The organism is Enterobacter sp. R4-368, assembly GCF_000410515.1.
GTDB lineage: Bacteria > Pseudomonadota > Gammaproteobacteria > Enterobacterales > Enterobacteriaceae > Kosakonia.
In genome coordinates this window covers 4,996,980-5,039,027 of sequence record NC_021500.1, presented here as the reverse complement: position 1 = coordinate 5,039,027, position 42,048 = coordinate 4,996,980, and the positions used below count along the sequence as shown (strand labels likewise).

Here is a 42,048-nt window from a genome sequence, read left to right as displayed (position 1 = left end):
ATTTCGGCAGCTTGTAAGCCAATAGCAGCGTACTCCCTCCGCCGCTGTGTAAAATAATAATCTATGTCACCAGGCCCGAAGTTTGGAGAGTTTGCTATATCCCTCAAGCTCTCTTTGGCTTTCGCGATGCCGACATTTTGAATCGCCACGGATAATCTAGACACTTCTGAGCCGTTGATAATACAGGTTTTCATATTCAGCCGGTGGCATCTGCTCGCTCGAACCATGCCGACGCTTACTGTTATAAAACATTTCGATGTAATCAAAAATATCGCTTCTGGCTTCGTCTCTCGTTCCGTAGATCCTTTTCTTAATCCGTTCGCGTTTCAGTAGCTGGAAAAAGCTTTCCGCAACCGCGTTGTCGTGGCAGTTACCGCGACGACTCATGCTGCCTTCCAGACCGTGTGATCTCAGGAACGACTGCCACTCATGGCTCGTGTACTGACTGCCCTGATCAGAGTGAACCAGTACCTGCTTTTGAGGATTACGCCTCCACACCGCCATAAGTAATGCGTTCAGGACAATCTCTTTTGTCATGCGGGGTTGCATTGACCAGCCGATAACTTTTCGGGAGAACAGGTCAACCACCACGGCCAGATACAGCCAGCCTTCGTGGGTTCGGATGTAGGTTATGTCCGTCACCCAACGCTCATCAGGTGAGTCCGGATTGAACTGCCGCTGGAGCCTGTTGGGTGTCACGATGCTGGCTTCGCCTTTACGTGCTCGTGGGCTACGGTACCCAACCTGAGCTTTTATTCCGGCACGCTTCATCAGCCGCCAGACCCGGTTCACTCCGCACTGCTGCCCGGTATCACGCAGATCGAGATGGATCTTGCGATAACCATAGACGCAGCCAGACTCAAGCCAGAACTGTTTGATCTGCCCGGTCAGCATCTGGTCTGTCTGGTGACGCTGCGAATGCGGCTGCTGAAGCCAGAAATAAAATCCACCCGGATGGACATCCAGAACCCGACAGAGCAAACGAACAGGCCAGCAACGGCTGTTGTCGCGGATAAAGGCGTACCTCAGTCGGACAGCTTTGCGAAGTACGCCGCGGCTTTTTTTAATATGTCCCGTTCGTCCGTAACCCGCTTCAACTCTTTCTGAAGATGGCGGATCTCGGCCTGAGCATCTGACTGTTCATTATGAGTGGAAGAATCCGGGCCGTACTTCTTTATCCAGGCGTAAAGACTGTGAGTGGTGATATCGAGACGTGTTGCAACACTGGAAACAGAATGACCACGATCAACAACCTGTTTGACTGCTTCAATTTTAAACTCTTCAGGATAACGCTTACCGCTCATGGGCACCTCTCTTTAAGTCATCTTAAATGACTCTGAGGTGTCTGTTAAACCCGTGGCGATTCACGTATCAATTAGCTCTAAATGTTGATTAAGTTCAATGAATTTTAACTTAAATGAGATAAATCCGGATGAGATGGGTATTTTGTTACTAAAAGGATTGATACCTACTTCGGAGGGTTTTAATGATTCCACATGGCAGTTACTTTATTGAGCCTCATAATGGGCTTGGGGAAGGTAGTTTCGGCAATGTCGAAAAAGTGACGATTAGAAATTTAAAGAAAGAGGATTGCGGTGACTTTGCAAGAAAAATTCTTGTAAACCATCATGCCGATCCATTGCTTGAAGCTCGTTTTCGTCGAGAAGTTATGTCGCAAGATGCCTGCTTGCATACAAATGTGGTGAGAATAGTATTGTGCAACTTAATATCTCAGCCTTTATGGTATGTAATGGAACTAGGGGAATGCACGTTAGACGATGAAATAAAAACTGGTGCATTACAGCAAACTGATAAAATAAAGATAGCACAAATGATTACCAGAGGTGTTGCACATATACACTCGAAAGGTTTTTTACATAGAGACATTAAACCTCAGAACATTTTAAAGTGTCCAGACGGTATATATAAAATTTCAGATTTTGGTTTGGCAAGGCATATGGATCCTGATGAGGCTAGCCAAATTTTAACGCAAGTTGGCCATTTTCCACGAACTCCTCGATACTTCGATCACAATGTAGTGATCAATGGTTATTCAAACCAATCTGATATCTTTTCTATAGGAATAGTACTTGAAGAGTTAAACATCGCAGGATTTGATGATATCGTTGCTAAATGTACTGATAGAAGACTGCAAAGACGATACTTAAATGCAGAGCAACTTCTAAATGATATTAATAAACATATGGAGCAGAGCAAATGATTGATATCGTTTCAGCTTCTTTTCTCACCATATCAAAAGAGCTAAACAAGCTTAATCAAGATACCATACTTCCACCAATAAAAATAAATGATGGTTATTTATTTGCCATTGCTGATGGCTTAGGAGGTTATACAGGAGGTAAAGAAGCTTCAGAAAAGGTTATTTCATTTTTATATGAAAACTCAAATAATTTAATTATTAGTAATTTCGAGCATCTTTTCACAGGTCTTAAAGAAGCTGTCAATGAATTAAGCATTCAAAATAGTGAACTTACAAATGCAGCAACAACATTAACCCTTTGTTATATTACAGATAGACATCTGAAAATCGCGCATGTAGGAGATTGTCGTTTATATGTCAAAAAAGACAATAAATTAAAACAACTGACAAAAGATCATACTCAGCATCAGATGCTTATTGATGAAGGTATCTTCAGCTCGCGACAACTAAAAAATGCCAAAGGAAAAAATTTACTAACAACGGCAATTTCTAAAACAATTGATTTAAATTACAGCATGATGAAAATACCATTAGAAGAACTTTATGATGACAATCAAAATTTGATTCTCATTTTAATGTCTGACGGGGCTCATCATTTTTGGGAAAAAAGGCCGCGGTTTTCTGTAAATACCTTGTCAGAACCTTCTAGATTCTGTTCAAGCCTAAAAAAGCGTATCGAGAATGGCCCTCCCATAGACGATTACTCAGTGATTGCCGTTAAGGTAACTACTTAGCTTGGCGGATTGCAACCACGATATTTTGATAACTTAGTTTGATAAAATTTTGATAACCGTTCAAAAGCTAATAATAAAAACGGGAACCATCCGGCTCCCGTTCTTGTTTAACCCAGAAACTGGATTACATGTTCGCGATAATCGCGTCGCCAAACTCTGAACATTTCAGCAGCTTAGCGCCTTCCATCAGACGTTCAAAATCGTAGGTCACGGTTTTGGCGTTAATCGCGCCGCTCATGCCTTTAACGATCAGGTCAGCCGCTTCAACCCAGCCCATGTGACGCAACATCATCTCTGCGGAAAGGATCACAGAACCCGGGTTCACTTTGTCCTGACCTGCGTACTTAGGCGCAGTGCCGTGAGTCGCTTCGAACAGCGCACACTCGTCGCCAATGTTCGCACCAGGAGCGATACCGATACCACCAACCTGCGCCGCCAGGGCATCGGAGATGTAGTCACCGTTCAGGTTCATACAAGCGATAACGTCATATTCTGCCGGGCGCAGCAGGATCTGTTGCAGGAACGCATCGGCAATCACATCTTTAATGATGATCTCTTTACCGGTTTTCGGGTTCTTGATTTTCTGCCACGGACCGCCATCGATCAGTTCGCCGCCGAACTCTTCGCGTGCCAACTGGTAACCCCAGTCTTTGAATGCGCCTTCGGTGAACTTCATGATGTTGCCTTTGTGCACCAGCGTTACAGAATCACGGTCGTTAGTGATTGCGTATTCAATCGCGGCGCGCACCAGGCGCTTGGTGCCTTCTTCGGAGCACGGTTTGATGCCGATACCGCAATGTTCCGGGAAGCGAATTTTCTTCACGCCCATCTCTTCACGCAGGAATTTGATCACTTTCTCTGCCTCGGCTGAGTCGGCTTTCCACTCGATACCCGCGTAAATATCTTCTGAGTTTTCACGGAAGATGACCATGTCGGTCAGTTCCGGATGTTTTACCGGGCTCGGCGTGCCATCGTAGTAACGTACCGGGCGCAGGCAGATGTACAGATCCAGTTCCTGGCGCAGCGCAACGTTCAGAGAACGGATGCCGCCGCCAACTGGCGTGGTCAGGGGGCCTTTAATCGCAACGCGATACTCACGAATCAGATCAAGTGTTTCAGGCGGCAGCCAGACGTCCTGGCCGTAAACATGGGTAGATTTCTCACCGGTATAAATTTCCATCCAGGAAATTTTACGCTCGCCCTTATAGGCTTTCTCCACAGCGGCATCCACCACTTTCAGCATCGCCGGGGTCACGTCCACGCCGATACCGTCACCTTCAATGAACGGGATAATCGGGTTATTCGGAACGTTGAGCTTGCCATTTTGCAGGGTGATCTTTTTACCTTCCGCCGGAACAACTACTTTGCTTTCCATTCACCTCTCCTTCGAGCGCTTCTGGTTGTTTGCTCGCTGACTTCATGCCGGGGCGCTCAGACTGCGTCCGCTCACCTGTTACGTGATTCACACAGAGCAAACCGTTTTTGTTAATGAATTGTAATGAGCCCGAACATACTAACCGATACTCAGGCTCCATGAAAGGCAATCGTGATTCAGCTATAATGCGGCAATTGATAACTACTGAAAATACCATGAACAAAACTTCTTTTAGAAATCACCGCCTTAAGCGATTCAGCTCACGACAAGCCACCAGGTCTGAACCACAAAACCAACCAAAACGCGTGATTCTGTTCAATAAACCCTACGATGTTTTGCCACAATTCACCGATGAAGCCGGACGCAGCACGCTGAAAGATTTTATTCCGGTACAGGGCGTTTACGCCGCAGGCCGCCTGGATCGCGACAGTGAAGGGCTGCTGGTGTTGACAAATGATGGCGCGCTACAGGCAAGCCTGACGCAACCGGGCAAACGTACCGGCAAAATCTATTACGTGCAGGTGGAAGGCGAACCGACACCGGCTGCAATTGAAGCGCTGCGTACAGGGGTAACGCTGAACGACGGCCCGACACTGCCTGCTGGCGTTGAGCGCGTAGAGGAGCCGGGCTGGCTGTGGCCGCGTAATCCCCCCATTCGCGAGCGCAAATCGATTCCTACCGCCTGGCTGAAAATCACCCTGTATGAGGGTCGTAACCGCCAGGTGCGGCGCATGACGGCGCATGTTGGCTTCCCTACCCTGCGCCTCATCCGCTACGCTATGGGAAACTACACGCTGGATAACCTCGCCACTGGCGAATGGCGTGACGCTTAACCAGGGAGGCTATGATGTTTAAACCCCATGTAACTGTCGCTTGCGTGGTACACGCGCAGGGTAAATTTCTGGTCGTCGAAGAAACTATTCGCGGCAAGGCACTGTGGAATCAGCCCGCCGGCCACCTCGAAGCCGATGAAACCCTGCTGCAAGCGGCAAAGCGTGAGCTGTGGGAAGAGACGGGTATTCACGCCGAACCGCAACACTTTATCCGGATGCACCAGTGGCTGGCGCCGGATCACACGCCGTTCCTGCGTTTTTTATTTGCCGTCGAGCTTAACGAAATGTGCGCCACTGAACCCCATGACAGCGATATCGATTGCTGCCACTGGGTCACCGCGGACGAGATCCTGAACGCGCGAAACCTGCGTTCGCCGCTGGTTGCGGAGAGCATTCGATGCTACCAGACCGGCCAGCGTCTGCCGCTGGAAACCATCGCAGAATTTAACTGGCCGTTTACAGGGGATGCCTGAGCCGCCAGCCCGTGCTAGAATACGCCGCCCTGAAGTTCTTAGTCGCGAGTATTCTATGTCTGATAGCCCAAAAAAAGTGATCGTCGGCATGTCCGGCGGTGTCGACTCTTCCGTTTCCGCTTACCTGTTGCAACAACAAGGTTACAAGGTGGAAGGCCTGTTCATGAAGAACTGGGAAGAGGATGACGGCGAGGAATACTGCACTGCAGCGGCGGATCTCGCCGACGCGCAGGCCGTTTGCGACAAGCTCGGCATTGAGCTTCACACTGTCAATTTCGCCGCAGAATACTGGGACAACGTGTTCGAGCATTTCCTGGCTGAATATAAAGCTGGACGTACGCCGAACCCGGATATTCTGTGCAACAAAGAGATTAAATTTAAAGCCTTCCTTGAGTTCGCCGCCGAAGATTTGGGCGCCGACTATATTGCCACCGGCCACTACGTGCGCCGCGCCGACGTCGACGGCAAAAGCCGTCTGCTGCGCGGTCTTGATGGCAATAAGGATCAGAGCTACTTCCTGTATACGCTCGGTCACGAGCAGATCGCGCAGAGCCTGTTCCCGGTTGGCGAACTTGAAAAGCCGCAGGTGCGTAAAATCGCCGAAGAGCTGGGGTTGATTACAGCGAAGAAAAAAGACTCGACCGGTATCTGCTTTATTGGCGAGCGTAAATTCCGCGAATTCCTTGGCCGCTATCTGCCCGCCCAGCCGGGTAAAATCCTTACCGTCGACGGGGAAGAGATCGGCGAGCACCAGGGTTTGATGTATCACACGCTCGGCCAGCGTAAAGGGCTGGGCATCGGCGGCACTAAAGAAGGCAGCGAAGAGCCGTGGTACGTGGTCGATAAAGATGTTGAGAACAACATTCTGATTGTCGCCCAGGGTCATGAACACCCGCGTCTGATGTCTGTCGGGCTGATCGCTCAACAACTGCACTGGGTCGATCGCGAGCCGCTGAAAGGTACGCTGCGCTGCACGGTAAAAACACGTTATCGCCAGGAAGATATTCCCTGCACGGTTACCGCGCTGGATGATGATCGCATTGATGTCCGCTTCGATGCACCGGTTGCCGCCGTTACACCGGGGCAATCTGCGGTGTTCTACCTGGGCGAAGTGTGCCTCGGCGGCGGTATTATTGAGCAGCGCCTGCCGCTGCCCCTTTAAAAGACCTTTTGCACAACCGGACTGGCCAACGCCCGCAGCAGTGATGTCTGGCGGGCAGATAAAGGAGTGAGTGTGGCGAAGAACTATTACGATATTACCCTGGCGCTGGCGGGAATTTGCCAGTCGGCTCGTCTGGTGCAGCAACTGGCGCACCAGGGACACTGCGACGCAGATGCGCTGCATGTCTCGTTAAATAGCGTAATCGACCTGAACCCGGACTCCACCTTAGGCGTCTTTGGCGGCAGCGAAACCAACCTGCGTACCGGGCTGGAAACGCTGCTCGGCGTGCTGAACGCCAGCAACCGCCAGGGGCTGAACGGTGAGCTGACCCGTTACACGCTCAGTATGATGGTGCTGGAACGCAAGCTCGCCGCCAGCAAAGGCGCGATGGAGACGCTCGGTAACCGCATCGCCGGTTTGCAGCGCCAGTTAGAGCATTTTGACCTGCAGTCAGAAACGCTGCTGAGCGCAATGGCCGCCATCTATGTAGACGTTATCAGCCCGCTGGGACCGCGTATTCAGGTCACCGGCTCGCCTGCCGTGCTGCAAAGCCCGCAGGTGCAGGCGAAAGTCCGCGCCACCTTGCTGGCCGGTATCCGCGCTGCGGTGCTGTGGCACCAGGTTGGCGGCGGTCGTCTACAGTTAATGTTTTCCCGAAATCGCCTGTCGACGCAGGCCAAACAAATTCTCGCTCATTGTTAACCTCCCGGAGTTGTGACTTATGGAATTATCCTCCCTGACCGCCGTTTCCCCTGTCGATGGACGTTACGGCGATAAAGTCAGCGCACTGCGTGGCATCTTCAGCGAATTCGGTTTGCTGAAATTTCGCGTTCAGGTTGAAGTACGCTGGCTGCAAAAACTGGCGACCCACGCGGCGATCAAGGAAGTTCCTGCTTTTGCTGCCGACGCAAACGGTTACCTCGATAAAATCGTTGAAGACTTCAACGAAGAAGACGCCGCGCGCATCAAAACCATCGAACGCACCACCAACCATGACGTGAAAGCGGTGGAGTATTTCCTGAAAGAGAAAGTGGCAGGGATCCCGGCGCTGCACGCCGTTTCTGAATTTATCCACTTCGCTTGTACCTCAGAAGACATCAACAACCTGTCTCACGCGCTGATGCTGAAAACCGCGCGCGACGAAGTGATCCTGCCGTACTGGCGCAAGATCATCGAGGCGGTAAAAGATCTGGCCGTTCAGTACCGCGATATCCCGCTGCTTTCCCGTACTCACGGCCAGCCGGCAACGCCGTCGACGCTGGGTAAAGAGATGGCGAACGTGGCTTACCGCATGGAGCGCCAGTTCCGCCAGCTTAACCAGGTGGAAATTCTGGGCAAAATCAACGGTGCGGTCGGCAACTATAACGCCCATATCGCCGCTTACCCGGAAGTGGACTGGCATCAGTTCAGCGAAGAGTTTGTCACCTCGCTGGGTATTCAGTGGAACCCGTACACCACGCAGATTGAGCCGCATGACTATATTGCCGAGCTGTTTGACTGCATGGCGCGTTTCAACACGATCCTCATCGATTTCGACCGTGATATCTGGGGTTACATTGCGCTGAACCACTTCAAGCAGAAAACCATCGCCGGTGAAATTGGCTCTTCAACCATGCCGCACAAAGTTAACCCGATTGACTTTGAAAACTCAGAAGGCAACCTTGGGCTGTCCAACGCCGTGTTGCAGCACCTGGCCAGCAAACTGCCGGTTTCCCGCTGGCAGCGCGATCTGACCGACTCCACGGTGCTGCGTAACCTGGGCGTTGGTGTGGGTTATGCATTGATTGCCTACCAGTCAACGCTGAAAGGCGTGAGCAAACTGGAAGTGAACCGCGACCGCCTGCTTGATGAGCTGGATCATAACTGGGAAGTGCTGGCCGAGCCGATCCAGACCGTCATGCGCCGCTACGGAATCGAAAAACCGTACGAAAAACTGAAAGAGCTGACCCGCGGTAAACGCGTTGATGCCGAAGGCATGAAGCAGTTTATCGATAGCCTGGCGCTGCCGGAAAACGAAAAAGAGCGCCTGAAAGCGATGACCCCGGCCAATTATATTGGTCGTGCCATCACTATGGTTGATGAATTGAAATAATCCCCCGCCGTTGCTGTTAGCCCTCTTTCCGCCGCGAAAGAGGGTTTCTTTCTCCCCCGGTTTAAGAAATGTTTATCCCCTGCGCACCACAATCAGCGTTAAACTATTTATATCAAAAATATATGGAGAGTTCTGACGATGCGCGTACTCGTTGTGGAAGATAATGCTCTGTTGCGTCACCATTTAAAGGTTCAGTTGCAGGAGTTAGGACATCAGGTCGACGCCGCAGAAGATGCAAAGGAAGCGGATTACTTTCTTAACGAACATCTGCCGGACATCGCCATTGTCGATCTCGGTCTGCCGGATGAAGACGGTCTGTCGCTGATCCGCCGCTGGCGCAGCCATGACGTCACGCTGCCGGTGCTGGTGCTTACCGCGCGTGAAGGCTGGCAGGATAAAGTGGAAGTGCTGAGCGCCGGTGCAGATGACTATGTCACCAAACCGTTCCACATCGAAGAAGTGGTCGCGCGTATCCAGGCGCTGATGCGCCGCAACAGCGGCCTCGCGTCTCAGTTGATCTCCATGCCGCCGTTCCAGGTCGATCTCTCCCGTCGCGAACTCTCTATTAATGACGACGTGGTAAAACTCACCGCTTTTGAATACACCATTATGGAAACGCTTATCCGCAACAGCGGCAAAGTGGTCAGCAAAGATTCGCTGATGCTGCAGCTTTACCCCGACGCTGAACTGCGCGAGAGCCACACAATCGACGTTTTGATGGGGCGGTTACGTAAGAAAATCCAGACGCTCTATCCTGACGACGTTATCACTACCGTGCGCGGCCAGGGCTACCTGTTCGAACTGCCGAAATGAGACGCCTGCTGCGGCATTTTCTGCCGCTCTCTCTGCGGGTTCGTTTTTTACTCGCCACAGCCGCCGTTGTGATGGTGCTTTCTCTGGCCTACGGTATGGTGGCACTGGTGGGTTATAGTGTCAGCTTTGACAAAACGACCTTCCGCCTGCTGCGCGGCGAGAGCAACCTGTTTTATACCCTGGCGCACTGGGATAACAATAAACTCAGTGTGGATCTGCCTGACACCCTCAATTTGCAAAGCCCGACCGTGGCGCTGATTTACGATCAGCAGGGGAATCTTATCTGGTCGCAGAAAGACGTACCGTGGCTGCAAAATCTGATCGAGCCGGACTGGCTTACCGCTAACGGCTTTCATGAGATAGAAGCCGATGTCGATAACAGTAGTACGCTGGTTGATGACGATCACTCGATTGCCCAGAAGCTGAAAGAGATCCGCGAAGATGACAGCAGCTCAGAGATGACGCACTCGGTGGCGGTGAATATCTACCCGGCAACGGCGCACATGCCGCAGTTAACCATTGTGGTGGTCGATACCATCCCCATTGAGCTTAAACGCTCTTATATGGTGTGGAGCTGGTTCGTTTACGTGCTCGCCGCCAACCTGCTGTTAGTGGTGCCGCTGTTATGGCTGGCGGCGTGGTGGAGCTTGCGGCCGATTGAAGATCTGGCGCGCGAAGTGCGCGAGCTGGAAGAGCACCATCGCGAACAGCTCAACCCGGAAACCACCCGCGAGCTCACCAGTCTGGTGAGCAACCTCAATCGGTTGTTAAAAAGTGAACGCGAGCGGTACGACAAATACCGCACCACCCTCACCGATCTGACGCACAGCCTGAAAACGCCGTTAGCGGTGCTGCAAAGTACCCTGCGATCGCTGCGCGGCGAGAAAATGACCGTCAGCGATGCTGAGCCAGTGATGCTGGAGCAAATCAGCCGGATATCCCAGCAAATTGGCTACTACCTGCACCGGGCAACCATGCGCGGTTCCAGCGGTTTGCTCAGCCGTGAACTGCACCCGGTCGCGCCCCTGCTCGACAGCCTGACCTCGGCGCTGAATAAAGTGTATCAGCGCAAAGGCGTCAATATTACGCTCGATATTTCACCGGAAATCAGTTTTGTCGGCGAGAAAAACGATTTTATGGAAGTAATGGGCAACGTGCTGGATAACGCCTGCAAATACTGTCTGGAGTTTGTCGAAGTTTCTGCCCGGCAGACCGACGATACGCTGCATATTCTGGTGGAAGATGACGGGCCGGGAATTCCTGCGGCGAAACGCGAGATGGTGTTTGATCGCGGGCAGCGCGCCGACACGTTACGCCCCGGCCAGGGCGTCGGGCTTGCGGTGGCGCGAGAAATTGTTGATCAGTACGAAGGGCAGATCCTGACCGGTGAAAGCCTGCTCGGTGGCGCAAAAATGGAGGTAATTTTTGGCCGTCAGCAGACGATAACGGCCAACGATTGATCTTCCACCGTAACAACGCGGGCAAAAAGAACAAAAAGGAGCCGTTACGGCTCCTTTTTACTTTTATGTCACATTGTTACGCAGACAAAATGACATATCAGCATTACTATGATCCTTTATTCAGCCACTGATTATTTGCCGGAAACGCATATGGAATATCACGTAGAGATAAACTGGCCAGACTTTATTCAACGCTACTGGCAAAAACGCCCGGTAGTGCTGAAGCGTGGCATTAAGAATTTCGTCGACCCGATAAGCCCCGATGAGCTGGCAGGGCTGGCAATGGAAAATGAAGTGGACAGCCGGCTGGTTAGCCACCTTGATGGCAAATGGCAGGTCGGGCACGGCCCTTTTGAAAGTTACGATCACCTGGGTGAGAGCAACTGGTCGCTGCTGGTGCAGGCGGTAAACCACTGGCATCAGCCGGCCGCCGCGTTGATGCGCCCGTTCCGGGTTCTGCCCGACTGGCGCACAGACGATCTGATGATTTCATTCTCCGTGCCCGGCGGCGGTGTTGGCCCGCATCTCGATCAGTATGATGTGTTTATCATTCAGGGAACCGGCCGTCGTCGCTGGCGTGTCGGCGAGAAAACGCCGCTCAAGCAGCACTGCCCGCATCCGGATCTGCTTCAGGTCGATCCGTTCGAGGCGATTATTGATGAAGAGATGGAGCCGGGCGATATTCTCTATATTCCGCCAGGATTTCCGCACGAAGGCTATTCGCTGGAAAACTCACTGAACTACTCGGTAGGTTTCCGTGCGCCAAGCGGTCGCGAGCTGATTAGCGGCTTCGCCGATTATGTTCTGCAACGCGAGCTGGGCAGCCAGCGTTACAGCGATCCCGACGTGCAGCTGCGCGACCATCCGGCAGATATTTTGCCGCACGAACTGGATAAACTGCGCGAAATGATGCTTGAGCTGATTAATCAACCGGAGCAGTTCAGGGAGTGGATGGGCGAATTTATCTCCCAGTCACGACACGAACTGGATGTTGCGCCGCCAGAGCCGCCTTATCAACCGGATGAGATCTATGATGCGCTGCAACAAGGCGACAAACTGGTGCGCCTTGGCGGCCTGCGCGTGTTGCGAATCGGGGAAGATGTGTTCGCCAACGGCGAGCGGATCAACTCTCCACATCGCCCGGCGCTGGAGGCACTCGCCAGCCATATCGTGCTGACGGGAGATCTGCTCGGCGATGCGCTGGAAGATCCCTCGTTCCTCGCCATGCTTGCGGCGCTGGTTAACAGCGGTTACTGGTTCTTTGAAGATTAATGCCTGAGGTTGCCCGGCGGTGCTTGCCACCGGGCAATAGAAGAAGGTTTACTCAGCTTTGGCGGTCAGTTCGGCGATGCGTACAATCACCTGCACCGCTTTCTCCATCCCTTCCAGCGTCACAAACTCATGTTTACCGTGGTAGTTATAACCGCCGGTAAACAGGTTCGGACACGGTAATCCCATAAACGAGAGCTGCGCCCCGTCAGTGCCGCCGCGGATCGGTTTCAGATCCGGCTCAATATCGCAGTCGCGCATGGCCTGTTGCGCCACGTCCAGAATGTGCGGAAACTCGACCACTTTCTCGTGCATATTGTAGTAGCTGTCTTCAATCACCAGTTCGATATAGCAGTCCGGGTGCAGACCCTTGCCGACTTTTTTGGCGATCTCCATCATCTTACGTTTACGCGCTTCGAAGTTTTTGCGGTCAAAATCGCGGATGATGTAGTGCATGTCGGCGCGATCGACAGAGCCTTTAATGCTGGTGAGATGATAAAACCCTTCGTAGCCCTCGGTCTGTTCCGGACTCTCCTCTTCCGGCACCAGCGCGTGAATTTTGCTGGCGAGCGTCAAGGCGTTAACCATCACCCCTTTCGCCGTGCCGGGATGCACGTTGTTGCCAACAATTTTTATGTTCACCGACGCCGCGTTGAAGTTCTCAAATTCCAGCTCGCCCACGCCGCCGCCATCAACGGTATAGGCCCATTTCGCGCCGAATTTCTCCACGTCGAAATGCTTCGCCCCTTTGCCCACTTCTTCATCCGGCGTGAACGCGACGCAAATATCGCCATGCGGAATATTTTTCTTTTTCAGTACCGCCAGCGCGGTCATGATTTCGGCGACGCCGGCTTTATCATCCGCGCCAAGCAGCGTTTTGCCGTCGGTGGTGATCAGCGTCTGGCCCAACATCTGGTGCAACACCGGGAACATCACCGGCGAGAGGATCTCATCGCCAATGCCCAGCGCAATATCGCCGCCGCGATAGTTTTCAACAATTTGCGGGTTAACATTTTTGCCGCTGTAATCCGGCGAGGTGTCGACATGAGAAATAAAACCAATGGCCGGAACCGGCGTTTGCACATTCGACGGCAGTTTCGCCATCACCGTGCCTTTGTCGCTTAATGTCACATTTTCCAGCCCCATCTCTTCCAGCTGGTTCTGAAGTAAACGCAGGAGCTTCCATTGGCCGTCTGTGCTTGGCACCTGGCGGACGCCGGGCTTAGATTGAGTATCCAGAGAAACGTACTGCAAAAAACGCTCTAATAATTTGTCCATGAAGCCCCCCTACAAAATGTCACAACATTATCAGTAAGCGCGAAAAGACAAATATTGCGTCAGGTCACTTTTACCCCGTAAACGGCAATATTTTCAAAATTGCGCGCGGCGTAGTCAGTATTGTTGAGAACATGCGGTGTTGCGCGGTCAAAGGAGAACAACAATTGGCGATTTCATGGGTTTGCCGTAGAATGCCAGCCCTAAAATCGTGCACAACCCTGAAGGTGGTTCATCACAAACCCCGCATCGGATATCACTTTTGATGCGCAAACACGGGACAGAGTAAATAATTGAACACACAATCGCGTTCGCGTTCACCGCTGGTGCAACTGGCTGGTATTCGCAAAAGCTTTGATGGCAAAAATGTCATTTCTGATTTTAATCTCACCATCAATAACGGCGAATTTCTGACGCTGCTTGGCCCTTCGGGCTGCGGTAAAACGACGGTTCTTCGCCTGATCGCTGGGCTCGAAAGCGTTGATGTCGGCCATATCCATCTTGATGCCCAGGATATCACCCACGTTCCGGCAGAACACCGCCATGTGAATACCGTCTTTCAAAGTTACGCCCTCTTCCCGCATATGACCGTGTTCGAAAACGTGGCATTTGGCCTGCGGATGCAAAAAACTCCGGCGCAAGAAATTACCCCGCGCGTCACCGAAGCGCTGCGTATGGTGCAGCTTGACGAGTTCGCCCAGCGTAAACCGCACCAGCTCTCCGGCGGCCAGCAACAGCGTGTCGCCATTGCCCGCGCGGTAGTGAATAAACCGCGTTTACTGCTGCTGGATGAGTCCCTCTCCGCGCTTGACTATAAGCTGCGCAAGCAGATGCAGAACGAACTGAAAGCGTTGCAGCGCAAGCTCGGTATCACGTTTGTCTTTGTGACCCACGATCAGGAAGAAGCGCTGACCATGTCAGATCGCATCGTGGTGATGCGCGACGGGCGCATCGAGCAGGACGGCACGCCGCGCGAAATTTATGAAGAGCCGAAAAACCTGTTTGTCGCCAGCTTTATTGGTGAAATCAATATTTTCAGCGCCACGGTGATTGAGCGTCTGGACGACAGCCGCGTGCGGGCAAACGTCGAAGGTCGCGAGTGCAATATCCATGTCAACTTCGCGGTGGAAAAAGGCCAGCAGCTGAACGTGCTGCTTCGCCCGGAAGATCTGCGCGTCGAAGAGATCCATGATATTGCCGAAACCGAAGGGCTGATTGGCTACGTGCGCGAACGTAACTATAAAGGGATGACGCTGGAATCGATGGTCGAGCTGGAAAACGGCAAAATGGTGATGGTCAGCGAGTTCTTTAATGAAGACGACCCGGATTTTGACCATTCGCTGGACCAGAAAATGGCCATCAACTGGGTAGAGAGCTGGGAGGTCGTGCTGGCTGATGAAGAGTACAAGTAAATTCCAGAAGGGCGTGATCGCGACCATCGTCGGTTGGCTTGTACTGTTTGTTTTTCTGCCCAACCTGATGATCATCGCCACCAGCTTTTTGACCCGCGACGACGCTAACTTCGTCAAACTGGTCTTTACGCTGGACAACTACACCAGGCTGTTGGATCCGCTCTATTTCGACGTGCTGCTGCATTCGCTCAACATGGCGTTTATCGCCACGCTGATGTGTCTGGCGCTGGGTTATCCGTTTGCCTGGTTCCTGGCGAAACTGCCCGCCAAGGTGCGTCCGTTACTGCTGTTCTTGCTGATTGTCCCCTTCTGGACCAATTCGCTTATCCGCATTTATGGGCTGAAAATTTTCCTCAGCACGAAAGGGTATCTTAACGAGTTCCTGTTATGGCTGGGCGTTATCGATACGCCGCTGCGTATTATGTTTACCCCCGGCGCGGTGATTATCGGGCTGGTCTACATTCTGCTGCCGTTTATGGTAATGCCGCTCTACTCCAGTATTGAAAAACTCGATAAACCGCTGCTGGAAGCGGCAAAAGATCTCGGTGCCAGCAAGTTGCAAACCTTTATGCGCATCATTATTCCGCTGACGATGCCGGGGATTGTCGCCGGCTGTTTGCTGGTGATGCTGCCGGCCATGGGGCTGTTCTACGTCTCGGATTTGATGGGTGGCGCAAAAAACCTGCTGGTCGGCAACGTGATTAAGAGCCAGTTTCTGAACATCCGCGACTGGCCGTTTGGGTCGGCAACCAGCATCACACTGACCATCGTGATGGGGCTGATGTTGCTGGTTTACTGGCGCGCCGCGCGATTGCTGAATAAAAAGGTGGAGCTCGAATGATCGGTCGACTGCTGCGCGGCGGTTTTATGACCGCGATTTACGCTTACCTTTATATCCCGATCATTATTTTGATCGTCAACTCCTTTAACAGCTCGCGCTTTGGCATCAACTGGCAGGGCTTCTCCACCCAGTGGTACAGCCTGTTGATGAATAACGACAGCCTGCTGCAGGCGGCGCAGCACTCGCTGACGATGGCGGTGCTGTCGGCAACGTTCGCGACGTTAATTGGCTCGCTGACTGCCGTGGCGCTTTACCGCTACCGTTTTCGCGGCAAACCATTTGTCAGCGGCATGCTGTTTGTGGTGATGATGTCGCCGGATATCGTAATGGCAATTTCCCTGCTGGTGCTGTTTATGCTGCTCGGCGTACACCTGGGTTTCTGGTCGCTGCTGTTTTCGCATATCACCTTCTGCCTGCCGTTTGTGGTGGTCACGGTGTTCTCGCGGCTGAAAGGGTTTGATGTGCGGATGCTGGAAGCGGCCAAAGATCTGGGTGCCAGCGAGATGACCATCCTGCGCAAAATCATCCTGCCGCTGGCGATGCCTGCTGTCGCCGCAGGCTGGCTGCTGAGCTTTACCCTGTCGATGGATGACGTTGTGGTTTCCTCTTTCGTCACCGGGCCAGGATATGAAATTCTGCCGTTGAAGATCTACTCAATGGTCAAAGTCGGCGTATCGCCGGAAGTGAACGCGCTGGCGACGATCCTGCTGGTGCTGTCGCTGGTACTGGTGATTGCCAGCCAGTTGATTGCGCGTGATACGACGAAAACAAAAAGCCTGCCTCGCCAGGCGTAATGGATGCAGCCAGTTCGGGCGGACAGCACACAGAAGCCGCAGAACGTTAGGCGTTCGGGCACTGTCCGGACCCGAAATGGCAAATAAAATAGCCTGCAAGACAGGCTCTAACTCAGGGGACGTTTGAATGAAAAAATGGTCACGCCACCTGCTCGCGGCGGGCGCACTTGCCCTCGGCATGAGCGCCGCACACGCTGACGACAACAAAACACTCTACTTCTATAACTGGACCGAGTATGTGCCGCCGGGCCTGCTGGAGCAGTTCACCAAAGAGACCGGCATCAAGGTTATCTATTCGACGTATGAATCGAATGAAACAATGTACGCCAAGCTCAAAACCTATAAAGAAGGCGCGTACGACCTGGTCGTCCCGTCGACCTACTTCGTGGACAAAATGCGCAAAGAGGGCATGATCCAGAAGATCGACAAAACGAAGCTGACTAACTTCCACAATCTCGATCCCGAGATGCTTAACAAGCCGTTCGACCCGAATAACGATTACTCCATTCCGTACATTTGGGGCGCGACGGCGATCGGCGTCAATACTGACGCCATCGATGCGAAAACCATTACCAGTTGGGCAGATCTGTGGAAATCGGAATACAAAAGCAGCCTGCTGTTAACTGATGATGCGCGCGAAGTGTTCCAGATGGCGCTGCGCAAACTTGGTTATTCCGGCAATACCACCGATGTGAAAGAGATTGAAGCGGCTTATAAAGAGCTGCAAAAACTGATGCCAAACGTGGCGGCGTTCAACTCCGATAACCCGGCGAACCCGTATATGGAAGGCGAAGTGAATCTCGGGATGGTGTGGAATGGCTCCGCCTGGGTTGCGCGCCAGGCGGGAACGCCGCTGGAGGTCGTGTGGCCGAAAGAAGGCGGTATTTTCTGGATGGACAGCTTATCGATTCCCGCAAACGCGAAAAACGTCGACGGTGCGCTGAAATTGATTAACTTCCTGCTGCGCCCGGAAATCGCCAAACAGGTCGCGGAAACCATCGGTTACCCGACGCCAAACCTGGCGGCGCGTAAGCTGCTCAAACCTGAAGTGGCAAACGATAAATCCCTCTATCCGGATGCCGAAACCATCCAGAAAGGTGAATGGCAAAACGATGTCGGCAGCACCAGCGCCATTTATGAAGAGTACTACCAGAAGTTAAAAGCGGGCCGTTAACCGCTTTCGTCGACCGGGTCGCTCACCCGGTCGACACCGCCAGAAGCAACCCCGGTCTGGCATTTTCCGCCTGCAACGTCCAGCCGTGCGCCAGCGCAATTTCATGGCAAATCGCCAGCCCCAGCCCAGCTCCGCTATCGCGTCGATGCGCGCCGCGCCAGAAGCGCGAAAACAGCAACGGCAATTCGTCTTCCGCCACGCCCGGCCCGACATCGCGTACCGTAAACCCATTTTCACTGACGGCAATATGCACGGGCGTACCGGGCGGCGCGTGCTGGATAGCGTTCTCGATCAGGTTCTTAAGCAGGGTGAATAACGCCCCGCGATCGGCGCGCCAGCGCAGCGGATCGTCTGCCGTTGATAAGGTCAACGAAACCTGCGCATCTGAAGCGATACGCTGAAGAAACTGCACGCAATCGCGGGCAATCGCATGGACATCAACCTGAGCAAACTGGTAGCTCAGTGGTTCGCTGGCCTCAGCCAGCAGTAATAACTGCTGAACCTGACGCGCCAGATGTTCGACCTGCAACAACAGCGGCTCACGGGCCTCCTCCGTGGCCTCCATCATTTCTACTTCTGCACGAATCAGCGTCAGCGGTGTTTTTAACTCATGCGCCGCTTTCGCCAGAAAATCCTGCTGATTACGATACCCCTTCTCCAGTCGCGCCAGCGCCTGGTTGAAGCTGTCAATCAGCGGGGAGATCTCTGTCGGTACACCGCGTGTTTGCAGACGCGCATCCAGCGAGCGCGGCGAGATTAGCGCCGCCTCCGTCGACACATTGCGCAGCGGCTTGAGGGAATATTTCAGCGTCACCCACGCACAAAGCCCGAAGACCACCAGCAGCACCAGGCTGAACAACTCGATACCAAAGCGGATAAACGGTAAGGCAAAACCGCGATGCAGAAAATCGATAATCCGCGAGCTGGCAGCCATCTGGATCCACCAGGTTTTGCCTGCAAGAACATACGGTTCGGTCGCACCATCGTAAATCATGCCGTTAAGCGTGAATTTAAACTCTCGTGATACTCGCGGTGCAAGCGTCGGCCAGTGCTGCGCGCCAGGCGACATCAGCACGACTCGCCCTTCGCCATCCAGCACGCGATAAGCCACATCATCGGTGATGCTTTGGTAGATCCACAGTGGAAATTGGTCGCCGTTATTGAACCCGGTCGGCTGCCCGCGCGCGTCAAACTGCAAGTCCTGAGCCAGCCGGTGGGTGTAGTCAGAAAGATCCATCCCCGGTAAGCGCTCTTTCACCACCCGGCCAGACAGCACCAGCAACGCAATACTCAGCAGCGCCCCGGCGACAAACGCCAGCAGGATCTTCAGCGCAAGGCTATTCAGCCAACGTTTTTTCCCGGATGGCATAGCCTAATCCCCTGAGGTTAACAATCTGCAGGCGCGAACCAATCGCCGTTAACTTACGCCTTAACCGGTGCAGCGCGACGTCGAGCGCGTTCGGCGTCACCGCATCGCTTAAACCCCATCCGGCGGCTTCCATCCGGCTACGGCGCACTACGCCGCCCTGCTTTCCCACCAGCGCTAACATGATTTGCAGCTCAGCAGGTGCCAGCGCAATGTGCTGTTCGCCACACTGCATAATGCTGGCTTCCGGCGAAAGGATTAAATCGCCCCACGCCGGTTGCAGCGGCTGGCTTTGCACCGGACGGCGCAACAGGGCACGCACGCGCGCCACCAGTTCCTCCATGGCAAACGGCTTGGCGAGATAGTCATCCGCGCCCGCCTCCAGCCCTTCGACGCGATCGTGCAGCGCATCGCGGGCGGTGAGGACCAAACACGGGATCGCGACCTGCGCCTGGCGCAGGCGATGCAATAGCTGGATACCGTCGCCATCGGGCAAACCGCGATCGAGCACCAGCCCCTGATAAGAGACCTGTGCTATCGCCGCCCAGGCCGCATCGCCGCGCCCGACAATATCCACAGCGATGCCCGCCGCTGCCAGCCCTTTGGCAATCAGGCGCGCCAGGTGGTCGTGATCTTCAATCAGTAATATTCGGCTCATCAGAAATAGTACAGATAACTTATTAAGATGCGGTTTTCGTTAGTCCTGTTCACCAGCGGGCTGTCCTTAATTTCCGCCGCCAGCAGCGTCATTTCCACGTCAACCATCAGCGTGTGATGTTCATTGAATGTGTACAGGCTGCGTACGCCCATTTCGGTGTTAATCGAGGCATCTGCACGGTATGCAGGCCGCCACGGACGTGCTTCGCTGCGGCGCACGCCGTAGTAGTAATCGACATAGCTGCTGTTATAACGACTGACGACCAGCCGCGGCGTCAACGTAAATTGCTCACTCAGATGCCAGCGCTTTTCTGCGCCCAGGCGTAAACGCTGCCCGCGACTGTTATCGGAAAGATCGTGAGTCCAGTCGGTAAACAGATCCACCACCGGGTTTTGCCACCCGATGCCCGCTCCGCCCCAGAATCCCCCTTTGCGCTTGTCCATCCCTTTCAGGATATCGGCATCATCGGACGAATAACCTGCGCCATCGTAACGGGCTATTAGACCGATATTGAGCTGTTGGGTTTCACTCAGATGTAGCGCGGGCAATTTGACTTCAGCCGCCGTGCCTGAAAAGCGGAAATAACGGTTTTCATAATGAAGAATCGGGATCGGGGTGTACTGACGGCCACTATCCTGGTAAGGCTTTTGCGTGCTAATGACGCCGACGCCAACTCCCCAAACCGGCGGTTCATCGGCCCGGGCGGCAAAAACAACAGACATAAGACTGGCTGCGACAACACAACGTGGCACAACACCCATGATGATGCTCCTGTTAGCGGTGGAAACGCTATCATCAGGGGCGTTGTCTTACGGGGAACTTACCAGGGATTTTCACAATAGTCACACGCTGGCGCGTGGCGAACAGGTCAGTAAAAAGCGCTAAACCGCCATCCCCTTAGCTAAAAAGGATGGCGGTGATGGTTAAAGCTTTTTCAGCAGCTTTTCAACGTATTCCGGCACGACCTGGCTTGCCAGCCCATAGTGTTTCTCTTCAAACTCGCTGCCAACCTGGCTCGGTTCGAGATTCAGCTCTACGGTGTGCGCGCCCTGCAGTTTCGCTTCATGCACAAACCCGGCAGCCGGATAAACATGCCCGGAGGTGCCAATCGCGATAAACACATCCGCCATTGCCAGCGCGCTGTAAATCTCGTCCATCCCCAGCGGCATTTCGCCAAACCACACCACATGCGGGCGCAGCGGTGCCGGGAACTGGCAGCAGTGGCATTTGTCATCGTGCGTGACATCGCCCGTCCACGCCAGCACCTGCCCGCTTTGCGAACAGCGCACTTTCAGCAGCTCGCCGTGCATATGGATAATGTTTTTATTGCCCGCGCGTTCGTGCAGGTTGTCGATGTTTTGCGTGATCAGCAAAAAGCGATCGCCCAGCGCCTGCTCGAGCTTCGCCAGCGCCAGATGCGCGGCATTCGGCACAATCTCCGGCAGTTGCAGCTGCCTGCGCCGATCGTTATAGAAGGTTTGCACCAGTTGCGGGTTGCGGGCGAAGCCTTCCGGTGTCGCCACGTCTTCAACATGATGCTCTTCCCACAGCCCGTCTGCTGCGCGGAAGGTACGAATACCGGATTCAGCGGAAATGCCCGCTCCCGTCAGAACGACGACTCTTGGTTTTTCCATTACGCCTGGCACCATTGTGTCTCTGAAAAAAATTCGCTGACGCAGGCGCTCGCGCAAACGGCGCTTGTTACGGCGAAAACGGCTGAGACGATGTGAACGTCGCGATTGCATAGCATCCTCTCAGATTAGTCAGTGAGGTGAAGAAAGGCCGCGCCGCGCATCCCGCCCGCATCGCCATGGCGCGCGCGTTCGATACGTGGTACATCGCCTGCCGGTAACAGATGCGGCGCAATTCGCGCTGGCAACAGCCGGGTCAGCGCGCTGAAATTTGATAAACCGCCGCCAATTACCAGCAGATCCGGGTCGACAATGGTCAGAATATTACCCAGACACACCGCCAGCAAATCCACATAACGTTCCACATGCGCCAGCGCCTTCGCCTCGCCCTGTTCCCAGCGCGTAATGATTTCCGGCGCTGACAAGGATTGATGATAGAAGTGTCGGTACAGCCAGGCAAAACCGCGCCCGGAGAGATAGTTTTCAATACAACCGATCTTTCCGCAGCCGCATCGGGTAAGCGGGAAATCAAAACCCATCAGCCCCAGCGCATCCACCGGCAGGCGGATATGACCGAACTCACCGGTGATAAAGCGACGGCCAGAGATGGATTTGCCATTCACCACCAGCCCACCGCCAACGCCAGTGCCGAGGATTAACCCCATCACCAGCGGATACTGGCGGAATTCGTCATCCCAGGCTTCGGAGAGCGTAAAGCAGTTGGCGTCGTTGTCGATACGCACATTGCGCTCAAGCAACGCAGTAAGGTCGGCGCGCAGCGGTTGACCGCTGGCGGCGGGGAGATTAGCGGCATACAGCGTGCCGTCGGCGGTTTCCGGCATGCCGGGAATACCGACGCCGACGCTGCCTTTGACACCGAAATGCGCATCCGCTTCGGCAACCAGATCGGCAATGGCGCGCAGAAACGTCTGATAGCTGTCGTGCGGGGTGGCGACGCGCTTTTCCCACTGTAAGCGCCGGTTGGCGTCAAAGACGCCCAACGCGATTTTACTGCCGCCGATATCAAATCCGTAATTCATTGCCACTCCTTCGTTGTGGCCCGTTCCACGCGGAATTACTGCCCGCTCAGCACTCGTGCAGGATCAATATTGCTCGCCCGGCGCGCCGGATACCAGCTTGCCAGCAGGCTTAGCGCCAGCGCCGTCACCAGCACATAGACGACATCCAGCGGGTGCAGCTCCGATGGCAGGAAATCAATAAAGTAGATATCTCCCGACAGGAACTGATGGCCGATCAACTTTTCAATCACGTTAATGATTGGCGTTAATTGCAATGATACGACAACGCCGATCACCACACCGCTGATGCTGCCAAGCAGGCCTGCCAGCAGACCGTACCAGACGAAAATGGCGCGGATAAGCCCATCTTTCGCCCCGAGCGTACGCAGCACGGCAATATCACCACTCTTGTCTTTTACCGCCATGACCAGCGTCGAGACAATGTTAAAACAGGCCACGCCAATCACTAAGACCATCGCCAGATACATTATGGCGCGGATCATCTGAATGTCGCGATACATGTAGCCGTACTTACCAATCCAGCTTTTGATATAGACGTAGCTGTTGGTCACTTCCCCTGCGTCGCGCACCAGTTTATTGGCGTTAAACACATCATTTACCTTGATGTCGATGCCGGTGACGCTGCCGCCCATATCCAGATATTGCTGCGCGTCCTGCATCGGGATCATCGCATAGCTGTGATCAAGCTGGCCGCTCAGTTGCAGAATGCCCGTGACATGCAAACGCACGCGTTTGGGTTGCAGCAGTTTATGCGCGTCATCGGAGTTGGGGATCATGATGGAAACCCAGTCGCCCTGCTTCACTTTTAGCGCATCGGCCACGCCTTTACCCAGAATGATCTGTTGCTCACCGGCACGGAAATTTTGCCAGGCGTCGCCCTGCACAAATTTCGGCAAGGCGCTAAGCTGCGTTTCCTGCGCCGGGTCAACGCCTTTCACCTGAATCGCGCGCAGGTTGGCACCGCTTTCCACCAGCCCGGTAAAATTAATATAGGGCGCAGCGGCAGCAATGCCCGGCACTTTTTTCACTTTTTCCAGCGCTGTGTCCCAGTTCGTCCACGGCTGATTCACCGGCTCGATTTCACCGTGCGGCACCACCGCCAGAATGCGGTTGTTCAGTTCACGTTCGAAACCGTTCATCGCGCTTAAACCAACAATCAGCACCGCCACGCCCAGTGCGATGCCAACGGTGGAGATCACCGAAATCAGCGACACCATGCCGCCACGACGGCGACCACGGCTAAAACGCAGCGCAATCAGTAAAGAGAGGGGTGAGGCCATTACTCGGCCCCCATCAGGGTGACTTCAGTATTCAGGCGACCATCGCGCATTTCTAACTGGCGATTCATACGCTTCGCCAGTTGTAAATCATGTGTCACCACGAGGAAAGCCGTGCCCTGCATTTTGTTCAGTTCGCCCAGCAGTTCGAAAATGCTGTCCGCGTTACGCGCATCGAGGTTCCCTGTCGGTTCATCTGCCAGCACCAGGCGCGGATTGTTGACCAGCGCGCGGGCAATCGCCACACGCTGGCGTTCGCCGCCGGAAAGCTCGGAAGGACGGTGGCTGGAGCGATGTTCAAGCCCAACCGCGCGCAGCATTTCCCGGGCACGCTCATTAATTTCCGCTGGTTTCTTTTTGCCAATCAACAGCGGCATTGCCACGTTTTCCAGCGCGGTGAAGTCCGGCAACAAATGATGGAACTGGTAGATAAAGCCTAATTCCCGGTTACGCAGCTCCGCTTTGGCGGTCGAGGTAAGTTTGCTCATCGGCTGGTCACGGAAAATTACATCGCCAGAGGTTGGCGTATCCAGCCCGCCTAACAGGTGCAACAGCGTACTTTTACCGGAGCCGGAGCTGCCGACAATCGCCATTAACTCCCCTTCCGCCATGCTAAAGCTGACATCATGCAGTACGTCGGTTTGCACACTGCCTTCCTGATAGCGTTTGCACAGGTTGTCGCATTGCAACAGGATCTTATTCATAACGTAAAGCCTCAGCGGGTTGAGTGGCGGCGGCGCGCCAGGAAGGATAAAGCGTAGAGAGCAGCGCGATGGCCATCGCCACCAGCGCAATACCAATCACCTGCAGCGGTTCAATCGCCACCGGCAGGGCTGCGCCATCAAGGAAGGCACCAATAATCGGCATCAGGTTATTTAACTGGCTAGCGAGCAGTGCGCCCAGCCCGGCACCCAGCAATGCGCCAATAATCCCGGCGCTGGCTCCCTGCACCATAAACACGGCCATGATTTGACGTGGGGTTAAGCCCTGGGTTTGTAAAATCGCTACCTCGCCCTGCTTTTCCATCACCATCAGACCCAGCGAGGTAATAATGTTGAATGCCGCAACGGCGATGATCAGGCTCAGCAGCAGCCCCATCATGTTTTTTTCCATCCGCACGGCCTGGAACAGCTCGCCTTTACGATCGCGCCAGTCTTGCCATTTGGTGCCTTCCGGCAATGTTTGCTGGCTGAGCACATCGACTTTCAGCGGCTCATTCAACCATAAACGCCAGCCGGTGATATTCCCCGCCGGGTAGCGCATCAGGCGTGAAGCGTCATCAATATTGACCAGCATCTGGTATTCGTCGACTTCACTGTTCGCCGCAAATGTACCCACCACGGTGAACAGACGCTGGCTCGGCAAACGGCCCATCGGCGTAAACTGGCTGGCAGAGGGCACCATCACGCGAATTTGATCGCCACGGTTCACGCCCAACTGACCGGCCAGTTGCTCACCGAGGATAATGTTGTATTTGCCCGCTTGCAGATCGCTTTGTTTGACATTCACCAGATATGGCGTCAGCGGATCGTTTTGCGCCGGATCGATGCCCATCATCACCCCCACCGCCACGCTGCGCGCGCTCTGGAGCACTACATCGCCAGTGGTGAGCGGCGCAATTCGCGTCACGCCCTGTAATTTGATTTGGCTTGCCGGCAGCTGCGCTGGATTCAGTGAGCCGTTTTGCGTGGTAAGAGTGGCCTGTGGCATCAGCCCCAGAATGTTGTTTTGCAGCTCGCGCTCAAAGCCATTCATCACCGATAACACCGTTACCAGCGCCATAACACCGAGGGTGATGCCAATGGTTGACAGCCAGGAGACAAAGCGGCCGAAGCGGTCCGCTGCGCGCCCGCGCATATAGCGCAGGCCTATGAAAAGAGTGACAGGCTGGTACATGAAATCCGTCTGGTTGCTGATAGCAGAGTGAGGAGTATATAAGCGAAAGCACAGAGCGTAAATGAGTGAAACGGTAAGTATTCGTCAGACAGATAAGGAAAAATTCCGTGAAATCAAACCAATAAACAACCGCCAGCCAGTTTGCATTTCCGTTTGTTTGTACGGCTGTTGACCGCAAACGCCCTCTCGCCTTAATCCGAAAATGAATAAATACAGACACTTCCCCAATACATCCCTCTCCCGTCTGCCCAGGATCAACGACCAGGATTTTGGCAAAACAGGCAACAGTGTTAATGAAACAGAAAACATTATGGATTAATCAAATCAAGGGGTTATGTATTTGTCTGGTTGTGGTTTATCACTCCGTCATCACGTTTTACCCGCACCTGTCCACTTTCCAGCATCCGTGGTCGCAAACGCTCACTAAATGCTGGATTTATTTCAACCTTTACCTCGCGCCGTTTCGTATGCCGGTGTTCTTTTTTATCTCCGGCTATCTCATTCGCCGATATATCGACGATGTGCCGTGGAAAGAAACGCTCGATAAGCGTATCTGGAGCATCGTCTATGTGCTGGCGCTGTGGGGCCTCCTGCAATGGGCTGGGTTACGCCAGATAAATGACTGGCTCGCGCCGCAGCGCGATCTGAGTGATGCCGCCAACGCGGCTTACGCGGAGAACTGGCGTGAGTTCGCACAGGGCATGCTCACCGCCAGTACCAGCTTGTGGTATCTCTATGCGCTGGTGGTCTATTTCACGCTTTGTAAGCTGCTCAGTAACTGGAAAGTGCCACTATTAGCGCTAATGATCCTGGCAAGCCTGGCGATTAATTACCTGCCACTGCCGTGGTGGGGGATGAACAGCGTGGTGCGTAATATGATTTTCTATTCGCTCGGCGCCTGGTATGGAGCAAGCGTAATGGAGTGGGTCAAAACCGTGTCGCTCCGCCGCTACGGATTACTGTTTGCGCTGGCGGCCGTGGTGGCTTTCGGGCTGTGGATGTTGAATATGCCACTGCCGCTGTGCCTGCTTTCTATTGTGGGCATTATGCGTTTGTTCCAGATGCTGGAGCAGCGTTTTCCCCCCAACGAAAAGAGCCTGCTGAACGTGGTCGGCTCCAATACGCTGGCGATTTATACCACTCACCGCATTCTGATTGAGGCCATCAGCCTTGCGCTGCTCAAACCGATGAACGCGGGCGCATGGCCGCAAACGGTCGAACTGGCGCTGCTGTTAGTCTATCCGTTCGCCACGTTGCTGATTTGTACGCTGGCTGGACTGATGGTGAGAAAATTGTCGTCGGCGCTGTTCGCCGATCTCTTTTTCACGCCACCGACGAAACATCTCACGGCGGTGCAAGCGCGTTAATCCTGCGCGTCGTATTGGCTAAACCCGCTTAATCACAGATAATAATGGTATTGCGTATCAGGGATATGCCCCCATAACGGGGGGTATATCCATAACGAGATCTTGATATCCCCATGCCTGAACAATACCGTTATTCCCTGCCTGTCAAAGCAGGCGACCAGCGCCAGTTTGGCGAACTGACAGGTGCTGCCTGCGCCACCGAAGTTGCGGAAATCATTGAGCGCCATCCTGGCCCGGTTGTGCTGATTGCGCCGGATATGCAAAACGCGCTGCGCTTGCAGGATGAGATTGGGCAGTTTACCGATAACCTGGTCATGAACCTCGCCGACTGGGAAACGCTGCCGTATGACAGCTTCTCACCACATCAGGAAATTATCTCTTCGCGCCTGTCGACCTTATATCAGCTCCCCTCCATGCAGCGCGGCGTGCTGATTGTTCCGGTAAATACGCTGATGCAACGCGTTTGCCCGCATAGCTACCTGCATGGCCATGCACTGGTGATGAAAAAAGGGCAACGCTTGTCGCGCGATGAGCTGCGCAGCCAACTCGATAGCGCGGGTTATCGTCATGTTGATCAGGTTATGGAGCATGGGGAGTACGCCACACGCGGCGCGCTGCTTGATCTTTTTCCGATGGGCAGCGAGCAGCCTTTCCGCCTCGATTTTTTCGATGACGAAATCGACAGTTTGCGTCTTTTCGACGCCGATACCCAGCGAACGCTGGAAGAAGTCGAAGCAATTAACTTACTGCCCGCACACGAATTCCCGACCGATAAAAACGCCATTGAGCTGTTCCGCAGCCAGTGGCGCGATAAATTTGAGGTCAAACGCGACGCCGAGCATATTTACCAGCAAGTCAGCAAAGGTACGTTGCCTACCGGGATTGAGTACTGGCAACCGCTGTTTTTCAGCGAACCGCTGCCGCCGCTGTTCAGCTATTTCCCGGCAAACACCTTGCTGGTTAACACCGGCAATCTGGAAAGCAGCGCCGAACGCTTCCAGCAGGAGACGCAGGCGCGTTTTGAGAACCGCGGTGTTGACCCGATGCGCCCTTTACTGCCGCCGGAGACGCTGTGGCTTCGCGTTGATGAACTCTACAGCGAGCTGAAGAAATGGCCGCGCATCCAGTTAAAAACCGAACAACTGACCGACAAAGCCGCGCATGTTAACCTGGGTTACCGGTCATTGCCGGATCTGGCGGTACAGGCGCAGCAGAAATCACCGCTGGATAACCTGCGTAAGTTCCTCGAATCGTTCGCCGGGCCGGTGGTGTTCTCCGTCGAGAGTGAAGGTCGTCGCGAGGCGTTAATTGAGCTGCTGGCACGCATCAAAGTTGCGCCTAAGCGTATTATGCGTCTCGATGAAGCCGAAGCGCCTGGCACATACCTGATGATCGGTGCCGCAGAACACGGCTTTATCGATACGTTACGCAGCCGGGCGCTAATTTGTGAAAGCGATCTGCTCGGTGAGCGCGTCGCGCGTCGCCGCCAGGATACACGGCGCACCATCAACCCGGATACGTTGATCCGTAACCTGGCCGAACTGCATGATGGCCAGCCGGTGGTGCACCTGGAACACGGCGTGGGCCGTTATGCCGGAATGACCACGCTGGAAGCGGGCGGCATCAAAGGCGAATATCTGATGCTGACCTACGCCGGCGACGCCAAACTGTACGTGCCCGTCTCGTCGCTGCATTTAATCAGCCGCTATGCAGGCGGTGCGGAAGAGAACGCGCCACTGCATAAGCTGGGGAGCGATGCCTGGTCGCGCGCGCGGCAAAAAGCGGCGGAAAAAGTGCGCGATGTCGCCGCAGAACTGCTGGATATTTACGCGCAGCGCGCCGCCAAAGCGGGCTTCGCCTTTAAACATGACAAAGAGCAGTATCAACTTTTCTGCGACAGTTTCCCGTTTGAAACTACGCCGGATCAGGCGCAGGCTATTAACGCGGTGCTCAGCGATATGTGCCAGCCGCTGGCAATGGACCGGCTGGTGTGCGGCGATGTCGGCTTCGGTAAAACCGAAGTGGCGATGCGCGCCGCGTTTCTTGCGGTTGAAAACAATAAGCAGGTGGCGGTGCTGGTGCCAACCACCCTGCTCGCCCAACAGCATTTCGATAACTTCCGCGATCGCTTCGCCAACTGGCCGGTGCGCATCGAAATGCTTTCACGTTTTCGCAGCGCCAAAGAGCAGGCGCAGATCCTGGAGCAGGCCGCCGAAGGGAAAATCGATATTCTGATTGGCACACACAAGCTGCTGCAAAGCGATGTCAAACTGAAAGATCTCGGCCTGTTAATTGTCGATGAAGAGCACCGTTTCGGTGTGCGCCACAAAGAGCGTATTAAAGCGATGCGCGCCGATGTGGATATCCTGACGCTGACCGCCACGCCGATCCCCCGTACGCTGAATATGGCGATGAGCGGGATGCGCGATCTGTCGATTATCGCCACCCCGCCCGCGCGCCGCCTGGCGGTAAAAACCTTTGTACGCGAGTACGACAACCTGGTGGTTCGCGAGGCAATACTGCGCGAGATCCTGCGCGGTGGGCAGGTCTACTATCTCTACAATGATGTGGAAAATATCCAGAAAGCCGCCGACCGGCTGGCGGAACTGGTGCCGGAAGCGCGTATCGCCATCGGTCACGGCCAGATGCGTGAACGCGAGCTGGAGCGGGTGATGAATGATTTCCACCATCAACGTTTCAACGTGCTGGTGTGCACCACCATTATTGAAACCGGGATCGATATTCCGACCGCCAACACCATCATTATTGAACGCGCCGATCACTTCGGCCTTGCCCAGCTCCACCAGCTGCGCGGGCGAGTCGGGCGTTCGCACCACCAGGCCTACGCCTGGCTGCTGACGCCGCATCCCAAAGCGATGACTACCGATGCGCAAAAACGCCTGGAGGCCATCGCCTCGCTGGAAGATTTAGGCGCGGGCTTCGCGCTGGCAACACATGACCTGGAGATCCGCGGCGCGGGAGAACTGCTGGGCGAAGATCAGAGTGGTCAGATGGAAACCATCGGCTTTTCGCTCTATATGGAACTGCTGGAAAATGCGGTCGATGCGCTGAAAGCGGGCCGCGAGCCGTCGCTGGAAGATCTCACCAGCCAGCAAACCGAAGTGGAATTACGGATGCCGTCGCTGCTGCCGGATGACTTTATTCCTGACGTCAACACGCGCTTGTCATTCTATAAACGCATCGCCAGCGCTAAAGATGAGAATGCGCTGGAGGAGATTAAAGTTGAGCTGATTGACCGTTTCGGCCTGTTGCCGGATGCAGCGCGTAACCTGCTGGATATTGCCCGCTTGCGCCAGCAGGCGCAAAAACTGGGGATCCGCAAGCTGGAAGGCAACGAAAAAGGCGGCATGATTGAGTTCAACGCGAAAAATCATGTCAATCCGGCGTGGCTGATTGGCTTGCTGCAGAAACAACCGCAGCATTTCCGCCTCGATGGCCCAACGCGGCTGAAATTTATGCAGGATCTCAGCGAGCGCAAAGTGCGGATGGATTGGGTTCGTAACTTTATGCAGCAGCTCGCCGAAAACGCGGTAGCCTGAAAAAATGCGTTACGCCGGGTCGCATGGCCCGGCACCTTTACTTTCCTCAACATTTACAAATATTTTGCAATACTCCAGGATTTCCCTACACGCTGACCTACCATAATTCCATCACACAGCTTTATAGCAATAACCTTATGATTTACATGGATTATGGTAATGATAAAAATGTCGCGTTTCGTTCACTGGCTCGCGCTGCTGGCCGCCGCCACTGTCGCTCTCGCCCTCCCCGCACACGCTAACACCTGGCCTTTACCACCTTCCGGCAGTAACCTCGTTGGCGAGAACCGTTTTCATGTCGTGCAGAACGACGGCGGTTCACTGGAGGCGATTGCCAAGAAATACAATGTAGGATTTCTTGCGCTTTTGCAGGCCAATCCCGGTATCGATCCGTATGTCCCGCGCGCGGGCAGTGTACTGACCATTCCGCTGCAAACGCTGCTGCCCGATGTGCCACGCAAAGGCATTGTGATCAACCTCGCCGAACTGCGCCTCTATTACTATCCGCCGGGTAAAAACGAAGTCACAGTTTACCCGATCGGCATTGGCCAACTGGGTGGCGACACGCTGACGCCCACCATGGTCACCACGGTTTCCGATAAACGCGCGAACCCCACCTGGACACCGACCGCGAATATTCGTGCGCGCTATAAAGCGCAGGGAATAGATCTGCCAGCGGTGATGCCTGCCGGGCCGGATAACCCGATGGGCCACCATGCCATTCGCCTTGCCGCGTTTGGTGGCGTCTATTTGCTGCACGGTACTAACGCCGATTTCGGTATCGGTATGCGCGTTAGCTCCGGCTGCATTCGCCTACGGGATAAAGACATCTCTAACCTGTTCGCCCAGGTTTCCCCGGGTACGCCAGTGAATATCATCAATACACCTATCAAAGTGTCAGTTGAGCCTGATGGCAGACGGCTGGTGGAAGTGCATCAGCCGCTATCGAAATCGATTAACGATGACCCCAAAACATTACCCATCGTGCTGAACGCTGCGATGCAAGCGTTCAAAGATGATGCGCGCAGCGATGCAGCAGTGATGAGCCATGCGATGGAAGTACGTTCCGGGATGCCGGTCGATGTCACCCGCCACATTGAAAACGACCCGCAGGTGATGTAACTGCCCTGCTGGCGTAAAAAAAGGCCCTGCGATAATTCGCGGGGCCTTTTTTATCACCGTGGCGTAATGTGTTGCGCTTATTTGTAAAGAACAGCAGTGCCGTGCAGGTTGTCAGAGCCGGTTACTGAGGTGATGCGAAACGACTTTGCACCCATCTGTTCAGCTTTCTGAGCCAGTTGATCTTCTACGGAGGCAAGGTTGGAGTTCGCACGTACTCCAACGGTCGCCACTTCCTGCTGGCCTGTCGGAGCAGATTGCACTTCAACAGCAGCGAAACTGGCAAAAGAGAGAGAACTCAGTACAGCAGCAGTAAACAGCGCAGTGATATTTTTCATGATGTCATTCCTGGATGCAGATGAAGGATGCCGTTAAACATTTAATTAACGATCGATACACAAATCGTAGATGTGATCTGCATCAGGCGTCAATGGATTTTTATAACGATCATTAAACAAAATGAAATTTATTTAAAATTCATAACGATATGATTTATCGATATGTGCTAATTTGCTGCTGGTTATCTGTCGGGAATATTTTTATAATGGTCATTCAACAAACTAACAAAGGTTAGGCGGCGATATGACCAGTGAAGTCAGCAGTTGCACCAAAAAAAGCCGTGGCCGACCGAAAGTGTTCGACAGGGAAGCGGCGCTCGACAAAGCCATGACGCTATTTTGGCAACATGGTTACGAAGCCACATCATTATCCGATCTCGTCGAAGCGACCGGGGCGAAAGCGCCGACGCTGTATGCCGAGTTCACTAACAAAGAGGGGCTGTTTCGCGCCGTCCTCGATCGTTACATCACCCGTTTCGCGCGCCAGCACGAAGCGCAGTTGTTGTGCGAAGAAAAATCTGTGCAAAGCGCGCTGCGGGATTACTTCACCGCCGTGGCGAAGTGCTTTACCAGTACGGATACTCCCGCTGGGTGCTTTATGATCAATACCTCGGCGACGCTGGCGGCATCGTCACAGGCAATTGCGAACACCATAAAATCGCGACACGCACAGCAGGAAGAGGCGCTGCGTCAGTTTCTCACCGCTCGCCAGCTGCGCGGCGAAATTCCGCAGACGGTTGACACGCTCGCACTAGCGCAGTTTTTAGGATGTATCTTGCAGGGCATGTCGATCAGCGCGCGTGAAGGCGCGAGTTGTGAAAAACTGCTGCAAATCATTCAAACCACTCTGCGGCTGTGGCCGGATTTGATCAAAGCCTGAAAAAAAATGAGACGGGAAACCGTCTCATCTCGCCTCTGTGATTGAGATATCACATTTCAATAATAGGTAAAATCTATCAGCGTTTTCCCCCGCTTTGCTATTCTTAATTGTGATTATTGCGCGGCTAATGATTAGTCCGGATGATACAAATAATGAGCATCATGATGATGCAGCTATGTACTTGCTTTCCTTTGCTCTCACCCTAAGTGCTGTATTGAACGACTTCCGAGGATAAAGGGTATTTACCTGTACTTAACACATGCAGAAGGAAAATGGAGATGATTTTGCTATTACCATTCATTAAAGTGTTAATAGTAATAACATTATTATTTGGTCTGTGGGTTTTGCTGGGTGGTTCAGTACTGTTTGCATTTATTTCAATTGTGATAACAGGCCTGCTGCTGGTTCGCCAACACGACTTTATTTGACTGATTAAAGCCTTGCAGAAATGTAAGGCTTTTTTAATGAAAAAAGGCTCCTCAGCCTGAGCGATGAGGAGCCAACATGCAGAGTACTTCTGTTTTACGCTTTGTTATTCAAAACGAGTTGACCATTGCCATCCAGCGGAATTTGCGTACCGGGATCTTTATCCATACGGATTTTTCCCTGCTGGTCACCAATTTTATACGTCACGTCATAGCCGAGCATTTTTTCTGACTTGTCATACACAGTGCTGCAACGTTGCTGGGTCGTGGTGTAGGTATCCCTTTCTTGCATCCCACCCTGAATCTGATTACCGGCGTAACCGCCGCCTAATGCACCAACGACTGTGGCGACATCTTTACCGCGACCGCCACCAAACTGGTGCCCCAGCACGCCACCCGCTACCGCGCCGAGTACAGAACCGGTAATACGGTTTTCATCTTGTACGGGACGACGATGCGTCACTGTCACATTTCGACACTCCTGACGTGGCGTTTTAACCGTTTCCTTGATTGGCGTCGCAGAAACCACTTGCGCGTACTGAGGACCGCGCTCAAACACGTTCAGGCTGGCAACTGCGGCAACGCCCAGTGCAGCGGCCACGCCAATACCGATACCCGCTAACATTGATTTGTTCATCAGGATTCTCTCCCTGTTTGCTATTGGTAACAATTTTGCAACTTCGCAAGCAAGGAAGCCAATCAGAAAGAACGTAAAAAGAGGGATAGTGGGCAGGAAAATGACGACATTCAGAGTTATCCGAGCGGTTTGACGCCATCACTAGAGGGATATGCTGCTCCCCGGGCAGATAAAGCCGCAGGGAGCAGAACAACGTTAGTGCAATTTGAGACGCGGGCGGATCACCCGGTTAATGCTGCCGACCAGCATCATCAGGCCGGTTTTGAAATAACCATGCAGCGCGACCTGATGCATACGGTACAGCGAGATGTACACAAAGCGTGCAATACGGCCTTCAACCATCATCGAACCGCGCATCAGGTTGCCCATCAGGCTGCCAACGGTTGAGAAATTGGACAGGGAAACCAGTGAGCCATGATCTTTATAGACATACGGTTTCAGCGGCTTACCTTTGATCTGCGCCAGAATGTTATGCAAGGCAAGGCTTGCCATCTGGTGAGCGGCCTGCGCACGCGGCGGTACAAAGCCACCTTCCGGTCGGGCACACGACGCGCAATCGCCAATCGCGTAAATATCCGCATCGCGGGTGGTTTGCAATGTTGGTTCGACCACCAGCTGGTTAATACGGTTGGTTTCCAGACCGCCAATCTCTTTCATAAAGTCCGGCGCTTTGATACCCGCCGCCCACACCATCAGATCGGCGTTGATATATTCGCCCTCTTTCGTGTGCAGACCACCTTCATCGGCGCTGGTCACCATCGTTTGCGTCAGTACGCGCACGCCCATTTTGGTCAACTCGTTATGCGCAGCACCGGAAATCCGTGGCGGCAGCGCAGGCAGAATGCGTTCGCCGGCTTCCACCAGCGTCACGTTCAGCGCTTCGTTTGTCAGACCTTTATAACCATAACTGTGCAGTTGTTTCACCGCGTTGTGCAGCTCCGCAGAGAGTTCAACACCGGTTGCCCCGCCGCCAACAATCGCAATGTTGACTTTGCCGTTGGCGCCAAGGTTCGCTGAATATTTCAGGAACAGATTGAGCATTTCCTGGTGGAAGCGGCGCGCCTGGTGTGGGTTGTCGAGGAAAATGCAGTGCTCTTTCACGCCAGGCGTGTTGAAGTCGTTCGACGTGCTGCCGAGCGCCATCACCAGCGTGTCATAGGCCAGTTTACGTTCCGGAACCAGCAATTCGCCCTTCTCATCGCGCAGTTCAGCAAGCGTAATGGTTTTGTTTTCGCGATTAATATCAACGACAGAACCGAGCTGGAACTGAAAATGGTGATTACGCGCGTGCGCCAGGTAGCTCAGCGCATCAACCCCTTCATCCAGCGAACCCGTCGCTACTTCATGCAGCAACGGTTTCCACAAATGGCTGTGGTTACGATCGACAAGCGTAATTTTCGCTTTTTTGCCGCGGCCAAGCTTTTTACCTAACTGCGTCGCCAGTTCCAGACCACCAGCACCACCGCCTACAATCACAATTTTCTTCAATGGTGTAGTCAACGTGACCCCCTAAAATATTAACCAATTGTTAAGTAAAAGTTATAAAAATAGCCTTTATTTAACAACAAGTTACGCACTTACAACCTGATATTGACGCTGAGAATAACACGAACGGTTCAATGGTCATACCAAAATTGATATGCATCAAGTTTTGATGCTTAAAAGATGAGCAAGTGTAGTCGACAGGCAAAATAATGCCCGACGAAAGGCAGAAATAAAAATAACGCCGGCAGGTTAGAGAACCTGCCGGAATGGGGGATTAACCGAGGGTTTTGAAGGCTTTAATGCGCTGGAGATGCGGGGAGATATTCTTGAATTTATGCGACTGTTCTTCGTCCCAGACAATTTCGTAATAGGGGTGCAACTCCTCGGCTGAGCGCTGGCTGTTCAGTGCTTCGTCCTGGCGCGAGAGGATCACCAGGCAGCGATCGCGATTTTTCTCACGAAAGTTGGAAACGCATTTGGTGGCAATATCCTGGTACTCTTCCGGGCGATCAATTTTCCCTTCCATGTTCTCGTAAGGAAACAGGTTAGGATTGAGGATCACCTGACGGATATCGCACAGGAAACCAATGCGCTCTGCCCAGTAACCGCCAAGGCCGACACCGCAAATCAGTGGACGCTCGTCGATATTGAGCTGCAACATTTTATCCACTTCTTTCAGCAGATGCTGCATATCATGCTTCGGGTGCCGCGTACTGTAGCTAATCAGACGTACATCCGGATCAATAAACTGCAGCTGCAACACTTTTTCATGGTTGCCGGGGCTGTTTGAGTCAAAACCGTGTAAATAGATAATCATGGTATCCTCACCACTTCGACATCGCGTCCGCAGGAATTAACGGGCCTCTTTGTGCTCCTGCCAGCGCGCATGCAGCTGCTCCAGTTGGTTATGAGCCGCCTTCCAGCGCGCTAAACTCATCAACTCCTGACGAGAATATGAACCTTTATGATACAAATGCGTAACACGTTGTGCATTGATCGGCGACAGGTTATCCAACACGCTTACTGCGCCTTTACGATTATTACAGACCAGGATCATATCGCAACCGGCATCCAGCGATGCCTGGCCTCGTTCAGCGTAACTTCCCATGATAGCTGCGCCTTCCATTGACAAATCATCCGAAAAAATCACGCCGTCAAAACCCAGCTCGCCGCGTAATACGGTTTTCAGCCAATATGGCGAGCCGCTGGCCGGACGCGGATCGGCGTCAGGATAGATAACGTGCGCGGGCATAATCGCATCGAGTTTGTTTTGCTCAATCAGGTTGCGGAAAATCGTCATATCATGCGCGCGGATCTCGCCTTGTGGCCGCGGGTCGCGTGGTGTTTCTTTATGGGAATCGGCCGTAACCGCCCCGTGACCGGGAAAGTGTTTACCGGTGGTTTTCATCCCTGCGCTGTGCATCCCGTCGATAAAGCGCGTCGCCATAGCCAGCGCTTTCACCGGGTCTTCATGATACGAACGCTCGCCAATCGCCGCGCTGATATGCCCAATATCCAGCACCGGGGCAAAACTGATGTCGATATCCATGGCGATCATTTCGCTGGCCATTAGCCAACCCGCCTCCTGAGCCAGGCGTCCGCCCTCTTCCAGCCCATGCAAAGCAGCAAAAGATTGTGCGGCGGGTAAGCGAGTAAAGCCGTCGCGAAAACGCTGTACGCGCCCGCCTTCCTGATCGACCGCCACCACCAGACGATGATGCGAAGCGCTGCGGATCTGGCGCACCAGCTCCCGTAATTGCTCGGGATCGTGATAATTACGGGTAAAGAGGATCAGGCCACCAACCAGCGGGTGCGCCAGAATCTCGCGCTCTTCCGCATCCAGTTCGTACCCTTCCACATCCAACATCACTGGGCCCACATTTACCTCTCTTGTTCTTTTTTCGCTAGCTGACGCCATATTTCATTCGCCAGCGTAATAAATTGTTGATCGCCCGTTTGCTGCCAGCGGCACTCATACCAGCCAGACATCAGCATCAAAACCCACGGACGCCAGCGCCGGACCTGGCGCCACAGCAAAGCGTGATTAATGGCAGACTGATGCGCATAGCGATTCACCAGTTCCTGCCGCTCTGCCTCGTTTTTCGTCCATATCGCCGCCAATTCCAGCGCGACATCGCCATCGCCCGCATATTCCCAGTCGATCAGCCGCAACCCCCTGGCACTCTGCACCAGGTTTCCGGCGTGGACATCCATATGTAACGGTGCCAGCCGTAGCGGCACAGGCTCTTTTTGCTGGCGCAACTGCTTTAACTGGCGCAGCCAGAACGGCGTTCGCCGCGAACGCGCACTCTGCTGCCAGTAACCTTCAAGCAGCGGCAATAATGTTATCCGCCAGCCAAACAGCGGCTGGCGGTGTAAATCGTACAGTAACGGCACCAGCACACTGGCCTGCGGCAGCACAGCGCAGACCTCGCCGGGTAGATAATCGACCACCATCCACTCGCCGGTGAATAAGCGCGGGCGTGGAGCAATAGAAGCCGGTAAGCGGCGGAGTAAGCGATACTGACGCAGAAAAGGCGATGATGTCGCCTGGTGCCGTTTTCGCAGCACCAGCGTATGCCGTCCATCGCTAATAAGACAACTCCCGCCGCTGAGGCCGGTATTCTGGCTGGCGACGGGAGTATAGGTCGGAAAGTAGCGTGACAACACCTCGTCACGCGTCTGTTTATTGTTGCTGAACCGCACCTTTACCCGACCAGATAATTTCGCCGGTTTGTACCAGCATCAATTGCATTTGCAGCGCCGGTGCGTTGACATTCCCGGTCGCGTTGGAGTAGAGCACATACTGCGCCCCGACGTTACGGGCGATACCGATGGCTTTACTGCGTGTACCGAGGCTGTCCTGTGGAGAGAGCCCCAGCTGTTGCTTCGCGACCGCCAGTTGCTGCTCGGTAACAAGCGTAAATTTACCGTTATTCGCTAACGCGTTGCGCACCACACCCGTTGCTTCGCTCGTGTTAATGGAACCGTTGGTTCGGTTATTGACGCTATCCACTAACAGCACGCTGCCTGCGTTCGCGCCGCTGGCCTGCAACATTTTACCGACCATCGGCTGAACGGCGCCATTCCAGTCAAAATGACGCTCGCGCGGCGCGGGCTGCCCCGTTTGATCCTGGTGCTCAATTGGCCCCGGTTGCTGCTGCGGCAGCGTCGGGACAGAAGGCACTTCCGGCACCGGTTGTTGCGGCTGTACCGGCGTGGGTTGTTGCGGCGTGCCTGCACCACCCGCCTGATCAACCGGCGCGGGTTGCTGATCGCTAATACAACCCGCAAGCAGCACGGCCAGGGTTGTCAGTAGCGCGTAGCGTCCAATAGTTTTAATCAAGAGTCACCCCTTACAGGTAAAGATAAAGTCTGACGCTGTGCGCACCCAAATAGTTGGCGCTGCCATACACCGTCACGCCCGAATTTCCCGGGATCGTGACGGTTCGCGGCGCTTCCAGCGGGTGCATTTCCAGACCTCTGGCGTCATACCAGAAAAAACGATAATGCACGGTAACGGGCTGCTGTCGTTCATTAAACAACCGTGAAGACGCGGAAGGCTGGAGTTCCTGCGTACTTAACGTCGGCGGCTGCGCAATAATCCCGGAGGCCAGAATGCTCGATTCCATCACTAACGTCTGGTCGTCGGCGACCGGGATCGTAGGACGTGAACTGCACCCCATCAGTACCAGCGCTGCCAGCCATAACGCGACACGCCCGTTCGTCATATTAAAGACCTTTATGAGCCAGCATCGGCCCCAGTGCGCGCCCGCCGAGCAGGTGCATATGAATATGATAAACCTCCTGCCCGCCATGACGATTACAGTTCATGATCAAACGGTAACCGTCTTCAGCAATCCCTTCATCGCGAGCAATTTTCGCCGCAACCGTCACCATGCGCCCCAGCGCCTGCTCGTGCGCTTCGGTCACGTCGTTCACGGTTGGGATCAGAATGTTTGGCACAATCAGAACATGGGTTGGAGCTTGCGGAGAGATATCGCGAAAAGCGGTAACCAGTTCGTCCTGGTAAACAATATCCGAGGGAATTTCGCGGCGAATGATTTTACTGAAAATGGTTTCTTCGGCCATGACGTTTTCCTTTTATGTTCGCGGAGCCAGCCCGCAGCCGTCGTCAATTACGTGCCCTAGAGTATGATCGAGATTCTCTTGTTGTTTCAACCAAAACGCTGTTTTTCTTTCACCTTTCCGGCTTTGCTGGCAGGCAATCGCCCGCGTTTAAGGCGCGCTGCGGTGAAATGGTATTTCAATAGTGAATATTACATCTGTTTACATTCATATGGTGAATGCGTATATTTCGCATTTGCATTTTCATGCGCGATTATTATCAGACGAATTACAAAACCCGCCTGACGCGACAACGTATCGCTGTAAGGCTTTCCCTCTAACGCACCATTAAGGGTTTATGCATGTCTTTCACTCATCACGCCAGGGACGAAGTGCGTCCGTTAGCCGCCACACCGTCTCTGCTTGCCGCCTGTATTGCAATGGCTTTAGCCCCTTCTGCTGCGTTTGCGGCAGAGATCGCCGCAGCATCTGAAGATACGGTTGTGGTTGATGGTGCAGCATTAAGCACCTCTGACAGCCAGGCGCAAGACTACAGCGTAAAAACCACCACCACAGGCACCAAGCTGTTACTGGTCCCGCGAGACATTCCCCAATCTGTGAGTGTAGTCAGCCAGCAGCGTATGCAGGATCAGCAGTTAAATACGATCGAACAAGTGCTGGATAACACGATTGGCGTCAGCGCATCGCGCATTGACAGCCACCGTACGAACTTTTTCGCCCGCGGCTTTTTCGTCAGTAACTTTGCGTATGAAGATATGCCGACATTCCTTGATAACCGCTGGAATTTTGGTGATACCGCAGGCGACACGGCAATTTATGACAAGATTGAAGTGGTGCGCGGCGCGGCCGGTCTGATGAGTGGAACAGGTAATCCCTCTGCTTATGTCAACATGGTGCGTAAACATGCCGACAGCAAAGAATTCAAAGGAACCGCCACCGCGACTTACGGTAGCTGGAACGATCAGCGCTATGTGCTGGATCTGCAAGCACCGCTGAGCGAATCGGGCAACGTGCGCGGCCGGATTATCACTGGTTACCAGGATAAAGATTCCTGGGTTGAACGTAACCACTACCGCAAAAAATTCATTACCGGTGTAGTGGATGCAGATATTACTGATTCCACTACACTTTCTCTTGGCTATGACTATCAGGAAAGTGAAGAAGACAGCCCGACCTGGGGCGGTTTCCCGTCGCTATACAGTGATGGCAGCCGCACGCATTTCCGCCGCGGTTTCAATACCGCTGCTGACTGGGCTTACTCCAATGTCGACTCTTCAAAAATTTTTGCCAACCTGACCCAGCGTTTTGACAACGGCTGGGAAGCGAAAGTTAACGCCATGCATGCGGAAACCAACTTCGACAGCAAGCTGATGTATATCGACGGTTACCCGGATAAGACCACCGGTCTGTATGATGCCTCACAGTGGCAAGGCGCATGGGGCGGCTGGAACCGTGGCGAGCGTAAACAAGACGCTATCGATGCGTTTGTTCGTGGTGGTTACGAGTTGTTTGGTCGCCAGCACGAAGTGATGTTCGGTGGTAGCTACAGCCGCCAGCGCAACAATTATGACAACTCATACCCGGTGAATGACAATTCCGGCCTGATGGATGTCGGCAACATTCATAAATATAACGGCAACACACTGGCCGACCCGAGCTGGTCTGACTGGGCGCTCTACCAGCGCGATGTGATCCGCCAGAAATCGCTGTATGCGGCAACCCGTATCTCTTTAGCCGATCCGCTGCACTTGATCCTCGGCGCGCGTTATACCGAATGGCGCGCAAAATATAATCTGGAGCGTAAGCCGGATGAGATCCGTAACAGCAAGTCCGATGACGTCACGCCATACGCAGGCCTGATTTATGACATTGATGACACCTGGTCTGTTTATGGCAGTTACACTTCTATTTTCGAACCGTCCAGTCAGCGCGATATCAACAGCGAATTTCTTGAACCTACCACCGGTAAAAGCTATGAAGCTGGCATCAAAGGTGACTGGTATAACACACGTCTGACGGCGACCCTGGCGGTATTCCGTACCGAGCAGGATCACGTTGCCGTATCGACCGGCGAGTACATTCCAAATTCCGGCGGCCAGACCGCGTATAAATCCGTCAACGGCACGGTAAGCAAAGGCATCGAATTTGAGCTCAACGGTGCTCTCACCGACAACTTGCAGCTCACCTTTGGTGCCAGCCGTTTTATGGCTGAAGATGGTGACGGTGTAGCCGTTAACCCGGAACAGGCGCGCACCACGATGAAATTATTCACGCGCTACCAGTTGCCGATGCTGCCAGAGCTTTCCGTTGGCGGCGGCGCGCGCTGGCAGAATAAAACCTGGCAGGAGATCA

At 53.7% G+C, this 42,048-nt stretch carries 39 protein-coding genes (1 of these 39 cut by a window edge); 19 read left to right on the top strand and 20 right to left on the bottom strand.

Features of this window, described 5'->3' with window-relative positions:
- Positions 1–156: 156 nt before the first annotated feature.
- Positions 157–1,304 (bottom strand): IS3 family transposase gene (locus H650_RS23525; protein WP_110093664.1). Its coding sequence is split into 2 segments (ribosomal slippage): positions 157–1,067 and positions 1,067–1,304, totalling 1,149 coding nucleotides; the frame shifts between segments, so codons are not numbered across the junction.
- Between the two features lie 182 nt (positions 1,305–1,486).
- Here H650_RS23525 and H650_RS23515 point away from each other — a divergent pair.
- Together H650_RS23515 and H650_RS23510 are read left to right on the top strand one after the other, a co-directional pair.
- The gene (locus tag H650_RS23515; RefSeq protein ID WP_020457494.1) at positions 1,487–2,221 is read left to right on the top strand and encodes a protein kinase domain-containing protein; all 735 of its coding nucleotides are present in this window, start codon (positions 1,487–1,489) and stop codon (positions 2,219–2,221) included.
- Positions 2,218–2,955, top strand: a complete 738-nt coding sequence (locus H650_RS23510) for a PP2C family protein-serine/threonine phosphatase (RefSeq protein ID WP_020457493.1) — start codon at positions 2,218–2,220, stop codon at positions 2,953–2,955. Before H650_RS23515 ends, H650_RS23510 begins: the two co-directional genes overlap by 4 nt.
- 124 nt (positions 2,956–3,079) lie before the next feature.
- Here H650_RS23510 and icd read toward each other — a convergent pair whose 3' ends face one another.
- On the bottom strand, positions 3,080–4,330 hold the full coding sequence (gene icd, locus H650_RS23505; protein ID WP_020457492.1) for an NADP-dependent isocitrate dehydrogenase: 1,251 nt from the start codon (positions 4,328–4,330) through the stop codon (positions 3,080–3,082).
- Positions 4,331–4,515: 185 nt separating this feature from the next.
- Between icd and rluE the strand changes: the two genes are divergently transcribed.
- The 8 genes from rluE (at position 4,516) to H650_RS23465 (ending at position 12,435) form a co-directional block, all read left to right on the top strand.
- Positions 4,516–5,163: a 23S rRNA pseudouridine(2457) synthase RluE gene (rluE, locus tag H650_RS23500; protein WP_044489834.1), complete on the top strand. Its 648-nt coding sequence runs from the start codon at positions 4,516–4,518 to the stop codon at positions 5,161–5,163.
- A gap of 14 nt (positions 5,164–5,177) precedes the next feature.
- Positions 5,178–5,636, top strand: a complete 459-nt coding sequence (locus tag H650_RS23495; protein WP_020457490.1) for an NUDIX hydrolase — start codon at positions 5,178–5,180, stop codon at positions 5,634–5,636.
- Between the two features lie 55 nt (positions 5,637–5,691).
- Positions 5,692–6,798, top strand: coding sequence for a tRNA 2-thiouridine(34) synthase MnmA (gene mnmA, locus H650_RS23490; RefSeq protein ID WP_020457489.1), 1,107 nt, complete (start codon positions 5,692–5,694; stop codon positions 6,796–6,798).
- A gap of 72 nt (positions 6,799–6,870) precedes the next feature.
- Positions 6,871–7,500 (top strand): high frequency lysogenization protein HflD, encoded by a 630-nt coding sequence (gene hflD / locus H650_RS23485; RefSeq protein WP_020457488.1) that lies wholly within the window; start codon positions 6,871–6,873, stop codon positions 7,498–7,500.
- 19 nt (positions 7,501–7,519) lie between these two features.
- Entirely contained in the window at positions 7,520–8,890 is a 1,371-nt protein-coding gene (gene purB, locus H650_RS23480) for an adenylosuccinate lyase (RefSeq protein WP_020457487.1), read from the top strand.
- Positions 8,891–9,028: 138 nt separating this feature from the next.
- Positions 9,029–9,703 carry a two-component system response regulator PhoP gene (gene phoP, locus H650_RS23475; protein WP_017456462.1) on the top strand — a complete coding sequence of 225 codons (675 nt, stop codon included), beginning with the start codon at positions 9,029–9,031 and terminating at the stop codon, positions 9,701–9,703.
- Positions 9,700–11,163 (top strand): two-component system sensor histidine kinase PhoQ, encoded by a 1,464-nt coding sequence (gene phoQ, locus H650_RS23470; protein WP_020457486.1) that lies wholly within the window; start codon positions 9,700–9,702, stop codon positions 11,161–11,163. The genes phoP and phoQ overlap by 4 nt, the downstream gene beginning before the upstream one ends.
- A gap of 150 nt (positions 11,164–11,313) precedes the next feature.
- Positions 11,314–12,435, top strand: coding sequence for a ribosomal protein uL16 3-hydroxylase (locus H650_RS23465; RefSeq protein WP_020457485.1), 1,122 nt, complete (start codon positions 11,314–11,316; stop codon positions 12,433–12,435).
- A gap of 48 nt (positions 12,436–12,483) precedes the next feature.
- Here H650_RS23465 and pepT read toward each other — a convergent pair whose 3' ends face one another.
- Positions 12,484–13,710, bottom strand: a complete 1,227-nt coding sequence (gene pepT / locus H650_RS23460; protein WP_020457484.1) for a peptidase T — start codon at positions 13,708–13,710, stop codon at positions 12,484–12,486.
- A gap of 290 nt (positions 13,711–14,000) precedes the next feature.
- On the opposite strand from pepT, the gene potA reads away from it, so the two are divergent.
- The 4 genes from potA (at position 14,001) to potD (ending at position 17,928) form a co-directional block, all read left to right on the top strand.
- Positions 14,001–15,119 (top strand): spermidine/putrescine ABC transporter ATP-binding protein PotA, encoded by a 1,119-nt coding sequence (potA, locus tag H650_RS23455; protein WP_020457483.1) that lies wholly within the window; start codon positions 14,001–14,003, stop codon positions 15,117–15,119.
- Positions 15,103–15,960, top strand: a complete 858-nt coding sequence (gene potB / locus H650_RS23450) for a spermidine/putrescine ABC transporter permease PotB (protein WP_044489627.1) — start codon at positions 15,103–15,105, stop codon at positions 15,958–15,960. The genes potA and potB overlap by 17 nt, the downstream gene beginning before the upstream one ends.
- A complete protein-coding gene (gene potC / locus H650_RS23445) occupies positions 15,957–16,754 on the top strand; it encodes a spermidine/putrescine ABC transporter permease PotC (protein WP_020457481.1) in 798 nt (265 codons plus the stop codon). The genes potB and potC overlap by 4 nt, the downstream gene beginning before the upstream one ends.
- 127 nt (positions 16,755–16,881) lie before the next feature.
- Positions 16,882–17,928 carry a spermidine/putrescine ABC transporter substrate-binding protein PotD gene (gene potD, locus H650_RS23440; RefSeq protein ID WP_020457480.1) on the top strand — a complete coding sequence of 349 codons (1,047 nt, stop codon included), beginning with the start codon at positions 16,882–16,884 and terminating at the stop codon, positions 17,926–17,928.
- A gap of 22 nt (positions 17,929–17,950) precedes the next feature.
- On the opposite strand, the gene H650_RS23435 is transcribed toward potD, so the two are convergent.
- The 8 genes from H650_RS23435 to lolC form a co-directional block, all read right to left on the bottom strand.
- Entirely contained in the window at positions 17,951–19,297 is a 1,347-nt protein-coding gene (locus H650_RS23435) for a sensor histidine kinase (protein WP_020457479.1), read from the bottom strand.
- A complete protein-coding gene (locus tag H650_RS23430) occupies positions 19,266–19,952 on the bottom strand; it encodes a response regulator transcription factor (protein WP_020457478.1) in 687 nt (228 codons plus the stop codon). The genes H650_RS23435 and H650_RS23430 overlap by 32 nt, the downstream gene beginning before the upstream one ends.
- On the bottom strand, positions 19,952–20,713 hold the full coding sequence (locus tag H650_RS23425; protein WP_020457477.1) for a MipA/OmpV family protein: 762 nt from the start codon (positions 20,711–20,713) through the stop codon (positions 19,952–19,954). The genes H650_RS23430 and H650_RS23425 overlap by 1 nt, the downstream gene beginning before the upstream one ends.
- A gap of 162 nt (positions 20,714–20,875) precedes the next feature.
- Entirely contained in the window at positions 20,876–21,697 is an 822-nt protein-coding gene (gene cobB / locus H650_RS23420; RefSeq protein WP_020457476.1) for a Sir2 family NAD+-dependent deacetylase, read from the bottom strand.
- Positions 21,698–21,711: 14 nt separating this feature from the next.
- Positions 21,712–22,623 (bottom strand): N-acetylglucosamine kinase, encoded by a 912-nt coding sequence (gene nagK / locus H650_RS23415; protein ID WP_020457475.1) that lies wholly within the window; start codon positions 22,621–22,623, stop codon positions 21,712–21,714.
- Between the two features lie 35 nt (positions 22,624–22,658).
- The gene (gene lolE, locus H650_RS23410; RefSeq protein WP_020457474.1) at positions 22,659–23,903 is read right to left on the bottom strand and encodes a lipoprotein-releasing ABC transporter permease subunit LolE; all 1,245 of its coding nucleotides are present in this window, start codon (positions 23,901–23,903) and stop codon (positions 22,659–22,661) included.
- Positions 23,903–24,604 carry a lipoprotein-releasing ABC transporter ATP-binding protein LolD gene (lolD, locus tag H650_RS23405; protein ID WP_020457473.1) on the bottom strand — a complete coding sequence of 234 codons (702 nt, stop codon included), beginning with the start codon at positions 24,602–24,604 and terminating at the stop codon, positions 23,903–23,905. Before lolD ends, lolE begins: the two co-directional genes overlap by 1 nt.
- Positions 24,597–25,796, bottom strand: a complete 1,200-nt coding sequence (lolC, locus tag H650_RS23400; RefSeq protein WP_020457472.1) for a lipoprotein-releasing ABC transporter permease subunit LolC — start codon at positions 25,794–25,796, stop codon at positions 24,597–24,599. The genes lolD and lolC overlap by 8 nt, the downstream gene beginning before the upstream one ends.
- A 293-nt stretch (positions 25,797–26,089) precedes the next feature.
- Between lolC and H650_RS23395 the strand changes: the two genes are divergently transcribed.
- The 3 genes from H650_RS23395 to ldtC all read left to right on the top strand — a co-directional run bounded on the left by H650_RS23395 (position 26,090) and on the right by ldtC (position 31,845).
- Entirely contained in the window at positions 26,090–27,163 is a 1,074-nt protein-coding gene (locus H650_RS23395; RefSeq protein ID WP_020457471.1) for an acyltransferase family protein, read from the top strand.
- A 113-nt stretch (positions 27,164–27,276) separates the two neighbouring features.
- Complete coding sequence (gene mfd / locus H650_RS23390; RefSeq protein ID WP_020457470.1) at positions 27,277–30,723, top strand: transcription-repair coupling factor; 3,447 nt, start codon at positions 27,277–27,279, stop codon at positions 30,721–30,723.
- A 159-nt stretch (positions 30,724–30,882) separates the two neighbouring features.
- A complete protein-coding gene (gene ldtC, locus H650_RS23385) occupies positions 30,883–31,845 on the top strand; it encodes a L,D-transpeptidase LdtC (RefSeq protein ID WP_020457469.1) in 963 nt (320 codons plus the stop codon).
- Between the two features lie 77 nt (positions 31,846–31,922).
- Here ldtC and bhsA read toward each other — a convergent pair whose 3' ends face one another.
- Entirely contained in the window at positions 31,923–32,180 is a 258-nt protein-coding gene (gene bhsA, locus H650_RS23380) for a multiple stress resistance protein BhsA (RefSeq protein ID WP_020457468.1), read from the bottom strand.
- Between the two features lie 244 nt (positions 32,181–32,424).
- Here bhsA and H650_RS23375 point away from each other — a divergent pair, with 244 nt between their 5' ends.
- Complete coding sequence (locus H650_RS23375) at positions 32,425–33,060, top strand: TetR/AcrR family transcriptional regulator (protein ID WP_020457467.1); 636 nt, start codon at positions 32,425–32,427, stop codon at positions 33,058–33,060.
- Positions 33,061–33,582: 522 nt separating this feature from the next.
- Here the strand turns inward: H650_RS23375 and H650_RS23370 are convergent.
- The 8 genes from H650_RS23370 to hinT all read right to left on the bottom strand — a co-directional run bounded on the left by H650_RS23370 (position 33,583) and on the right by hinT (position 39,699).
- Positions 33,583–34,122, bottom strand: a complete 540-nt coding sequence (locus H650_RS23370) for a glycine zipper 2TM domain-containing protein (RefSeq protein WP_020457466.1) — start codon at positions 34,120–34,122, stop codon at positions 33,583–33,585.
- A gap of 195 nt (positions 34,123–34,317) precedes the next feature.
- The gene (locus tag H650_RS23365; protein ID WP_044489625.1) at positions 34,318–35,622 is read right to left on the bottom strand and encodes an NAD(P)/FAD-dependent oxidoreductase; all 1,305 of its coding nucleotides are present in this window, start codon (positions 35,620–35,622) and stop codon (positions 34,318–34,320) included.
- A 259-nt stretch (positions 35,623–35,881) separates the two neighbouring features.
- The gene (gene ycfP, locus H650_RS23360; RefSeq protein ID WP_020457464.1) at positions 35,882–36,424 is read right to left on the bottom strand and encodes an alpha/beta hydrolase YcfP; all 543 of its coding nucleotides are present in this window, start codon (positions 36,422–36,424) and stop codon (positions 35,882–35,884) included.
- 36 nt (positions 36,425–36,460) lie between these two features.
- Entirely contained in the window at positions 36,461–37,486 is a 1,026-nt protein-coding gene (gene nagZ / locus H650_RS23355; RefSeq protein WP_044489624.1) for a beta-N-acetylhexosaminidase, read from the bottom strand.
- Between the two features lie 2 nt (positions 37,487–37,488).
- Positions 37,489–38,313 (bottom strand): thiamine kinase, encoded by an 825-nt coding sequence (gene thiK / locus H650_RS23350; RefSeq protein ID WP_020457462.1) that lies wholly within the window; start codon positions 38,311–38,313, stop codon positions 37,489–37,491.
- Positions 38,294–38,953: a penicillin-binding protein activator LpoB gene (lpoB, locus tag H650_RS23345; protein ID WP_020457461.1), complete on the bottom strand. Its 660-nt coding sequence runs from the start codon at positions 38,951–38,953 to the stop codon at positions 38,294–38,296. The genes thiK and lpoB overlap by 20 nt, the downstream gene beginning before the upstream one ends.
- Positions 38,954–38,963: 10 nt before the next feature.
- A complete protein-coding gene (locus H650_RS23340; protein WP_020457460.1) occupies positions 38,964–39,338 on the bottom strand; it encodes a YcfL family putative periplasmic lipoprotein in 375 nt (124 codons plus the stop codon).
- A 1-nt stretch (position 39,339) separates the two neighbouring features.
- Positions 39,340–39,699, bottom strand: a complete 360-nt coding sequence (gene hinT / locus H650_RS23335; RefSeq protein WP_020457459.1) for a purine nucleoside phosphoramidase — start codon at positions 39,697–39,699, stop codon at positions 39,340–39,342.
- 338 nt (positions 39,700–40,037) lie between these two features.
- Here hinT and fhuE point away from each other — a divergent pair, with 338 nt between their 5' ends.
- Positions 40,038–42,048, top strand: the 5' portion of a protein-coding gene (gene fhuE, locus H650_RS23330) for a ferric-rhodotorulic acid/ferric-coprogen receptor FhuE (protein ID WP_020457458.1). Its footprint extends 203 nt past the window's final position; the window shows 2,011 of its 2,214 coding nt (coding positions 1–2,011); it begins with the start codon at positions 40,038–40,040; the stop codon falls past the right edge of the window.

Bases quoted from the DNA above. Each gene is read 5' to 3' on its own strand.
- H650_RS23515 (WP_020457494.1), top strand. From the start codon at position 1,487: ATGATTCCACATGGCAGTTACTTTATTGAGCCTCATAATGGGCTTGGG.
- H650_RS23510 (WP_020457493.1), top strand. From the start codon at position 2,218: ATGATTGATATCGTTTCAGCTTCTTTTCTCACCATATCAAAAGAGCTA.
- icd (WP_020457492.1), bottom strand. From the start codon at position 4,330: ATGGAAAGCAAAGTAGTTGTTCCGGCGGAAGGTAAAAAGATCACCCTG.
- rluE (WP_044489834.1), top strand. From the start codon at position 4,516: ATGCGGCAATTGATAACTACTGAAAATACCATGAACAAAACTTCTTTT.
- H650_RS23495 (WP_020457490.1), top strand. From the start codon at position 5,178: ATGTTTAAACCCCATGTAACTGTCGCTTGCGTGGTACACGCGCAGGGT.
- mnmA (WP_020457489.1), top strand. From the start codon at position 5,692: ATGTCTGATAGCCCAAAAAAAGTGATCGTCGGCATGTCCGGCGGTGTC.
- purB (WP_020457487.1), top strand. From the start codon at position 7,520: ATGGAATTATCCTCCCTGACCGCCGTTTCCCCTGTCGATGGACGTTAC.
- phoP (WP_017456462.1), top strand. From the start codon at position 9,029: ATGCGCGTACTCGTTGTGGAAGATAATGCTCTGTTGCGTCACCATTTA.
- phoQ (WP_020457486.1), top strand. From the start codon at position 9,700: ATGAGACGCCTGCTGCGGCATTTTCTGCCGCTCTCTCTGCGGGTTCGT.
- H650_RS23465 (WP_020457485.1), top strand. From the start codon at position 11,314: ATGGAATATCACGTAGAGATAAACTGGCCAGACTTTATTCAACGCTAC.
- pepT (WP_020457484.1), bottom strand. From the start codon at position 13,710: ATGGACAAATTATTAGAGCGTTTTTTGCAGTACGTTTCTCTGGATACT.
- potB (WP_044489627.1), top strand. From the start codon at position 15,103: ATGAAGAGTACAAGTAAATTCCAGAAGGGCGTGATCGCGACCATCGTC.
- potC (WP_020457481.1), top strand. From the start codon at position 15,957: ATGATCGGTCGACTGCTGCGCGGCGGTTTTATGACCGCGATTTACGCT.
- potD (WP_020457480.1), top strand. From the start codon at position 16,882: ATGAAAAAATGGTCACGCCACCTGCTCGCGGCGGGCGCACTTGCCCTC.
- H650_RS23435 (WP_020457479.1), bottom strand. From the start codon at position 19,297: ATGCCATCCGGGAAAAAACGTTGGCTGAATAGCCTTGCGCTGAAGATC.
- H650_RS23430 (WP_020457478.1), bottom strand. From the start codon at position 19,952: ATGAGCCGAATATTACTGATTGAAGATCACGACCACCTGGCGCGCCTG.
- H650_RS23425 (WP_020457477.1), bottom strand. From the start codon at position 20,713: ATGGGTGTTGTGCCACGTTGTGTTGTCGCAGCCAGTCTTATGTCTGTT.
- cobB (WP_020457476.1), bottom strand. From the start codon at position 21,697: ATGCAATCGCGACGTTCACATCGTCTCAGCCGTTTTCGCCGTAACAAG.
- nagK (WP_020457475.1), bottom strand. From the start codon at position 22,623: ATGAATTACGGATTTGATATCGGCGGCAGTAAAATCGCGTTGGGCGTC.
- lolE (WP_020457474.1), bottom strand. From the start codon at position 23,903: ATGGCCTCACCCCTCTCTTTACTGATTGCGCTGCGTTTTAGCCGTGGT.
- lolD (WP_020457473.1), bottom strand. From the start codon at position 24,604: ATGAATAAGATCCTGTTGCAATGCGACAACCTGTGCAAACGCTATCAG.
- lolC (WP_020457472.1), bottom strand. From the start codon at position 25,796: ATGTACCAGCCTGTCACTCTTTTCATAGGCCTGCGCTATATGCGCGGG.
- H650_RS23395 (WP_020457471.1), top strand. From the start codon at position 26,090: ATGAAACAGAAAACATTATGGATTAATCAAATCAAGGGGTTATGTATT.
- mfd (WP_020457470.1), top strand. From the start codon at position 27,277: ATGCCTGAACAATACCGTTATTCCCTGCCTGTCAAAGCAGGCGACCAG.
- ldtC (WP_020457469.1), top strand. From the start codon at position 30,883: ATGATAAAAATGTCGCGTTTCGTTCACTGGCTCGCGCTGCTGGCCGCC.
- bhsA (WP_020457468.1), bottom strand. From the start codon at position 32,180: ATGAAAAATATCACTGCGCTGTTTACTGCTGCTGTACTGAGTTCTCTC.
- H650_RS23375 (WP_020457467.1), top strand. From the start codon at position 32,425: ATGACCAGTGAAGTCAGCAGTTGCACCAAAAAAAGCCGTGGCCGACCG.
- H650_RS23370 (WP_020457466.1), bottom strand. From the start codon at position 34,122: ATGAACAAATCAATGTTAGCGGGTATCGGTATTGGCGTGGCCGCTGCA.
- ycfP (WP_020457464.1), bottom strand. From the start codon at position 36,424: ATGATTATCTATTTACACGGTTTTGACTCAAACAGCCCCGGCAACCAT.
- H650_RS23340 (WP_020457460.1), bottom strand. From the start codon at position 39,338: ATGACGAACGGGCGTGTCGCGTTATGGCTGGCAGCGCTGGTACTGATG.
- hinT (WP_020457459.1), bottom strand. From the start codon at position 39,699: ATGGCCGAAGAAACCATTTTCAGTAAAATCATTCGCCGCGAAATTCCC.